A 56,268-nucleotide genomic window follows, 5' to 3' on the forward strand; every position below is an offset into this window, starting at 1 on the left:
TTCGCCCGCGTACTCCAGGCCCGTAACGGCCGCTTCGGCGGACGGCGCGGCCGGCGGACCGCCGACCTGCCCCCGCCGCTCCTCGAAGGGAACACCCCCCGGTGACCATCTTCCGCTACGCCGAACTGGCCCGGGTCGTGCGCAACGGCTTCGTCGAGAGCCGGCACTACGGCAGCGTCGTGGTGCTCGCCCCGGACGGGGCTGTCGCGCTCGCCGCCGGCGTACCCGACGAGCCGGTGCTGCCCCGCTCCACCCTCAAGCCGGTGCAGGCACTGGCCTGCCGGATCGCTGCTGGCGACGAGCTGACCGGCCCGGCGCTGGCCGTCGCCGCCGGCAGTCACACCGGCGACGACCGGCACGTCGAGGTGGTTCGGGCGATGCTGGCCGGGGCCGGCCTGACGGAGGACGCGCTCGGCTGCCCGGAGGACTGGCCGGAGGACGAACCGACCCGGGACCGGCTGATCCGCGCCGGCGGACAGCGCGACCGGATCCGGATGAACTGCTCCGGCAAGCACGCCGCGATGCTCGTCGCCTGCGTCGCCAGGTCCTGGAGCACCCACGACTACCTCGACCCCGACCACCCGCTGCAGCGGGAAACCGCCGCCGCCGTCGCCCGGCTGGCCGGCATGCCGGTCGCGCACCACGCCGTCGACGGCTGCGGTGCACCGCTGTTCGGCCTGTCGCTGACCGGCCTGGCCCGCACCTTCCAGGCGTTGGTCACCGCGCCCGCCGGCAGCGACGAGGCGCTGGTCGCGCAGGCCATGCGCCAACACCCGGAGTACGTCGGCGGCTGGAACGGGCACCCGAACACCGACCTGATGCGGGCGCTGCCCGGCGTCCTCGCCAAGGGTGGGGCCGAAGGCGTGCTCGCGGTGGCCGCACCGGATGGTCACGCGGTGGCGGTGAAGGCGATCGACGGTTCGCCCCGAGCGACCACCGCCATCGCCCTCGCCGCCCTCGACGCCGTGGGCGTACCGGTGGGTGGAGCCGACGCGCTGCGCCAGGTGCCGGTGCTCGGCGGCGGCGTACCCGTCGGTGCCGTCACGGCCGTCATCGACTGGGCCACAGCATCGTCTCGGACCGAAGCGGCATCGCCTCGCACGGAAAAGGAAGAATCATGAACACATTCGAGATCTGCATCGACAGCGTCGAAGGAGCGGTCGCCGCCGAGGAGGCCGGCGCCGACCGGGTGGAGTTGTGCTCCGCGCTCTTCGACGGCGGGCTGACCCCCAGCCTGGGCACCATCGAGACGACAATGCGCGCGGTCAGCCGGATCCGGGTACACGTGATCGTCCGTCCCCGGGCCGGCGACTTCATCTACTCGCCGTTCGAGGTCGAGGCCATGGAGCGGGACGTCCGGGCCGCAGTGGCGGCCGGCGCGCACGGCATCGTGATCGGCGCGTTGACCGCCGAGGGTGACGTCGACGTGCCGACCACCCGCCGGCTGATCGCCGCCGCGGGCGACACCAGCATCACCTTCCACCGGGCGTTCGACATGACCCGTGACCCGCACGCGGCGCTGGAGCAACTGATCGAGCTGGGCGTGCACCGGGTGCTCACCTCGGGTCAGGAGGTCAGCGTGCTGGAGGGTGCTCCGCTCATCGCCGACCTGGTGCGCCGGGCCGCCGGCCGGATCGTCGTCATGCCGGGCGGTGGCATCACCCCGCGCAACATCGCCCGGATCGTCGAGGCGACCGGCGCCGACGAGTACCACTTCGCGGCCCTGGTCAGCTCGGACAGCCCGGCCGTGCACCGCAACCCGGCGCCGCTGATGGGTGGCAGCCTGAACCGGCCCGAGTACGAGCGTTCGGGCACCTCGGGCACCCTGGTCGGCCAGGTGCTCACCGCCGCCCGCGCCTGACCCGTCCTCCCGCACCCGCACCCGCACCCGCACCCGTCGATCTTGCACTTTCTGCGCCGGCATATAGGGGCATCCCACCCATGTCGACAACAGAAACTGCAAGATCGACGCGTGCGGGGCGGGGCGGGGCGGGGCGGGGCGGGGCGGGGCGGGGTGGGGTGGGGTGGGGTGGGGTGGGGTGGGGTGGGGTGGGGTGGGGTGGGGTGGGGGTTAGATTGACGTTAGGTCGTTGACGCTGCGTAACACCGGGCGGGAGGTCAGCGCAGCGGGGTCCAGCGGTCTGGGAGCCTGCACCGTGAAGGTCGTCGACTCGCCGGGCAACAGGGTGACCAGGGCGGTGTCCACCGTGGCGGAGCCGTCGAGGCGGTCCGCGAACAGCGTCAGGTCGCGCAGCACGGTGCGGGCCGTGACCCGGACCCGCTGCCCACCGTCGACCGGCTCGACCGTCGCGTCCCAGGCCGCCGCCGGCCAGTCCACCTCCCGGTCCTCGGCGAAGAACCACAGGGCGCGCTCCGCGGTGCCACCGGACTCCGCGACAAGCAACTCGCGCCGGGCGTCCTCCGGCCGCGCCAGGTCCGCCGGCAGCGGCAGCACCACCGAGGAGTACGCCGGGACGTCGAGGTCGACCGAGGTCTTCGCCCTCGGCTCCCCGGTGAGCGTGAACCGGGTGACCGCTGCCGGTACGGCCCACGCCTCGGCGGTCTCGTTGACCGCTACCAGGGCCAGGCCGCCGTCGCGGGGTTGAACGGTGAGCAGCCGGTCGGCGTACGCGTGGCGCAGCGCGTACCACAGGGGTTTGCGGCGGCCGTCGCCGTCGACGGCCGACCAGGAGGTCACCGGCCAGCAGTCGTTGAGCTGCCAGACGATGGTGCCGGCGCAGACGTCCCGGTGGGAGCGGAAGTGCTCCACCCCGAGCTGGATCGCCCGGGCCTGGTTGAGCTGTGTCAGGTAGTGCCAGTCGTCGAAGTCCGCCGGGGCGGGCAGGTGCGCGTCGAGGCCCCGCTGGAGTTTGGCGTCACCGCCGGCCGCCTTCTGGTGGTGCGCCATGCCCGGTGAGTTGTGGGCCAGGGGTTCGTCGCTCAACGCGCGGCGCAGCGTCGCGTACGCCGGTGGGGCCTGGTAGCCGAATTCGGCGACGAAGCGCGGGACGTACTCCCGGTATCTGGTGTAGTCGTCGGTGTTCCACACGTCCCAGATGTGGGTGGTGCCGTGCGCCGGGTCGTTGGGGTGGAGCGCCTCGCTGCCCGACCAGGGGCTGCCCGGCCAGTACGGGCGGGTCGGGTCCAGCTCGCCGACGATCCGGGGCAGCACGTCGAGGTAGTAGCCGCGCCCCCAGGTGCGCCCGGCGAGGGCCTGCTGCCAGTCCCAGTCGTGCCAGCCCCAGATGTTCTCGTTGTTGCCGGTCCAGAGCACCAGCGACGGGTACGGCGCGAGGCGGGTCACCTGCTCGGCGGCCTCGGCGGCGACATCGGTGCCGAACGGCTCCTCCTCCGGGTACGCGGCGCAGGCGAAGAGGAAGTCCTGCTGGACGAGCAGGCCGCGCTCGTCGGCGAGGTCGTAGAAGTCCGCTGACTCGTACCGGCCGCCGCCCCAGACCCGCAACAGGTTGACGTTGGCCGCGACCGCCTGGTCGAAGCGCTCGGCGAGCCGGGCGCGGGTGATCCGGGTGGGGAACGCGTCGTCCGGGATCCAGTTGACCCCGCGGACGAAGACCGGGACGTCGTTGACCGACAGCGCGAACGGGGTGCCGTGCGCGTCGGGGGTGGTGTCGAGCCGTACCGAGCGGAAGCCGATCCGGTGCGACCAGCTGTCCACTGTGTCGCCGCCCGGTGCGTGCAGTGTCACAGCGATCGGGTGGCGGGCCTGCTCGCCGTACCCCCGGGGCCACCACAGCGCGGGCTCGCGGACGGTGAGGGTGAGCACGGCCGTGCGCTGCCCGGCCGGGACGACCACCTCGGCGCGGACGCCGGCCACGGCGGCGCGGACGGTCAGCGGGACGTCCGCGACCCGCTCGACCTCGACGTGCACGTCGACCCGGCCGTCGCGACCGTCCATGGTGACCAGCGGACGGACGGTGGCCAGTCGAGCGGTCGACCAGGCGTGCAGACTGATCTCCTGCCAGATGCCGGCGGTGACCAGTGTCGGCCCCCAGTCCCAGCCGAAGTTGCAGGCCATCTTGCGGATGAAGTGGAAGGGCTCCGGGTAGGCGTTCGGCCGGTCGCCGAGCCGTGACTGCTGCGCCTCGGCGTAGCGGTACGCGGAGTCGAACGTGACGTCCAGGTCGTTGTCGCCGTCGCGTAGCAACGGTCGCACGTCGAACCGGTAGCCGCGGTGCATGTTCGCGGTCCGGCCGACCTCCACCCCGTTCAGGGTGAGCGTGGCGACGGTGTCCAGGCCGGCGCAGACCAGGTCGACGCGCTCCGCGTCGCCCGCCCGGTGGACGAATGTGGTCTGGTAGACCCAGTCGGTGCGCCCGATCCAGGCCAGCGCCACCTCGTTGTCGTCGAGGTACGGGTCTCCGATCAGCCCGGCGTCGAGCAGATCGGTGTGTACGCAGCCCGGCACTGTCGCCGGGACCGACCGGCCGGCGACCTCCTCGGGCACCTGCGCTCCGGGGGCCGCCCGCACCGTCCAACCGTCGTAGAGTGCCTGTCGACTCACGATGTCACCGCACCTTCCCGCATCGAAAGATGCCAACTGAACCGGATAAGCTGAGCCACGCTACGGTCCGGAATCGGGGCTGTCAACGGCCAGAGAGCGAAGGAGCACGCCGGTGAAGCGGCCGACCATCGCCGACGTCGCCCAACGCGCCGGGGTGTCCAAGGGCGCCGTGTCGTACGCGCTCAACGGGCAGCCCGGCGTCTCCGAGGCCACCCGGCAGCGAATCCTCGCCATCGCCACGGAGATCGGTTTCAGCCGCAGCAGCGCCGCCCGCGCCCTCTCGGCCGCCACCGCCGGGGCTGTCGGCCTGGCCCTGTGCCGCCCCGCGCGGACCCTGGGCGTCGAGCCGTTCTTCATGGCGCTGATCAGTGGCGTCGAGGCCGAACTCTCCGCCCGCTCGTACGCGCTGACCCTCCAGGTGGTGGCCGACCCGGACGCCGAGATCGCGGTCTACCGGCGTTGGTGGGGCGAACGACGGGTGGACGGGGTGCTCGTCTGCGATCTGCGCACCGACGACCGTCGCATCCCCGCACTGGAGGAGCTGCAACTGCCGGCGGTGGTGATCGGCGGCCCCGGCGGCACCGGTGAGCTGGCGAGCCTCTGGTCCGACGACGCCGCCGCGCTGACCGAGACGGTGGAGTACCTGGTCGCGCTCGGGCATCGCCGGATCGCCCGGGTCGCCGGCCTGCCCGAGCTGCGGCACACCGAGATCCGCACCGACGCCTTCGCGGCGGTCTGCCAGCGGCTCGGCCTGGTCGACGCGGTCACCGTGTGGTCCGACTACACCGGCGAGGAGGGCGGCCGGGCCACCCGCCGGCTGCTGAGTTCGGCCGGCCGGCCCACAGCTGTCGTCTACGACAACGACGTGATGGCCATCGCCGGGCTCTCCGTCGCCCAGGAGATGGGCCTGACCGTGCCCGGCGACCTGTCCATCGTGGCCTGGGACGACTCGCCGCTGTGTCGGCTGGTGCACCCGCCGCTGACCGCGCTGGGCCGGGACATTCCGGCGTACGGCGCGCACGCCGCCCGGCAACTGCTCGCCGTCGTCGCCGGGCAACCGGCCGGGCGGGTGCAGGACGAGACACCTCACCTCACGCCGCGTGGCAGCACCGCACCGCCGCGAGAGAGATGAACCGGTTCAGCGAGACGCTGAGGGAAATTCCTCGAAGTACGCCTCGACCCGCTCGGCAGTCGCCGGCCGGGACAGCGCGAACCCCTGCCCGTACCGGCAACCGCCCCGGCGCGCGCCCTCGACCTCCGTCGACGACTCCAACTCCTCGGCGACGATCTCGACGCCCAACCGCTCGCCCACGTTGACCACCACGTCGATCAGCGGCGGTTGCCCGTCCGGCCGTGCGCCCACCAACTCCGGGCCCACCTTGAGCAGGTCGATCGGTAGGCGGCGAAGCTGGGCCAGCGAGGCGTGCTCGGCCCGGAAGTCGTCCAACGCGGTGCGTACGCCCAGGGACCGCAGCCCGGCCAGCCAAGCCACCACCGTCGACAGGTCACCGGCGACCCTCGGCTCGCTCACCTCCACCACCAGTCGCTCCGGCGGCACCCCGTACGCGGCCAGCACGGCCGCGAGCCGCTGGACGAAGTCGGGAGTGGTCAGCTCCCGGGTGGTGACGTTGACGGCCATCCACAGCTCCCGGACGCCCACCGACCAGTTGGACAACTGCCGGCAGGCCCGGTCCAGTACCCACCACTCCAACTCGCCGACCAGGTCCAGGTCCTCGGCGACCGGCAGCAACTCGGCCGGGAGCACAGTGCCGAGCACCGGGCTGCGCCACCGCAGCAGCGCCTCCGCGCCCACCGGCTGCCCGTCGGCCAGGTCGACCACCGGCTGGTAGACGAGGTCCAACTCTCCGCGCGCCACCGCACCGGGCAGCTCGCGTTCCAGGTCGAGCCGGCGCACCAGCTGTTCCTCCAGGAACGCGTCGTACCACTCCACCCGGTCCCGGCCCAGTTGCACGGCCCGTCGCCGGGCCAGCTCGGCCTGCCGGAGCACGTCCGCCGGCCCGGCGCCGCTCACCTCGGCCAACCCGATGCTCGTCTGCACGCGCAGCATCGCGCCGGCCAGCTGGTAGGGCGGGTCGAGCGCGCTCAACAGTCGAGTGCCCAGCGCGTACGCCAGCACCGGGCCGGCGGCCGTGACCACAGCGAAGCCGGTTGCCGTGCAGCCGGTGACCAGATCATCGGGAGCGATGACCGCGCGGGCCCGGTGCACCGCCTCGGCCAGCACGTCCTCCCGGGCCGTCGGGCCGAACCCCTCGGTGCCGTGCAGGTCCACGAGCAGCAGCGCACCGGCCGGCGCCGGAACGTCGCCGATCGCGGCCAGGGCGTCCAGCAGGGCGACCCGGTCACCGGGGGTGCCGCCCGCCGACGCGACCGGCCGGTTGAGCCCCGACCACGCCGAACTGTGGTCGGGCGACCAGGTGGAGCCGACGCCCGTCGCGGTGGCCACGCCCTCCGCAACGCCGAGGGCCTGCTCGGGCGGCGGCTCCGGCGCGCCCGACCAGCGCGCCGGCACCGCACGGCGGTGCCGCAGCGACCGGCCGGCCGGTCGCCGATGAGCGGCCCGCCGGACGGACCTGGACGCGTCACCGGCGCGCAGCAGCTCGCGCAGCACCAGGGGCGGCACCGCCGCCAGGGCCAACAGCACGCTCGTCTGGTCCGGTGCACGGCCGGCGCTCAGGTGCAGACCCGATGCCAGCAGCAGCACCGCCGCGGGGAGCACCGACCGGGGCCAGGCCGCGGCGACCGGCTCCAATGGCTCCGCGTCGTCAGCCGCATCCGCCGCGCCGACGGCGACGGCGAACATCCCGAACACCAACGGGGGTACGGCCAGCAGCGCCACCCGACCGGCCGGCGCGGCCGGCAACGTGGCCAGCAGCACCAGCCCGCCCAGGGTGAGCAGCACACCGCCCCGGCAGACCGCGGCACCCGAGCGCCGTCGTGGGCCCGCGAACGCGTTCAACGCGGCCATGCCCAACCCGCCGAGCGTCAACGCGGCGACCAGCCGGAGCGGAGCCGGTGGGCCGTCGGCGGGCAGCAGCAACCAGCCGGCGAGAGCCAGACCGACGGCCGGGCCGGTCGACTCGACCAGCCACCGCAACCGAATCGGGGCCGCCTCCCGGGATCGGCCGGGGAGCCGGTGCAGACCGGCCGTCGAGAGGGCCGCCACGACCAGCGACCCGATCAGCACGGCGACGGCGTGCCCGATGCCGGCCAGCGGCAACACGACGGCGGTGAGACCCGCCACCACCACCGCCGCGTCGAGCAGCGCCCCCGCCGCACGCGGTGTCGGATCGGTGCCGCGCCGGGCGGCCAGCCGGGACAGTCGCAGCCCGGCGAGCGTGGCGCCGGCACCGGCGGCCAACGCGATCACCACCGAGGGCGGGACCAGGTCGACGGAACCGGCGAAAAGGAGCAGTGCCACCGCCACGGACGTGGCGGCCTCCGGTGCCGCACGGCGGGGGACGAGAACGCGGAACGGGTACGCGAGAAGCACGGCGGTCGCCTTCGTGAGGGGGCACGGGGGCGGTGCGGCGGTGCGGGACATCGGACGTTGCGAGTCCGCTACCCACGATTGGCAACGATGGACGGCCGAATTGGTTACTTGCCGGTCACTCAGGGGATACAACGACCTGTGTCACTGTACGGCGTACCGCACCCTGCCGGCACCGCCCGACGCGAGCCGAAACAACCCGGAGTGGGATCATCGGAGGGTGAGTAAGCCCGACACGGTCCGCTTCCGGTACAACCAAGCCATCCTGGTGGCCGCGATCATCGCCTTCGTCGGCGCCCTGCCGCTGGCCAACGCCCGGGACTACCTGCTGCCGGTGCTGCTCGTCCCGCTCGCCGTCGCGGTGTGGGCCTGGCGGGCCGGCACCGACGCCGACGCGCGGGAGCTGCGCATTCGGGCACTGGTCGGGCAGCGTCGGATCGACTGGGACCAGGTCCTCGAGCTGACCACCGACCAGCGCGGGCGCGCGGTGGCCCGGCTCGACGACGGCCACCAGGTCACCCTGCCGGCCGTCCGAGGAGCGGATCTGCCCCGACTGGTCGCGGCGACCGGCCAGTCGCTGCCGGACGCCGCGGCGGAGACCCCCGGTCAGTAGCCGTCGACAACCGTGTTGATCAGCGGTTGCCCGGCGGCGAACCGGCGGACCTGATCGCCCACCAGCCGGTAGGCCCGTGGCAACAAGCCGCGCACCGATCCGCCGACGTGCGGGGTGAGAAGCACGTTCGGCATGACCCAGAGCGGCGAGTCGGCGGGCAGCGGCTCCGGGTCGGTGACGTCCAACGCCGCCGAGATCCGACCGGTCCCCAGCTCGGCGACGAGCGCCTCGGTGTGCGCCACCGGGCCCCGGGCGGCGTTGACCAGCAGCGCCCCGTCGGGCATCGCGGCCAGGAACTTCTCGTCGATCAGGCCGCGGGTCTGATCGGTGAGCGGCACGATCACCACCACCACGTCCGCGTCGGGCAGCAGCCGGGGCAGCTCCTCGACGGCGTGCACCCCCTGCTCCGGGCGGGCGGTCCTGGCGACGAGGGTGAAGCTCACGTCGAACGGGGCGAGCCGGTCGCGTACGGCCGCGCCGATCGAGCCGGCCCCGACGATGAGCACCCGCTTGCCGGTCAGCTCGTCGGTCGGGGTGTTCTCCGCGAACGTCCAGCGCCGCTCGGTCTGCGCGCGGACGAACGCCGGAAACGCCCGCAGCTGGGTGAGGATCGCGGTGACGACCCATTCGGCGGTGGACGGGTCGTGCACGCCCCGGGCATCGCAGAGCGTCACCGCCGGGGGTGTCCGGCCGGCCCAGGCGTCCGCCCCGGCGGAGAGCAACTGCACCACCGCCAGGTCGGGCAGTTCCCGCAGCACCGCCGTCGCGTCCGAGCCACCCAGGAACGGCGGCACCCAGAAGCGGACGTCGGCCGGCTCGGACGGCATCCGGTCGGTGTGCTCGAAGACCTCCACCGTCACGTCTGCGGGCAGCTCGCCCAGGAGGTTCAGGCCGGCCTGGTGCGGAATCCATACCTTCACGTCCGCCGACGATAGTCCCCGACGCGGCGGCCGGTGCGGGCACGGCGGCGAACGGGTGTCCCGGACTGTGGCGCACGAGGCCGGGACGGGCGAGACTCAGCACACCGATGTTCGGCACGAGCCCGTGCGAGGTATACAAAGGGTCGGAGGGCCGGTCCGCCTCCGCCCGGCAGACAGGTGCACGATGACCGACGGCTCCCCCGCCACCAACCGGCGTTCGATCGCCCCACCCGCGGCGCTCGGCGACCCGGAACGGTTGCGCGCGCTCGCCGACACCGGGCTCGACGCCACCCCGGACGAGGCGTTAGACAGGTTCGCCCGGCTGGTCAGCGACCTGTTGGACGTGCCTGTCGCGTTGGTCTCCCTGGTCTCCGCCGACCGGCAGTTCTTTCCGGGCGCGGTCGGGTTGCCCGAGCCCTGGTCGCAGCGGCGGCAGACTCCGTTGAGCCACTCGTTCTGCCAGCACGTGGTGGACATCGAGGCGCCGATGGTGCTGCCGGACGCCCGGCTCTACCCCCGCGTCCGGGACAACCTGGCCATCGACGACCTCGGCGTGGTCGCGTATGCGGGGATGCCGCTGACCGACCTCTCCGGCCGGGTGCTCGGCTCGCTGTGTGCCATCGACAGCAAGCCCCGCGCCTGGACGGCGGCGCAACTGCGGACCCTGGCCGACCTTGCCGCCGCCTGCTCGTCGGAGTTGCGGCTGCGGATCGCACTCGACGGCGCACAGGAGGCACAGCGGCGGGCCGTGCAGGCACACGAGCGGCTGGAGCTGCTGGCCGGGGTGAGCGAGACGTTGGCCGGCACCCTGGACGTGGGCACCGCGCTGCACCGGCTCGCCGCCACAATGGTGCCGCTGCTCGCCGACTGGTGCCTGCTCACCCTGATCGGGCCGACCGGCCTGCCCCGCGAGGTGGTCTCGGTGCACCGGAACCCCGCCCGCACCGCGGACATCGGCCGGTTCGGCGAGCTGCTGCGCAGCGGGTTGAGCCCCGAGTCGGTCATCCGGGCGGTGCTCCGGACCGGCCAGCCCCGGCTCGGCAGCGTGGCGTCGCTGGCCGACGTCGCGAGGGGCACCACCAACCCGGAGATGACACTGATCGCGCAGCGCCTGGGCATCGCCTCCTACCTGAGCGTGCCGGTGCGGGCCGCCAGCGGCACGGTGCTGGGGGCGATCACGCTCGTCAACGGCGGCCAGCGTCAGCCGTTCGACGACCGCGACCTGCTCACCGCGGTCGACATCGGCCGCCGGGCCGGCCAGGCCGTCGGCAACAGCTCGATGTACGGCGAGCAGCGGCACGTCGCCGAGGTCCTGCAACACAGCATGCTGCCCCGGCTGCCGGTGGTGGCGGAGCTGGAGCTGGCGGCCCGCTACCAGCCGGCGGCCGACCGGGTGGAGGTGGGCGGTGACTGGTACGACGCCTTCGTGCAGCCCGACGGCGACGTCATCGTGGCGATCGGGGACGTGGCCGGGCACGACATCGAGGCGGCGGCGACCATGGGCCAGCTGCGCAACCTGGTGCGGGGCAATGCCTTCGGCCGGCCGGACGCGGTCGGGTCACTGTTGAGCAACCTGGATGGCGCCATCCGTGGCCTGCGGCTCCCGATCGCCGCCACCGCGACGCTGGTGCGGATCTGTCCGCAGCGCGCCGGTGTGCACGAGGTGACCTGGTCCAACGCGGGGCACCCGCCGGCCCTGGTGGTCCGGGTCGGCGGGGCGGTCGAGGCGCTGGAGGCGACACCGGAGCCGCTGCTCGGCCTGGCCCGCCCGTCGCCGCGGAGCAGCCACAGCACCAGCCTGGCCACCGGCGACACCCTGCTGCTCTACACCGACGGGCTGATCGAACGGCGGGACCGCTCGATCGACGAGGGGTTGGCCGAGTTGGCGGGCCGGCTGTCCGGCACCGACACGCTGCCCCTCGACGACCTGTGCGACCTGCTGCTCGCCTCGATCCGACACCGTGAGGACGACACCGCGCTGCTGGCCGTACGGGCCCGGTGAGTGGTCCACCGGGGCTCATCGGACGGCTCCATCGGCACCCGGTGCGTCTCGACGGGCCCGACCGGGTCGCGCGGCGGGCTACCCTGGGCCGGGTGAGCGCCCGTCCCCCGTACCCTCGCATCCACCGCCTCCGGGTGGCCCTCGCGGCGTCCTGCGCGGCGCTGCTGTTCACCGCCGGTTGCAGTTTCGGTGAGCCGGAGCCCGACCCGGCCGGCGAACCGCCCAACCTGCCCACCCCGTCCGCGTCGACAGGCCCGGGTGGCACCGGCCAGCAGGCGGTGGCGACGGTGCTCGCCAAGGGGCTGCGGGTGCCGTGGGCTATCGCCTTCCTGCCGGACGGCGGCGCGCTGGTCACCGAACGGGACAACGGCCGGATCCTCCAGGTCGGGCCCGAGTCCGGGCCGGACGGGCTGCGGGTCCGCCCGGTGCAGACGATCCCCGACGTGGCGGCGGCGGGCGAGGGTGGCCTGCTCGGCATCGCCGTCTCCCCCGACTACGCCCGGGACCGGACGGTGTTCGTCTACTACACCGCCGAACGGGACAACCGGGTCGCCCGACTGCAACTCGGCGGGCAGCCCACCCCGATCCTCACCGGCATCCCCAAAGCCAACGTGCACAACGGCGGGGGGCTCGGCTTCGGCCCGGACAAGCAGCTCTACGTCAGCACCGGTGACGCCGGCCAGCGCCCCCTCTCGCAGGACGTGAAGAGCCTCGGCGGCAAGATCCTGCGGGTCACCCCGGACGGCAAGCCCGCCGCCGGCAACCCGTACCCCAACTCCCCGGTCTGGTCCCTGGGGCACCGCAACGTCCAGGGTTTCGCCTGGGACGCCGCGAAGCGGATGTACGCCGTCGAGTTCGGCCAGAACACCTGGGACGAGATCAACCAGATCACCAAGGGCGGCAACTACGGCTGGCCGGAGGTCGAGGGCCAGGCCGGCGACAAGAGGTTCACCGACCCGATCGTGCAATGGGCGACGTCGGACGCGTCCTGCTCCGGTCTGGCCGCCACGGACCGGCTGCTGGTCACCGGCTGTCTGCGCGGCAAGCGCCTCTGGGTGATGGAGCTGACCGACACCGGCACCCTGCTCGGAAAGCCCAGTGAGCTGCTCACCAACCGCTACGGTCGGCTGCGTGCGGTGGCTGCGGCACCGGACGGGTCGCTCTGGGTGAGCACCTCCAACCACGACGGCCGGGGCGACCCGGCGGGCGACGACGACCGGCTCCTGCGGGTGGTCTTCGCGGGTGGTGACGGCGGACGCAGCTGATTGCGTCACCATCCGTTCAGGTTTGCCAAGATCTTCCGACGGGCAGGTCAGACTTTCAGCATGGACGGGCAGCGCGACGAGCGGCACGACGACGCCGATGACCGGGACGACCCGGTGACCGGCGACGATCGGCCGCGCCCGACGGGTTTGTGGGTCGGCGCGGCCGGCCCGCTGCGTCGCCTCGGGCTGATCGTTGCCGTCCTCGCCGTGGCCCTGGCCGGTGCGGTCCTCGGGGTGCTGGCCGGTGGCCAGGTGAGCACCGACATCGGCCCTTTCCGGGCCAACCTCAGCATCTCCCCCGCCCGGGACGGCGGCACTACCGTCGACATCCCGCCGCTCGGCGCGCTGCTGCTCGACAGCCACGACGGGCCGACCCATCTCACCGTCCGGCTGGGCGCCCTCGACCAGGGGCGCACCGAGGCGCTGATCGACGACCCCGCCAGCATCAGCCGGGCCAGCCAGAGCGCGGTGGAGGACGTCCGCTCCGGGGTGATGCGCCTCGGTCTGCGCACCCTCGGCGCCTCGGTGCTCGTCACGTTGATCCTGGCCGGGCTGATCTTCCGCGACGTCCGGCGGACCGCCTGGGCGGGAGGGCTGGCGCTGCTGGTCACCGCCAGCAGCCTCGGCACGGCGGCGGCCACACTTCGCCCGCAGGCCATCGAGGAACCGCGCTACGAGGGGCTGCTGGTCAACGCGCCGGCCATCGTCGGTGACGCGCGCCGGATCGCCAACGACTACACCAAGTACGCGGAGCAGTTGCAGCGCCTGGTCGGCAACGTCAGCCAGCTCTACACCACTGTGTCGGCGCTTCCGCTGTTGGAGCCGACCCCGGGCACCACCCGGGTGCTGCACGTCTCCGACATGCACCTCAACCCGACCGGGTGGCAGCTGATCCGGACGGTCGTGGAGCAGTTCGGCATCGACGTGGTGATCGACACCGGGGACATCACCGACTGGGGCAGCGAACCGGAAGCCTCCTTCGTGGCCTCGATCGGCCTGCTGAAGAAGCCGTACGTCTTCATCCGGGGCAACCACGACTCCGGCAAGACCGCCGCCGCGGTGGCCCGTCAGCCGAACGCGATCGTGCTGAACAACACGACGACGACCGTCGCCGGGCTGACCATCGCCGGCATCGGCGACCCGCGCTTCACCCCGGACAAGAACACCTCCCCCGCCGGCAGCGGGTTGACCCAGCAGGTGGCCGACCAGGTGATCGGGGCCGGCAACCAGCTCGCCGCGACGGTCCGCAGCTCACCGCGACCGGTCAACATCGCGCTGGTGCACGACCCCGCGTCGGCCGGACCGCTCGCCGGCACCTGCCCGTTGGTGCTGGCCGGGCACACCCACTCCCGGCAGGTCTCCGAGCTGCCGCAGGCACCCGGGCAGCAGCCCACGACGCTGATGGTGGAGGGCTCCACCGGCGGCGCCGGGCTGCGCGGCCTGGAGGGCGAGAAGCCCACCCCGCTGTCGATGAGCGTGCTCTACTTCGACCAGCAGAAGCTGCTCCAGGCGTACGACACCATCACCGTCGGCGGCACCGGGCAGGCCCAGGTCAACCTGGAACGACGCCTGGTGGAGAACCCGCCGAGTGCTGTGCCCACCCCGGTCAGTCCCACTCCCACCCGTTGACGCGTCGAAGGGGCGACTGCCGACCCTCGAACGCGACGGACAGTCGACAGACGTGACACCCCTCCACCACCCCCTCGCCCCCCTTTGCTCTGCTGCCCAATCTGCACCAGTGACTGTCGGTGCACCAGAGCCACGTTCACACCGACACAAGACGGCCGGTTCGCGCTGGTCAATCCGGGTGGTGCATCGGCGGCAGCAGAGCAAAGGGGAATGTGGATGGTGTTGGTGACGGCGGTCGTCACGGTGAGTTGCGAACACGCCCGTTCCTGGGGCAACTCACTAACAGTGCTGACGCTGCCCGCCGGGGTCAGCGCAGGGCGATGGCGGCCAGGGCGGCGTTGACGATGCTGCCGGGCAGCAGGTCGTGCAGTTCGTACAGCTCGGCGACGCTGCCGGACTGGCCGAACTCGTCCACGCCGAGCGGCACCGCCGGTGCGCCGACCGCCGAACCGAGCCAGGCCATCGCATGCGACGCGGCATCGTGCACCGACACCACCGGCACCCGATCGGCGAACGCGGACCGCAGCGCGCCCGGCACGCTCGGCACCGTGGCCGTCCGTACGCCCTGGCGAAGGGTGCGCTGCCAGGCCCGGTAGAGCCGGTCCAGCGAGGTCACGTCCACCACGTGCGCGGCGACGCCCTCGTCGGCCAGTTCCGCCGCAGCGGCGAGCACCTCGGGCAGCACCGCGCCGGAGGCGGCCAGCTGCACCACCGGGGCGTCGACCAGGTGCGGGTACGCCTGGTGCGCGTCGACCAGCCGGTACGCCCCGGCGACGACCTGCCGGCGCAGCACCGCGTCGCCGAGCCGCGCCCGGGCCGCCTCGAACGGCGCCTGGTCCAGCGGTCGGGTGCTCAACCGGAAGTAGTACGCGCCGTCCTCGGCGGGTGCGGCGGTGGCGGCCGGTGCCGACCCACCGGCGATCTGACCGAGCGCGTCGCAGAGCAGCCAGTCGAGGGTTGCCGCGTACGCCGGCTCGATGAAGGTCACCCCGGGCAGCTCCAGGCCGACCGACGCGGTGATCGTGGACTGGTGGGCGCCGCCCTCGGGGGCGAGGGTGATGCCGGACGGGGTGCCGGCCACCACGAACCGCGAGCCGGAGTACGTGCCGTACAGGAACGCGTCCAGGCCGCGCAGCACGAACGGGTCGTAGACGGTGCCCACCGGTAGCAGCGGCTGCCCGGACAGGTCCCAGGACAGCCCGAGCTGACCGAGCAGCAGGAACAGGTTCATCTCCGAGATGCCCAGCTCGATGTGCTGCCCAGCGGGGCTCTCGGTCCAGCGCAGCATCCGGTCCTCGGTCCAGGAACGCTGCTCGGTGGGGGCGAACACCCCGGTCTTGTTGATGAACCCGGCGAGGTTGGTGGAGGTGGCCACGTCCGGGGCTGTGGTGACCAGGTAGCGGCCCACCTCCCGGTCACGCGCCAGGTCCACCAGCACCCGACCGAAGACCTCCTGGGTGGAGATCGGCTTGGTTGCGCGTACTCCTGTGCTTTCCGGGACGGTGACCCCCAGCGCACGCTCGCGCGGCGCACGGGACAGCGCCTCCCGGCGGGCGCCGGCCTGGATCCCGGCGGGTGACGCCGGGTCGAGGCGGTCCCACTCGGTCTCGGCGGTCAACCCCTGCGCGGCGCGGAGCGTGTCGACCTGCTCCGAGCTGAGCAGCGCGGAATGGTTGCGCGGGTTGCCGGCGATGGGCAACCCCCAACCCTTCACCGTGTACGCGAAGACGACGCTGGGCCGGTCGGTGACCGCGTCGCACTGGGCGTACGCGTCGAGCATCGCCTGAAGGTCGTGCCCGCCCAGGTCGGTGACGAGCGGGCCGAGGTCCTCGTCGTCGATACCGGCGATCAGCTCGGCGATCCCGGCCGGCGCGCCGTCCAGGAACTGCTTGCGCAACGCCGGACCGGCCAGCCCGAACAGCGACTGGTACTGCTCGTTGGGCATCGCGTCGATCCAGTCGCGCAGCGCCTCACCGCCCGGCCGGGCGTACGCCTCGGCGAGCTTACGGCCGTACTTGACCTCCACGACGTGCCAGCCGGCCGCCTCGAACTGGCCCCGCCACTGGTTGATCCGGATGCCGGGGACCACCCGGTCCAGCGACTGGCGGTTGAAGTCGACGAGCCACATGACGTTGCCCAGCCCGGTGGTCGCCGGGTCGGCCACGGCCTCCCAGATGTTTCCCTCGTCCAGCTCGGCGTCGCCGATCAGCGCCACGAACCGGGAGTGCGGGCGGGCCCCGAAGTGCGCGTCGACGTACCGCCGGGTGGCGGCGGCGAACAGCGGCGCGGCAGCGCCCAGGCCGACCGAACCGGTGGAGAAGTCCACAGCGTCCGGGTCCTTGGTACGCGACGGGTACGACTGGAGGCCGCCGCGGGCCCGCAGCCTGGGCAGGTAGGAGCGGTCCAGGTTGCCGAGCAGGTACTGGATGGCGTGGAACACCGGAGACGCGTGCGGCTTCACGGCGACCCGGTCCTCGGCGTCCAGGTGCGCGAACCAGAGCGCGGTCATCGCCGTGACCAGCGAGGCGCTGGACGCCTGGTGGCCGCCGACCTTCACACCGTCGCCGGTGGCCCGGTCATGATTGGCGGCGTCCACGATCCGGGTGGCGAGCCAGAGCACCCGCCGCTGGATCTCGTCGAGGACATCAAGGTCGTGCCGGGTCACGGTAACTCCATCCAGGCGTCGCCGTTGACGCCCTCGCGAGGGGTGCGGTACATGTTGATCATGAGGTTGACGGCAGTTATCGATCTTCAAACCGCCGTCAACCTCATGATCGACGCTGGGGCTTCGGGTCAGCCTTCGACGCCGAGGCGCTGCAGGATCAGCTCACGCAGCGTCTTCGCGTCGGCCTGACCACGGGTGGTCTTCATGACCGCGCCGACCAGCGCGCCGACCGCCGCGACCTTGCCGCTGCGGATCTTGTCGGCGATGCCGGGGTTCGCGGCGATCGCCTCGTCGACGGCGGCGGTGAGCGCGCCGGTGTCCGACACGACCTCCAGGCCCCGGCTGGTCATGATCTCGGTGGGCGAACCCTCACCGTCGACCACGCCCTCCAACACCGTGCGGGCCATCTTGTCGTTGAGCTTGCCGGCGTCGACCAGACCCTGAAGCTCGGCGACCTGGGCGGGGGTGGCACCGATCTCGGCCAGCTCCACACCGCTCTCGTTGGCCCGGCGGGACAGCTCACCCAGCCACCACTTGCGGGCCGCCGCCGGGGTGGTGCCGGCAGCCACGGTGGCCTCGATCAGCTCGACCGCGCCAGCGTTCAACACCGACTGCATGTCCAGGTCGGAAAGGCCCCACTGCTCCTGGAGGCGACGCCGGTGCACCCGGGGCAGCTCCGGCAGAGCGGCCTTCAGCTCGGCGACCCAGGCCGGGTCCGGGGCGATCGGCACCAGATCCGGCTCGGGGAAGTACCGGTAGTCGGTGGCCGTCTCCTTCGAGCGACCCGGGGTGGTGTCACCGGTGTCCTCGTGGAAGTGGCGCGTCTCCTGGGTGATCCGGCCACCCGCGTCCAGCACCGACGCCTGCCGCAGCATCTCCGAACGGACCGCCCGCTCCACCGACCGCAGCGAGTTGACGTTCTTCGTCTCGGTGCGGGTGCCCCACTCCGCGCCCGGCAGGTTGAGCGAGGTGTTCACGTCGCACCGCAGCGAACCCTCCTCCATCCGCACGTCGGAGACGCCCAGGGTGCGGATCACGTCCCGCAGCTCGGCGACGTACGCCTTGGCCACCTCGGGGGCGAGCGCACCGGTGCCCGTGATCGGCTTGGTGACGATCTCGACCAGCGGGATGCCGGCCCGGTTGTAGTCGACGAGCGACTCCGTCGCCCCGTGGATGCGGCCGGTGGCGCCGCCGACGTGCAGCGTCTTGCCGGTGTCCTCCTCGAGGTGCACCCGCTCGATCTCGATCCGCACCGTCTCGCCGTTGACCTCGACGTCCAGGTAACCGTCGACGCAGATCGGCTCGTCGTACTGGCTGATCTGGAAGTTCTTCGGCATGTCCGGGTAGAAGTAGTTCTTCCGGGCGAACCGGCACCACTCGGCGATCGAGCAGTTCAACGCCAGGCCGATCCGGATGATCGCCTCGATGGCCGCCTTGTTGGCCACCGGCAGCGACCCGGGCAGGCCCAGGCACACCGGGCAGACCCGGGTGTTCGGCTCGCCGCCGAAGTCGGTCGGGCAACCGCACCACATCTTGGTGTTCGTCCCCAGCTCGACGTGGGTCTCCAGGCCGATCACCGGTTCGAAGCGCGCAACGACCTCGTCGTACGCGGGCAGTGTCGTGGTCATGAGACGCTCCAGGCGCGATCCGGACAGAACCTGTCCAGCCTAATGGGGTTGTCCGATCAATCCTCGGGCGGGTTTCGTCAGGGGCGCGTGGCGTCGTCGGCGGCGGGGTAGGGAACGGCGATGACGAATACGGGGAGAGAGTCAGGAGCGCAGGCCCGGCCGGGCATGGAGGCCCGGCGGCGCTCAAGCCGGATGACCAGGACCGCGGTGGTGCTGTTGGCGGCCACCGTCCCCGCCACGTTCGCCATCGGGATGCTGATCTCCGACGGGAAACGGGATGCCGGCGACCCGCTGATCCGGCTGCTGCTCCCCCTGGTGACTGCGACGCTGGGCATCGCCATCATCCTGCTGATCAACGCATGGATGACGAGAAACTCTTCTCTGTCCGACGGCGCCGACCCGGCCAGCCGTCGGCGGGTGAAGGCGGCACTGCGCGACGGGTCGACCACGGACCCGCAGATCGACGCGCTGGCCCGCAAGGAGGCTGAGCAGCAGGCACGTCGACGGTGGGTGTTCTGGGCCCTCGGTGCTGTCCTGGCGTTGCAGATGCTGAACGCCATCAGCACCGACCGCACGTCCGCCCGCTGGACATCCGGGCTGGGCGCGGTGGTCTGGGCGGTGCTGCTCTATCAGCACTGGCGCACCACCCAACGGGCCCGCCGCTATCTCGCCGGTCGGCCAACTGCCGAAACAGCCGAGGCGGGTCACGGACCGGCGTGAACCGCCCGTCCCGACCCGCCTCGGCCCCGTTCGTGCCTACAGCGCCGGCGGGGTGAACGTGCCGATCGCCGACTCCAACGCGGCGGCGACCCGGTACATCCGGTCGTCGGCCATCGTCGGGGCCATCACCTGCAGGCCGACCGGCAGCCCCTCGGAGAGCCCACACGGCACCGAGATGCCCGGCCCGCCGTACAGGTTCGTCGGAATCGTGTAAAGGTCGGCCAGGTACATCTGGTACGGGTCGGCGGTCCGCGCACCGATCGGGAACGCCACCGACGGGGTGGTCGGCGAGATCAGCGCGTCGACCCGCTCGAACGCGGCAGTGAAGTCCCGGGTGATCAGCGTCCGAACCTTCTGCGCCTGCCCGTAGTACGCGTCGTAGTAACCCGACGACAGCGCGTACGTGCCGATCATGATTCGGCGCTTGACCTCCGGGCCGAAGCCGGCCTCGCGGGTCAGCGACATGACCTCCTCCAGCGACCGGTTGCCGTCGTCGCCGACCCGAAGGCCGAACCGGACACCGTCGAACCGGGCCAGGTTGGAGGAACACTCGCTCGGGGCGATCAGGTAGTACGCCGGCAGGGCGTACGCGAACGTCGGGCAGGACACCTCGACGACCTCGGCACCCATCTTGGTCAGTGCGTCCACCGACTCGCGGAACGCGGCCATCACGCCCGGCTCGGCACCCTCGCCCACGAACTCGCTCACGATGCCCAGCCGCACACCGGTCAGGTCACCGGTAGCGCCGAGCTTCGCCGCCGCCACCACGTCCGGCACCGGCTGCGGGATGGAGGTGGAGTCACGCGGGTCGTGCCCGCCGATCACCTGGTGCAGCAGGGCCGCGTCGAGCACGTTGCGGGCACACGGGCCCGGAGTGTCCAGCGACGAGGAGAAGGCCACCAGCCCGTACCGGGACGTGCCGCCGTAGGTGGGCTTCGCGCCCACGGTGCCGGTGACCGCGCCGGGCTGACGGATCGAGCCGCCGGTGTCCGAGCCGATCGCCAGCGGCGCCTCGTACGCGGCCAACGCGGCAGCGCTGCCACCACCCGAACCACCGGGGATCCGGCTCAGGTCCCACGGGTTGTGCGTCGGGCCGTACGCCGAGTATTCGGTGGACGAGCCCATCGCGAACTCGTCCATGTTGGTCTTGCCGAGCATCACCGTGCCGGCCTCCCGCAGCCGCTGCACGATCGTCGCGTCGTACGGCGGGCGCCAGCCCTCCAGGATCTTCGATCCCACGGTGGTCGGAATGCCCTTGGTGGCTAGCACGTCCTTGACCGCGACCGGCACACCCGCGAGCGGGCCCAACTCCTCGCCGGCGGCCCGGCGCTCGTCCACCGCGCGGGCAGCGGCGAGCGCGCCCTCGGTGTCGACGTGCAGGAAGGCGTGTACCCGGTCGTCGACCGCGGCGATCCGATCCAGGTGCGCCTGGGTCACCTCGACTGCGGACGTCTCGCCCCCAGCGACCAGGGCCGCGATCTCCGTCGCGGTCATACTGATCAAATCGCTCATGCCGTCACTCCGCTTCGCTCCGCGACGCCATGAGGCACCACGGCGCTGTACTGCTGATTCGCTCGCTGCCGCTCGCTCATGAGGCCACATCCTCGGTCAGGATCCGCGGTACGCGGAACCGCTGGTCCTCGGCATCGGGCGCGCCCGACAGCGCTTCCTCCGGGGTCAGGCACGGCGTGACGACGTCCTCGCGGAAGACGTTTGTCAGCGGCACCGAGTGCGAGGTCGGCGGGATGTCCACGGCGGCGACCTCGCCGACCTGGGCGACCGCCTGGAGGATCACGTCGAGCTGGCCGGCGAACGTGTCCAGCTCCTCCTCGGTGACGGCGAGCCGCGACAGGCGCGCCAGGTGCGCGACCTCCTCGCGGGAGATGGCGGCCATCCGTGCCCCCTTCTGAATTCCTGCTGGTCGGGCGGTGTGCCGGCCGCGCGACAGGTGGAGCGTGACACGCGGTGACCGGAGCGAGTCTATTGTTCCGCTCCGGTGCCGCGTCCCCGACTCCCCCTCCAGCGGCCCTCGCGCCGGGTCAACGGGTGGGGCGGCGAGCGGCATCCGGCTGCGGGTGCCCGCCGGTCGGGCGGACCGGCCGGTACCGGGTCAGCCAGGTGACCAACTCCTCGGCCGGCATCGGCCGGGCGTAGAACCAGCCCTGCGCGGCGTCGCAGCCGGCGGCGTGCAGCATCCGCCAGGTCCGTTCGTCCTCGACACCCTCGGCCACCACGCGCAACCCCAGCGCGCCGGCCAGCTCGATCATCGACCGGACGATCGCCGCGTCGTCGGTGTCTTCGGCCATACCGAGGACGAACGACCTGTCCACCTTCACCTCGGACAGCGGCAACCGGCGCAGGTGCTGGAGCGAGGAGTAGCCGGTGCCGAAGTCGTCGAGCGCGATGGCCACCCCGATCCGGTGCAGCCGGGAGATGGTGGCCAGCACCCGACGCGGGTCGGCCATCAACGCGCCCTCGGTGATCTCGACCTGAAGCCGCTCGGCCGGCACCCCGTAGCGGGCCAGCCGGTCGGCGATCTGGTCGGCGATCTCGCCGGTGTGCAGGTCACGGACGCTCACGTTCAGCGCCGCGCGCAGGCCGATGCCGGCCGCCGACCACTTGGCGAGCTGCTCCACCACGTCGTCGACGACACGACGGGTGAGCAGTCGCATCACGGCGCTCTGCTCGGCGACCCGGATCAGTTCCTCCGGGTCGACCATGCCCCGACGGGGGTGCCGCCACCGCAGCAGCGCCTCGACGCCGACCACCTCGCCGGTCGCGATGGCGATCTGCGGCTGGTAGTACATGGTGATTTCCCCGGCGTCGTCGGCCGGCTCCTCGTCCGCGTGTGCCCATCCGGTCGGTTCGAGCGGCTGCCCGGGTGCACCCGACCCGACGTCCCGCCGCGCCCCGGTGCGACCCCTGCCCAGCGCGCTCCCGTTCGTCGACCGCCGGCCGATCCCGCCCCCGGCGCGCCGCTCCCGGGCCGAGCCGGAACGGGTGCCGGCGACAGTGGCACGGGCGTTGCGGCCCCGGATCGGGTCGGCTCCGGTGGCGATCCGGTTGATCAGCTCATCGGAGTGCACCAGGTCGGCGTCGGTGTGCCGACGGCGGGCCCACCAGCGGGCAGCTCCCGGCCGTGCTGTTGCGACCGCCGACGCCGGATCCGCCGCTGGCGCGGACCGGTCCGACGCCGCGGTGGGCAGCGCACCCTCGGCCGGCGCGCCGGTGGGCAGCGCCGCCCCGTCACCGCCGCGCACCTCCGCCGACGCGACAAGGGGTACGTCGGCAGTCCGCTCGGCGTCACTCGGCCCGCTGTGCCGGCCGTTGCCGTCCGGCTGCGCGTCCTCCTCCGGGGCTGCTGCTTCGACCTCTGCTGGCAACTCGGTCGACGGGCTGGCTTCCAGTACGCGCCGCAGGTCAGCGAGGAGGCCGAGTCGCTCGGCGGAGTTGTGGTCGGACTCCGGGGCGTACACGGCCACCGTGTCGTTGCGGTGCTTGGCGTCGTACATCGCCACGTCGGCGTGGCGCATCAGGGTGGCGAAGTCCTCACCGTGCTCGGGGAAGAGGGCGATTCCGATCGACCCGCCCACGTCCAACGGCAGCCCGTCGAGCGGCACCGGCTCGGCCAGCGCCTGGACCACCCGGTCGGCCAACTCCCGCGCCTGAGCGACGTCGGTCAGCCCGGTCATCACGATCGCGAACTCGTCACCGCCGAGCCGGGCGATCATCTGTGGTCGAGGCTGCATGTCGGTGAGCCGGGCGCTCACCTCGACCAGCAGCCGGTCGCCCACGGCGTGCCCGAGGGCGTCGTTGACGTTCTTGAAGCGGTCCAGGTCGATCAGCAGGAGCGCGAGCTGCCCGTCGGGTTCGCCGCGGGCGGTCCGCTCGGCGTGCAGGTGCACCTGCTCGGCCACCTCGGCCAGCAGCGCCTTGCGGTTGGGCAGACCGGTCAGCGGGTCGGCGGCGGCGAGGTGCTGCTGTTCGTTGGTCAACCGCGCCATCCGGTAGACGGCGAAGAGCGGCACCAGCACCAGCGGGATCAACGCGGCGCTGACCCGCGCCGCCGCGACCAGCACCGGGGCGAGCAGCAGCAGCGAGCCGGTGGAGAGCAACTCGAAGCCGAGGCCCTGGCGGAGGGTGGGCCACCACCGGTCCCCGAAACGCAGCCGCACCGCCCAGCTGACCAACCCGTAGTTGACGACGAACCAGGCCAACGCGGCACCGCCGACGGCGGCCACGTCGGTCCAGTGCAAGCGCCCGCCGGAGAAGATGGTGCCCGAGCCGAGCTGGATCACCCCGTACGCGGCGGCGAGGGCGCACGCGTACTGGCCGACGTTGAACGCCGTGCGCCACGCGGCGTGCCGCATCCGCCAACCCGAGACGACGACGCCCACCGCCTGCACCACCACCGCCGGACCGAGACCCCAGCCGAGCAGGATGGCGAAGGTGAAACAGGTGGACGGGAACACCGCCGACGTCTGCCGGCGCCCCGGTGGCACGAACGGGCGCGCGTCGCAGACCACAGCGAGCACGGCCATCGTCCAGAACGCCACCGGCAGGTCGGGCAACTCGCCGGGGAGCGTCGCGAGTGGAACGGCGGCGGTCAGCGCGGCGACCGCCAGGATGCCGGCGACGAAGGCGGCGAACGGTGCGACCCGTCCCGCAGGAAGCGAGTTGCGTGGGTCGGCGACCTCCACCACACCTCCCGACCGACCATCGGCGTGCCGGTGCGCGCGCCGTGACCCAATGAAACGCCCTCGGCCCCCAGTTTCCCGGTATGACAGTCACGAATCGGTCGTAGTCGTAATTAAGTTGGTATACGCGGCCAGTCGCCGTGCCCAGCGACCGGCCGGGTCAGTCCCCCAGCTGAGCGACCTCGCGCGCGGCGTCCGGGCCCGCGTCCAGCAGAAGCCGGAACCCGTCCTCGTCGAGCACCGGCACCTTGAGACTGACGGCCTTGTCGGCCTTCGACCCGGGGTTGTCCCCCACCACCACGAAGCTCGTCTTCTTGGAGACCGACCCGCTGACCTTGCCGCCCCGGCTATGCACGGCCTCGGCGGCCTGGTCGCGGGAATAGCCGGCGAGGGTGCCGGTCACCACCACCGTCAACCCCTCCAGCGGGCGCGGCCCCTCGTCGACGGCCTCCTCCGCCATCCGTACGCCGGCCTCGGCCCACTTGCGGACGACCTCGCGGTGCCAGTCCACAGCGAACCATTCCCGGATGCTGGCGGCGATGGTCGGCCCGACGCCGTCGACGGAGGACAGCTCCTCCTCGGTGGCCGCGTCGATGGCGTCCATCGAGCGGAAGTGCCGGGCGAGCGCCTGGGCAGCGGTCGGGCCGACGTGCCGGATGGAGAGCGCCACCAGCACCCGCCACAGGTCCCGTTCCCGGGCGACCGCGAGATTTTCCAGCAACTTGGTGGCGTTGGTGCCCAGGCTGCCGTCCTTGTTGACGAAGAACGGCGACCGGGACAGCTGCTCGGCGTCGAGGTGGAAGAGGTCGCCCTCGTCGCTGATGATCTCCGCGTCGAGCAGGGCGGCAGCGCCCTTGTAGCCGAGCACCTCAATGTCGAAGCCACCCCGACCGGCGAGGTGGAACACCCGCTCCCGCAACTGCGCCGGGCAGCTGCGGGTGTTGGGGCAACGGATGTCCACGTCGCCCTCCTTCGAGGGCGCGAGCGGGGTGCCGCAGGCCGGGCAACTGGTCGGCATGACGAAGGGCCGGGCGTCGGCGGGCCGCAGATCGACCACCGGGCCGAGCACCTCGGGAATCACGTCGCCGGCCTTGCGCAGCACCACGGTGTCCCCGATCAGCACGCCCTTGCGCTCCACCTCGCGGGCGTTGTGCAGGGTCGCGAGCGCGACTGTGGAACCGGCCACACGCACCGGCTCGAGCACGGCGAACGGGGTGACCCGGCCGGTGCGCCCCACGTTGACGTCGATGTCGAGCAGCTTGGTGGTGACCTCCTCCGGCGGGTACTTGAAGGCGATCGCCCAGCGGGGGGCGCGACTGGTCGACCCGAGCCGGCCCTGGATGGAGACCGGATCGACCTTGACCACCACGCCGTCGATCTCGTGCTCGACGTCGTGCCGGTGCTCGGCGTAGTAGGCGATGAACTCCGCCACGCCGGCCAGGTCCGGGACGACCCGCCACCGGTCGCTGGTCGGCAACCCCCACGACCTGAGTGCCGCGTACGACTCGGACTGCGCCGTGGGTTGGAACCCACGGCGGGCGCCGATGCCGTGCACCACCAGGCGCAACGGCCGGGTGGCGGTGACCCGTGGATCCTTCTGTCGCAGGCTGCCGGCGGCGGCGTTGCGGGGGTTGGCGAAGGGCGCCCTGCCCTGCTCCACCAGACCCGCGTTGAGATCGGCGAACGCCGCGATCGGGAAGTAGATCTCGCCCCGGACCTCCACCAACTCGGGGACGTCCCGAAATTCGGCGGACGGGACGAGCTGGCTGGGCACGTCCCGAATGCTGCGCACGTTTGCCGTGACGTCCTCACCGGTGCGCCCGTCGCCCCGGGTGGCGGCCCGGACCAGCCGGCCGTTCTCGTAGGTCAGGTTGATCGCCAGGCCGTCGACCTTCAGCTCGCACAGGTAGGGCACCGGACCGCCCGCGTCCCGTTCGACCCGCTCGGCCCAGGCTGCCAACTCCTCGTCGGCGAAGGCGTTGTCGAGCGAGAGCATCCGTTCGGCATGGGTGACCGGGGTGAAGTCGGTGGAGAACGTGCCACCCACCCGCTGGGTCGGCGAATCGGGCGTCCGAAGCGCCGGGAACTCCTCCTCCAGTGCCTCCAGCTCGCGCAACTGCCTGTCGAAATCGGCGTCGGGGATGGTCGGCGTGTCCAGCACGTAGTAGCGGTACTGGTGCTCGGTCAACTCCTGACTGAGCGCGGCATGCCGTTCCCGGGCCTGCGGCGTCGGCTCAGCCCCGGCCGCCGCCTCCTGCGCCGGGCTGACCTGCTGACCGATCTGCTCCTCGGACACACCGCCACCTTCGGACACGCCTGCGACCTCCCTGATCACGCTACTCCGGCACCGTATCGGGCCGGTGGGACAATCCGCCGCCCACCCGCGCCCGAAGCGACCCCACCCTCAGCCGGGCCCGGTGATCCCGTGACGCTCGGTAGCCGTCGGCCGGCCGTTCCAGCTACCGACCATCGAGTGACGGCCGGCGTGGCGTCGTCGAGGTGTGCGTGCGGCGGCGGCGCGGCGGCGCGGCGGGGCGGCGGCGGGGCGGCGGGGCGGCCGCGGTGTGGTTGGCGGGCGGCACGGGCGGCGGCGTGCAAGGATCGCCGGACGGTGCGACCGGCGGGTCGCCGCAACGCGGAGGTACGGATGCGCGAGGCACTGCTCTGGGCGGTGGCGATCCTGCTGGCCGTGGCGGCCGGCTGGGCGTGGAACAGTTGGCGGCACCGGGTGGCCAACCGGCGTCCGGGCACCCGGCCGGATCGGGGCGACGCCGGTGGCCGTCGGTCCACCCCGCCGCGGCCCCGTGGCGCCGAACGGCCCTCCACCAAACCCCGCTCGCGCGACACCGACCGGCACGGCGACGCCCCGGCGGCCGGCGAGATCTGGTGGGCCGACGTGCCGTACGCCGACGGCAGCGGGTCAAAGGTGCGCCCGTGCCTGGTGCTGCGTGCCGACTCCCGGGGCGCCGACGTCCTGAAGATCACCAGCCAGGACAAGAGCGACCGGGACGACCACGTGCGGATCCCGACCCGGGACTGGGACCCGGGCGCGGAGCACGACAGTTACCTCAGCCTCACCGAGCCGATCCGACTCAACTCGGCCGCCTTCGCCGACCACGCCGGCCGCTGCGACGCCGACCTGTGGCGGAAGGTCCGCAGCCTGCGCCACCTTCCCACCGCCTGACCACTCTCGACCGCCTTCATGCCCGCCCGCCAGCCATGATCGACTCGGGTTCCTGAAAGTCGTGGTGTCCTGAGCCCTCGGATGCCCCGGTTTACAGGAACCCGAGTTGGTCATGAGCGGCGCCCGGCCGCGCAGGTCGGGGCAGGCCACGCCGGCCGCGCCGGTCGGGGCACAGAGCACGCCGGCCGCGCCGGTCGGGGCAGGCCACGCCGGCCGCGCCGGGTCAGTCCCAGGTCGCGCCGAGTGTGGCGAGCTGGTCCGCGTACTCGATGCGGTTGACCCATTCCCTCGGCCAGGCGGCCATGCCGACGGCCGCGCCCACGAACGCGCCGGCCAGGGCGGCGATCGAGTCGGAGTCGCCGGCGGTGGTCGCGCCCCGGGCCAGCGCCGGGACCGGGTCGTCGGCGTGCCGTACGGCGCAGAGCAGCGCGGTGGCCAGCGCCTCCTCGGCCACCCAGCCCTCTCCGGTGGCCCGGCACGGGTCGCCACCGTCGTCCGGCTGCGCGAGGGTGTCTGTCAGTCGGCCCAGCACTGCCAGGCACTCGTCCCAGCCTCGCGCGATGAACTCCTCCGGCGTGCCGACCCCCGGGCGCTGCCAGAGGTCGCCCAGCCACCGCTCCCGGTAGACCAGGCGTTGGGACAGCGCCCGCTCGGTGAGCAGCGCGGGCACCTCAGGCAGGGTGGCGCCCGCGCGCAGCGCGAAGACCGCGTACGCGGTGAGTTCGCTGGCGGCCAGCCCGGTCGGATGGCCGTGGGTCAGCCCGGCCTGCAACTGGGCCAACCCGGCGAGCGTGTCGAGGTCCACGTCGAGCAACCCGACCGGGGTGACCCGCATGTTGGCCCCGCAGCCCTTCGAGCCAACCACCGTCGCCTCCTGCCAGCGCACCCCACGGCTCAGCTCGGCGCAGGCGCGCAGGCAGGTCATGCCCGGGGCACGGTTGTTGTCCGGACTGACCGCCCAGGCCAGGAAGCGTCGCCGCAGCAGCGGCTCGACCGCCTCCGGCGTGAACGACGGCGCCTCGTGCAGCGCCCAACCCACCGCCAGGGCCATCTGGGTGTCGTCGGTGACCAGTGCGGGCTCGCCGACCAGCTCGCGTGGACCGGTCGGGCCGTACCGGCGCTCGATCTCGGCGACGGTCAGGAACTCGGTCGGCTTGCCCAGCGCGTCACCGTAGGCGAGGCCGAAGAGTGAACCGGAGGCGCGCAGCGCAGAGGTGGGGGTCACGGCGGCCATGATGCCCGGCCGCCGCAACCCAGGTCAGCCTCAATCCCAGCACAGGCAGAACGGGTGGCCGGCCGGGTCGGCGTAGACCCGGAAGCCCTCACCCTCACCTGGCAGCCGCCGCGCACCCAGCGCGAGCGCCGCCTTCTCGGCGGCCTCGATGTCGTCCACCGTCACATCGAGGTGGAACTGCTGTGGGCGCTCGGGATCTGGCCAGACCGGTGGGCGCAGGTTGAGCGCCTGTTGGAAGGCGAGGCGCGGCTGGTGACCGGGCGGGCCGCCCAGCACCACCCAGTCGTCATCGGAGTCGCCCTCGGCGAGCGGGACGCCGAGCAACTCGGCGTAGAACGCCGCCAACGCCCGCGGATCCGGGCAGTCGATCACCACTGAACGCAGCTGTCCAATCATGACCGTCATCCTGCCCACCGGGTACGACAGGAAACCTCAGTCCTCGGCGAGGCGCCGCCCGGCGTCCCGGCACGCGGCGAGCACCGCCCGCGCGTACTCCGGGGTGGCGCCGGCGAGGCCGCAGGCCGGGGTGACCACCACCTGCTGGGCGAGTTGGCGACGAGGGAAGCCGAGGCGGTCCCAGACCTGGCGTACCCGCTCGGCGATCTGCGCGGAGTTCGGCGCGCCACCGGCCGACGGCGGCCGGGTCGGCGCGGCCCCGGCCAGCAACCCGAGGCCGGCGTCGATCGCCTCGCCCAGCGGGTCGAGCTTGGTGACCAGATCAAGGTCGAGGGCGACCGCGACGGCGCCGGCGGAGCGGATCAGCTCCAGCGGCACGTGCGGGGCGCAGCAGTGCACCAGCGTCGGCACGCCGACCGCCTCGACGACAGTGCGCAGCAGGGCGGCGGCGTCCACCGACTCGACCGCCCGGTACGCGCCGAACCCGCTCTCGGTCGGCACCCGCCCGGCCAGCACCGTCGGCAGTGATGGCTCGTCCAGTTGCAGCAGGACCGACGCCTGGGGCAGCCGGCGGGCGACCGCCGCGACGTGCGCGCGAAGCCCTTCGGCGAGGGAGCCGGTCAGGTCGCGGACCGCGCCGGGATCGCGCAACAGTCGACCACCGATCGGCAACTCCAGCGAGGCGGCCAGCGTGAGCGGGCCGGCGGCCTGCACCTTGATCGGCCCGGCGTACCCCTCGGCCTGCTCGGCGAGCTGGTCCAGGTCGCGTTCCATCAGGTCGCGGGCCCGGCGCAGGTCGCGGCCTGGGCGTGGGGCGACCCGCCACCGCCCCGCGTACACCTCGACCGGCAGCTCGACGAGCAGTCCGGCGGACCGGCCGATGATGTCCGCTCCGGGGCCACGGGCCGGCAACTCGGGCAGGTGGGGAAGCTCGGGAAGCTCACCGAGGACCACCCGCTGAGCCTCGCCGATGTCGGTGCCGGGCAGCGAGCCGATTCCGGTTGCCGCGCCGGCCGGCCAGGGCCACGCCTGATCTGTCACGGGCGAAGGCTATCCCGGAAACACCCGGGCCGTGCGGTCAGCCGGTGATGGTCGCGGAGCCGAGGACCACGTCGCCGGCCGGGTCCGGTCGGTACGCCACCAGGGCCTGACCGGCGGCGACGCCGCGTACCGGTCGGCGCAGCTCGGCGTGCAGCCGGTCACCGTCGAGGGCGACTGTCGCCGGCACCACGTCGCCGTGCGCGCGCAACTGCACCTCGCACTCGACCGGGGCGTCCGGCCGGGCGCCGCCGGTCCAGACCGGACGTACGGCGTGCACGTCGGACACGTCCAGGGCCTCGGCCGGGCCCACCGTCACCGTGTTGGTCTTTGGCGTGATGGAGAGCACGTAGCGTGGTCGACCGTCCGGGGCGGGCCGGTCCAGGTGCAACCCGCGACGCTGCCCCACCGTGTACGCGTACGCGCCGCTGTGACTGCCGACGACCGCGCCGGTGGAGGCGTCCACCACGTCGCCGGGCGCCTCGCCGAGCCGGCCGGCCAGGAAGCCGCGGGTGTCCCCGTCGGCGATGAAGCAGATGTCGTGTGAGTCCGGCTTGTCGGCCACGGCCAGGCCACGCTCGGCGGCCTCGGCGCGGACCTGTGCCTTCGTCAGGTCACCGAGCGGGAAGATCGACCGGTCGAGCTGCTCGCGGGTGAGCACGGCGAGCACGTACGACTGGTCCTTGGCCAGGTCGACACTGCGCCGCAGCAGCCCGTCCGCGCCGAGGCGGGCGTGGTGCCCGGTCACCACCGCGTCGAACCCCAGGGCCACCGCCCGGTCCAGCACCGCCGCGAACTTGATCTTCTCGTTGCAGCGCAGGCAGGGGTTCGGCGTACGACCGGCGGCGTACTCGGCGACGAAGTCGTCGACCACGTCCTCGTGGAAGCGGTCGGCCATGTCCCACACGTAGAACGGGATGCCGATCACGTCGGCCGCCCGCCGGGCGTCCCGGGAATCCTCCAGGGTGCAGCAGCCGCGCGCCCCGGTCCGGTAGGTCTGTGGGTTGCGCGCGAGGGCCAGGTGTACGCCGGTCACGTCGTGCCCGGCCGCCACCGCCCGTGCCGCCGCCACGGCCGAGTCAACCCCACCCGACATCGCCGCCAGAACCCTCACTGACCCACTCCCCTTCCCCGTCCCCGCCCGTTCCCCCACCACAACCCTATCCACCAGCCCCGAACCCCCCGCCACCCCACAAACCCAACCCAACCCCCAACCCCCACGCCCACGCCCACGCCCACGCCCACGCCCACGCCCACGCCCACGCCCACGCGATCTTGCACTTTCTGCTGCGACATATGCCGCACAAGACGCGAACAGACGACAGGAAGTGCAAGATCGCGGAAATCAGGGGGTGGGGGGTTAGCGGGGGGTGCGGAGGGCTGCGGCTCGGCGGGCTCGGTCGACTGCTGCCGGGAGGGCCGCGATCAGGGCGTCGACGTCGGCCTGGGTGCTGGTGTGGCCCAGTGTGAAGCGCAGCGAGGAGCGGGCGCGGTCGTCGTCGGCACCCATCGCCAGCAGCACGTGCGAGGGCTGGGCCACGCCGGCCGAGCAGGCGGAGCCGGTCGAGCAGGCGATTCCCTGCGCGTCGAGCAGGAGCAGCAGCGCGTCGCCCTCACAGCCGGGGAAGGAGAAGTGCGCGTTGCCGGGCAGCCGATCGGTCGGGTCACCGTTGTAGATCACCTCGGGCACCGCCTGGCGGACCCGCTCGATCAGGTCGTCGCGGAGCGCGGCCACCCGGGCCGCGTACTCCTGCTGACCCTTCACCGCCGTCTCCACGGCGACCGCGAAGGCGACGATGCCTGCGGTGTCCAGGGTGCCGGAGCGGATGTCGCGTTCCTGGCCGCCGCCGTGCAGCAGCGGCGTGGCCGGCACGTCCCGGGCGAGCAGCAGCGCGCCCACTCCCATCGGGCCGCCCAACTTGTGCCCGGTGACGGTCAGCGCGGCGACCCCGCTGGCGCCGAAGTCGACGGGCACCTGTCCAACAGCCTGGATGGCGTCGGTGTGGAAGGGCACACCGTGTTCGGCGGCGACGGCGGCCAGCTCGGCCACCGGCTGGACGGTGCCCACCTCGTTGTTCGCCCACATGGCGGTGACCACGGCCACCTGGTCGGCGTGCGCGGCCAACTCGGCGCGCAGGGTCTGCGGGTCGAGCCGACCGACGGCGTCCACCGGAAGCCAGCCGACCTCGGCGCCCTCGTGCTGGGCCAGCCAGTCGACCGCGTCCAGCACCGCGTGGTGCTCGACGGAGCTGGAGACCACCCGGCGGCGGTCGGAGCGGGCTGCGCGGCGGGCCCAGAAGACGCCCTTGACCGCGAGGTTGTCGCTCTCCGTGCCACCACCGGTGAAGATCACTTCAGAGGGCCGGGCGCCCAGCACAGCGGCCACCTGTTCGCGTGACTCTTCGACCCGGCGGCGGGCACGGCGGCCCGACGCGTGCAGGGAGGACGCGTTGCCGACCTCGCGGGCGGTAGCGACGTACGCCTCCAGTGCCTCGTCGAGCATGGGAGTCGTCGCCGCGTGATCCAGGTAAGCCATCACCGTTCAGCGTACGGCCGACACCTTGGGGACCGGATGCCGGAGGGGACTGCGCGTACGGGCCGAGGTGGAACTCCACCCCGGCCCGACGTGCGCGGGCCCGGTCAGGCGGGCACCGCGGTGACGACGATGTTGTCGCGGTACTTGCGCGCCTTGGCGTCGAACGGCCCACCACAGGTGATCAGGGTCAGCCGCGGCTTGCCGTCGCGGGCGAAGTACCGGTCCAGCGGGATCTTGGTCTTGTCGTACTCCTCCCGGGCCACGACCCGGTACTTGCGGGCCTCGCCATCACTGCCGGTCGCGGTCAGGGTGTCGCCCTGATCGAGCTCCCGCAGCCGGAAGAACGCGCCCTTGCCCTGCTGGGCGCTGTCCACGTGACCAGCGATGACGATCGAGCCGGCGTTCGCCTCCAGGCCGGGTCCGTACCGGTACCAGCCGATCTTGTCGACGCTCGGCGGCACCTCGAAATCGCTGGTCCGCTTGTTGATGCCGACCGCGTTGATCGTGGCGGTGACGTCGATCGCCGGGATCACCAGCCGCACCGGCGGGACGATCTCCGCCCCGGCCGGCAGTTCGCCGACGGTCACCGGGACGGACTGGCCGTCGGCCGCGCTGGCCGACGGGGTCGGGGTGGCGGTAGCGAGGTTGGCCGCCTCGTCGCCGCCCACGTCCTCGGCCGGCTGGGAGCCGCACGCCACGAGCGTGGCGACGGTGAGCGCGGCAACGCCGGCGGCCATGGCCGCCAGCGCGCCGCGATTGCGCACCGTCACTCGCGGCCGGTCCGCGCGGTCGCCATCCGCACCCCACCACCAAGGAGCAGGAGTACGCCGGCACCGGTGAGCACGTACCACCAGGTGTCCACGCCCGTGCCGGCCTGTCCGCCGTCACCGCTGGGCACGCCACCCGGGGCGGAGTGCAGGCCGGTGATGGTCTGGGCCACCACGTCGAGGGTCTTGCCCTCGGCGGAGCCGATCGCGTAGACGATCGTGGCGGTGCCCTCCTTGAGGTTGAGGTCCGCCGGGCCGATGGCCACGGTGTCGGTGCCGGCGAGCACCACGTCCGCCTTCACCTCGCCCGCGTCGACGTCGCCCTTGGCCTCGTTCGGGTTGGTGAGGTCCTCGAAGACCGGCTTGCCACCGGCGCGGACGTCGACCGCCGGAGCGGCGGCGGTGTGCCGGACGATCAGCCGCGCCTTGCCGGCGTCGACCTTCGAGACGTCGTTCACGAACGGGGTGATCTTCGGCTGGCCGGCGGCGTCGAGGTGGGCCGCGATGCTGATGTTCGCACCGCCCGGCACCGCGGCGTTGTCGACAGTGAGGATCGCGCTGCCGATCGGCTCGCCCGGCTTGGTGAGCGCGATGTCGTAGTCGCCCTCCTCAAGGTTCAGCGGGCCGGCGACGTCACCGGGCTTGAAGTTGTCCAGCGTCTTCTTGCCGTTGACGTAGACGTCGACCGGGGTGTCCGGAATGCCGTGCACGACGGAGACCTTCGACGTGGCGGCGTACGCGGGGCCGGCGGTGAGCGCACCGACGCCGGCGAAGGCCAGCGCGGCTACCGCGCCGCCCGCGGCGACCCGACGGAAGTACGAGAGCTGCATGTCTGCCTCCTGGTGATAACTGCTGATTCGTCAGGCCTGGCTTGCAGAACGGGTTACGCCGGCTGTCGGACGGGCGGATGCGCCCCGGAGGCACTTTTCTTTTCCGGCCCCGACCGCATCCGCAACAGGGTCGGGAGACGAAGAGCAGGTGAGATGACATCGACCGGGGAAGTGGGGCGGAGACTGTGGCAGCTACAGTCGGGCATGCCCCATCGAAGGCGAGCCGCCCGATGACGGCGCTACGACAGGAACCGGACCCTCCGGTGGACGACCTCGACCGCAGGTTCCGTGACGGCGACGACGTAGCGCTGCGCGAGGCGTACGACCGCTACGGTCGTGCCGTGCTCCATCTGGCCACGTCCATGCTGGCGAACCGCAGCGACGCCGAGGACGTCACCCAGGCGACGTTCGTCGCCGCCTGGTTGGGCCGCGACACGTTCGACCCGTCCAAGGGGTCGCTGATCGGTTGGTTGCTCGGCATCGGCCGGCGAAAGGTGATCGACCGGATGCGCGCCTCGGCCCGGGAGACCCGGGTGGTGGAGACGGTCCGACAACTGCCCGAGCCGGCGCAGACCGAGCCAGATCCGGACCGCGTGGTGGACCGGTTGGTGATCGCCGACGAGTTGGCTCGCCTCCCGGACGACCAGCGACGGATGCTGGAGCTGGCCTTCTACGACGACCTGACACACCAGCAGATAGCCGCGGTGACCGGCGTGCCGTTGGGCACCGTGAAGAGTCACATCCGACGCGGCATGGCGAGCTTGAAGCGCAGATGGGAGGTGGACGGTGCAGCACCTGGACCACGACCGGCTGGTATTTCTGGCACTCGGTGAGAGCGAGGCGGACAACGGGGAGAGCGCCCACCTCGCCACCTGCGCGCTCTGCCGCGCGGAGGTCGCGAGCCTTCAGCAGGTGGCGGGGCTCGGCACCGAGACGCAGGGCCTGGCCGACCTGCCCGACCCACCGGAGCACGTCTGGCAGGGCATCGAGGCCCAGGTCAGGGCGGCGGAGGCTGGGCCGTTGCTGACCGAGACCCGTCGACACCGAGTGCCCGGGCAGGCCGACACCACGACGGCCGGGCAGGCCGATGCCACGACGGCCGAGCAGGCCGATGCCACGACGTCCGAGCGGACCTCCGACGCGGCGGCCGGGTCGACGGTGACCCGGCTGGACCCGGCACGGCGATTTCGCCGCCGGGGTCGCGGCTGGTCCGGTTGGGTGGCCACAGCGGTGACTGCGGCCGCCGCCGCGGCGGTCGGCGTCGTGGGCACCGTCTCGGTGCTCCGACCGGACGATCAGACGCCCACCCCGACGCCGGTGGTGGTGGCGAGCGCTCCGCTGGCCGCGTACGGCGCGACCCCGCCGACGGCCAGGGGTGACGCCCGGGTTTTCCAGGACGGCCAACTACATCTGCATGTGGCGAATCTCCCGAGCGTCCCGGGGTACTACGAGGTCTGGCTCATTAATCCGACGACCATGGAGATGTTCTCGGTCGGCACCCTGGGTGGCGGCTCGGACGCCCTGCTACCCCTGCCCCCGAATGTCGACCTCAAGAGCTACTCGGTGGTCGACGTCTCCGCCGAGCAGTACGACAACAACACCCGCCACTCCGGCGACAGCCTGCTGAGGGGCTCCCTGACGGGCTGATCGGCGGGCCGGCTCAGCTCCCCGGCTCGCCGATCAGCTCCCATACGGCAGTGGCCGCCCGTGCGAACGGGCGGCCACTGACGTATCGCTGGCTTACTTGCGCTTGCGGATCTCCTCGGCGGCCTGTGGGACGATCTTGAACAGGTCGCCCACCACCCCGAAGTCGGCCAGTTCGAAGATCGGCGCCTCGCCGTCCTTGTTGACCGCGACGATGGTCTTCGAGGTCTGCATGCCGGCCCGGTGCTGGATCGCACCGGAGATGCCGAGGGCGACGTAGAGCTGCGGGGAGACCGTCTTACCGGTCTGGCCCACCTGGAACTGGTGCGGGTAGAAGCCGGAGTCGACGGCCGCGCGGGACGCGCCGACGGCACCGCCGAGCAGGTCGGCGAGCTCCTCGACCAGCTTGAAGTTGTCGGCGTTGCCGACGCCCCGACCGCCGGAGACGACCACGCCGGCCTCGGTCAGCTCGGGGCGGGAGCCCTTCTGCTCGGCGACCCGCTCGACGACGGTGGCCAGCTTGTCGGTGTCGGTGACCGACACGCTGAGCTGCTCGATCGCCGGGGTGGCCGCCGCCGGGGCGGGGGTGACCGAGTTGGGCCGGACGGTGACCAACGGCAGGCCCTTGGTGACCTTGGACTTGACGATGGTGGAGCCGGCGAAGGCGACCTGGGTCGCGGTGCCGTCGGCGTCCAGGCCGACCACGTCGGTCAGGATGCCGTTGTCGAGCTTGACGGCGAGCCGGGCGGCGATCTCCTTGCCCTCCTGGGCCGACGCCAGCAGCACGGCGGCCGGCTGCACCCGCTTGACCAACTCGGCCAGCACCGTCGCCTTGGGGGCCACCAGGTAGCCGTCGATCTCGTCACCCTCGGCGGCGTAGATCTTCTCCGCGCCGTACTCGCCCAGCTTGCCGCTCAGCGCCTCGGCGGCGCCGGCGCCGCCGAGCACCACAGCGCTCGGGGTGCCCAGCTCACGCGCGAGGGTGAGCATTTCCAGGGTGACCTTCTTGACGCCGAATTCCTTTGTGGCTTCGACGACGACGAGAACCTCGGACATGTCAGACCCCCCTCTCACACGAACTTTTCGGTGGCGAGGAACTCGACCAGCTTGACGCCGCCCTCGCCCTCGTCAGTGATCTTGGCGCCGCCGGAGCGCGGGGGGCGCTTGGTGTGTTCGACGACGGCGCTGGTGGCGCCGTCGAAGCCCACCTCGTCGGCCGCGACTCCGAGGTCGGCCAGCGAGAGCGTCTGCACCGGCTTCTTCTTGGCTGCCATGATGCCCTTGAAGGAGGGGTAGCGCGGCTCGTTGATGGTGTCCCAGACGGAGACCACGGCCGGGGTGGCGGCGGTGACCACCTCGTAGCCCTCCTCGGTCTGCCGCTCGACGGTCAGCGTCGCGCCGTCGACGGTGAGCTTGCGGGCACCGGTGAGCGCCGCGACGCCCAGCCGCTCGGCGATCATGTGCGGCATCACCTGGACCCGGCCGTCGGTGGACTCGGCACCGCAGATGACCAGGTCGGCGTTGAGCTGACCGAGCGCGGCGGCGAGCACCTTCGAGGTGGCGACGGCGCACGAGCCGTGCAGGGCGTCGTCCAGCACGTGCACGGCCTTGTCCGGGCCCATGGAGAGCGCCTTGCGGATCGACTCGGTCGCCCGGTCCGGACCCATCGTCAGGATGGTGACCTCGCCACCGTGCGCCTCCTTGATCTTCAGCGCCTCCTCGATGGCGTACTCGTCCATCTCGTTGATCACGTTGTTCGCCGAACCGCGGTCGACGGTGTTGTCGTCATTGCGCAGGTTGCGGTCCGCGCCCGAATCAGGCACCTGCTTGACGAGTACGACGATGTTCATCGCGCTTCGACGACCCTCCTGTGTGGTGTTGCGATTCGCTCGCCCGGTATGGGGCGCAGCGTCGCGCGTCGGTCGACGCCAGGTCAACCGAGGGCGGTTGTGCAGTTGCCCACGGCGCAATGTTACCTGCCAGTAGGTTGCGCTCCCGCAGCACTCAGAGTGACACAGCTCACCGACGCGCGGCCGGTCAGGCCGGCTCGGCCAACGCGACCCGGATCTGGTCGATGGCCGCCGCCTCGGCAGGCGCCACCCCGTCGTGCGCGCGGGCCACCTGGTCCGCCGCGGTCAACACCAGATCGCGGTACGCGTCCACGTCGCGTGGGGACTTCTCGCGCAGGATCCGAACCGCCTCACCCAGCGCCGGCAGCACCACCGACTCGATCTCCAGCTGCGAGTCCCGCGGAAGTCGCGGCAGCGGGCCGGTGTTCAGCGCCTCCTTGACAGTGCCACTGGCACCGGCCAGCGCGCCGGAAGCGGCGATGCTCTCCCGGATCACCCCCAGCACACCGGGGTCGGCGTTGGAGACCAGGAAGACGGCACCGAAGGCACCGGTCTTGAGGGTCAGGCGCTCCTCGTCCGTCAACCGCTGTTCCATGATCACGGAGTGTAGACGTACGGGGTGGTGGTGGTGACCGCGACGAGGCCGAGCCGCTGGAGGATGGGTCGGCTGTCCTCGGAACAGTCGACCTGCATGAGCGTCCGATCCCGCTGCTCGGCGAGCCGCGCCCGGTAGTTGACCAACGCCCGGTAGATGCCCTTGCGCCGCCACTGCGGCAGGGTCGAGCCACCCCACATCGTGGCGAAGCCGGTGTTCACCGGGAACCGCACCCAGCCCGCGCTCACCACCGTCCCACCCGCCTCGGCCACCACAACGGTGATCGAGTTCGGGTCGGCGTCGATCTCCTTGGCCAGGCCCGTCACGAGGTGCGAGCGATCCTCCTGCCAGACCTCCTCCTCCATGGCGGCGATCCGCTCCAGGTCCTCCCGGGCGGTCACCTCACGCAGGCGTACCCCCTCGGGAACGACAGGCAGCGCGGCGGCCAGCGGGGCGACCGGCCCGACCACGACGGTCTCGCGGTCCTCCGGCACGAAGCCGGCAGCGCGCAGCCGGTCCGCCAGATCGGCCGGCTCGTCGTGCTCGTTGAGCTTCCACTCGACCGACTGGCCGCGCTCACGGAACAGCTGCACCTGCCGGGCGATCAGCTCGTCCAGCGCGTCACCTGTCAACCCGCCCAGGGTGCGGTACGTGAGGAACCCGCCGGCGTCGAGCCCGATGATGCGGACCAGCGGCCCGTCCCGCTCCACGGTCACCCCGGCCGGCACCGGGTCGGGGATCTCCGGGCGGAGTTGGTTGTCGTAGGCGTCGCGCAGCGTCTGTACGTCGAGATCAGTCACCGGACCAGGCTAAGCGGGAAGGGAAACGGATATTCTCGCACTGTGTGGGAGGCGATCAGGCGGTGGTTCGACCCGACGGAGCTGCGTTCGGTCGGTGAACCGCCGGACTACCGCTTCTCTCTGGCCAACGAACGGACCTTCCTCGCCTGGCTGCGCACCGGGTTGGCACTGGTCGGAGGCGGGTTGGCCGCCGCGCAGTTCCTGCCACCCCTGCCGATGAGCCACCTGCGCGAGGTGATCGCGGTGGCGTTGCTGCTGCTCGGCGCGGCGGTCGCGATCCGCGCGGTGGACCACTGGGCGCGTACCGAGCGGGCCATCCGACTCGGTCAGGAGCTGCCCGCGTCCCGGTTCCCCGCCATCCTGGCGCTCGCCGTCGGCGGCGGCGCGTTGCTGCTGGTGGTCGCCGTCCTGATGCGGGCGGTCGGCGGGCGGTGAACACCGGACGCGACCCGGGGCTGCAACCGGAGCGGACCCGGCTGGCCTGGCGGCGCACCCTGCTCACGGTGACCGTGGTGAGCGTGCTCGCCGTCCGACTGGCGGCGACGGGCGACCCGACCGGTGCGCTGATCGCCGCCGGCACCGTTCTGGTGTGGGGCACCCTGCTGGTGCTCTGCTGGCCGCGGGGCACGGGCACCGGCCCGGCCCGCACCGGCGGCCGGACACTGCCCCTGGTCACTGTGGGTACCGTGGTGCTGGCGTTACTGGGGGTGCTGCTGGTCCTGCGCGGACTGTGGTGACGCGCGCCGGTGCGTCATCATGGGGGCATGGCCCGGCTTGGCGTACTCCTCTTCCTGGTGCAGATTGTCCTCGCCGTCTGCGCGCTGATCAGCTGTCTCTCCGCCGAGGAGGGCAAGATCCGCGCCCTTCCGCGGATCGCCTGGGTGCTGATCATCTTGTTCTTCCCGCTGGTCGGCTCGATCGCCTGGTTCATCGTCGGCCGGGAACCCAGCACCGGCGCCGGCAAGGGTTGGCCGGGCGGCGGCGAGCGGCAGCGTCCTCGGCCGGTGGCCCCCGACGACGACCCGGAGTTCCTGCGCTCCGTCGAGGAACGCGCCCAGCAGCAGGACCAGGAGCTGTTCCAACGCTGGGAGGAAGACCTGCGGCGACGCGAGGACGACCTGCGCCGCCGCGACGGTGAGCCGCCGCGCGAGGGCGACCGACCGGAGGTGTGAGCGCGCCGCCGCCGCCGGCGCGGGAGCGACGGCGGCGGCGGGTGCGACTCAGGCCAGGTTCGACGACCGGGGGTACGCGTCGGTCGGGTCGGTGAGCACGTTCACCAGGTACGGCACTCCGGAGTCGAACGCCCGCTGGAGCGCCGGGCCCAGGTCGGCCGCCTTGGCGACCGTCTCCCCCGCCCCGCCGAGCGCGCTGACCACCGTGTCGTACCGCAGCTCCGGCTGGAGGTCGGCGGCGACGTCGTAGCCGTACATGGCACGCATCGGGTGCTTCTCCAGCCCCCAGATGCCGTTGTTGCCGACGATGATCACCACCGGCAGCTTCTGGCGGACCAGCGACTCGACGTCCATCAGCGAGAAGCCCGCCGCGCCGTCGCCCATCAGCACGCAGATCTGCCGGTCCGGGTGACTGACCCGGGCGCCCATCGCGTAACCCATGCCGGTGCCCAGGCAGCCGTACGGGCCCGGGTCCAGCCACGTGCCGGGCTGGGCCGGCTCCAGGTACCGCCCGGCGTACGACACGAAGTCGCCGCCGTCGCCGATGGTGATCGCGTCCGGGGCGAGCGCCCGACGCAGCTCGCCGTAGATCCGGGCCGGGCGGATCGGGTCGGTCTCGGCGGCCATCTCCGCCGCGTCCCGAGCCTTCGCCGCGTCCTCGGCGACCCGCAGGTCGGCGATCCAGTCGGAGTGGTCGGCCCGGTCACCGGAGTGATCGGCGAGCGCGGAGAGGATCAGACGCAGGTCACCGGCGGGTGCGGCGGCCGGCTGCACGTGCGTCGCCCGCTGGCTGGGGGCGTCGACGATGTGCACCACCTTGGCGTCACCGAAGTCACCGAAGCTGAGCCGGAAGTCCAGCGGAGTGCCCACCACCACGACCACGTCGGCGCCGGAGAGCGCGGCCCGTCGGGCCTTGGCGAACGCCAGCGGGTGCTCCGGCGGGAGCGAGCCGCGACCCATGCCGTTGGTGAAGACCGGCACCTGTAACGCCTCGGCCGCCTCGCGCAGCGCGGCGACCGCGTCGCCCGCGTACACGTCGGATCCGGCGATGATGACCGGCCGCTGCGCCCCGGCGATGAGCAACGCCGCGCGGCCGACCTCCTCCGGGTCCGGGGCGATCGGGTCGACACCCGTCACGGTGGGCAGCTCGGCCTCCGCGACCGAGAAGACCGTCTCCAGCGGGAAGTCGAGGAACGCCGGGCCCCGGTGCGGGGTGAGCGCGGCGTTCAGCGCCGCACCCACCGCCCGCGGGATGTCGTCGGTGCTGAACACCGTCTCGGCGTGCTTGGTGACCGGGGCGACCAGCGGCAGGTGGTCCATCTCCTGGAGGCTGCCCGAGCCCCAGCGGAACGCGGGCGCGCGCCCGCCGAGCACCAGCACTGGCGAGGCGTTGAAGAACGCGCTGGTCATGCCGGAGATGCCGTTGGTGACACCGGGCCCTGCGGTGAGCACGGCGAGGCCGGGGCGGCGCTGGAGCTTGGCCACGGCCTCGGCGGCGAAGACCGCGGACTGCTCGTGCCGGACGTCGTAGATCGGGAAGTCGGTCTTGTACGCCGCGTCGTAGAGCGGAAAGACGTGCCCGCCGGACAGCGTGAACATCTCCCGTACGCCGTGCGCGCGTAGTGCCGCGAGCGCCAACTCGCCGCCGTGGCCCTCGATCCGCTCCGTCATCCGCCGCTCCCCTTCGTTCCTTATGACCGACGCCCCACGCTACTGGCCGGTAGGAACAATGTGAACTGTTCTCGACTAATAGTCAGCGGCCGGTGAAGCCGGGCTTGCGCTTCTCGACGAAGGCCGCCATGCCCTCGCGCCGGTCGTCGGTGGCGAACAGCGCCGCGAAGAGCTGACTCTCCCAGGCGAGGCCGGAGTTCAGGTCCATGTCCAGGCCGCCGTCGACCGCCAGCTTTGCCGCGCGCAGCGCCTGCACCGGGCCCGTCAGGTACGGCTTCACGTAGGCGACAGCGGCCTCGTAGACCTCGGCGGCCGGGACCACCCGGTCGGCCAGGCCGATCCGCAGGGCCTCCTCGGCGTCGACCATCCGGCCCGTCATGATCAGATCCTTGGCGCGGGCCGGGCCGACCAGGCGGGCCAGCCGCTGGGTGCCGCCGGCACCCGGGATGATGCCGAGCTTGATCTCCGGCTGGCCGAGCTTGGCGTCCTCGGCGGCGATCCGCCAGTCACAGGCCAACGCCAGCTCACAGCCGCCACCGAGGGCGTACCCGGTGATCGCGGCGACCACCGGCTTGGGGATCCGGGCGATCGCGCCGAGCGCGCTGGACAGGTTCGCCGCCCGGTCGGCCATGTCCACGTAGGACATGTCAGCCATCTGCTTGATGTCGGCGCCGGCGGCGAAGACCTTCTCCCCGCCGTACACGATGACCGCGCGGACCTCGGGATCGGCGGTGGCCGCCGTCGCGGCGGCGCGCAACTCCTCCTGCACCTGGGTGTTGAGCGCGTTCATCGGCGGCCGCTCCAGCCGGATCGTGCCGATGCCGTCAGTGGTCTCCAGCCGAACGAACTCGCCCACGCTGCCCTCACTTCCTCGTCGAAGTCGCGTGCCAACCTTACGACCCGGCTCGTTTGGGTAAGTAGTGTGGTGTCAGCCCCGTGGGCGGGAGTCCAGCCATGATCACGTATTACGACGACAGGTCGGTGCAGGTCACCTCCACCACCCTTCGCGTCGACGGTCGCAGCTACAAGCTGGCCGACATCACCATGATCTGGCACCGCCGGGGCACCCGCTCCTGGCGTGTGCTGGTGGGGCGGGGCGCGATCGGCGCAGCCCTCGCCGGCCCGCTGGTCGCGGCGGTGCTCGGCATCGGCGTGGCCGTCTGGCTGCACCGCTCCCCCACCGTGACGATCGCGATCGTCGGCGCGTCGGTGTTGGTCGGCCTGGCCGTCGGGCCGGTCGCCGACTTCCTCTTCGAACACCTGGACCGCTCGTACGCCCGGGGCAGCCGCCAACTGGAGATCTGGGCCCGTTGGCGGGGCCAGCCGGTGCGTCTGCTGCACACCGGTGACGCGCTGCGCTTCGGGCAGATCTACCGGGCGGTGCAACGCGCGGTGGAGCACAGCCAGCCGGCCCACCCCGCCACGCGCCGCTAGCCAGCCTGCTCCGTCTGAGGCACGGGCACGGCAGACCGCGCCGAGAACGCGTCGGGGAAGGCCCGATGCCGAGGCCGAACCGGGCGAGGTTTGCCCCGCGGTGGTTAGGCTTAGTGATGACCCTCTATTACCGGGACGACGCGGTGCAGGTGACCTCCGAGTCGATCCGGGCGGGTGGTCACGTGATCGCCCTGTCCGACGTGACGTTCGTCTGGCACGCACGGGGGCAGAAAACCCTCGCCGTGCGCGGCCGTGTGCTGGGGCGCGGTGTCCTGGTCCTGCTGCTCTCGCTGCCGCCGCTGGTCGCCGTGGTCTGCGTGCTGTCGCTGGCCTGGTCGGCTCAGGATCGAGGCAACTGGCAGCTGGCGCTGATCATCCTGGCCGCCTGCGCGGCGGGGGCGCTCGCGCTGGCACCGTTCCTGGAGATCCCCCTCGGCTGGCTGGACCGCTCCTACGAGCGCGGCAGCCACGTGCACGAGTTGTGGGTGCAGCACCACGGTCGGGAGGACCTGCTGGTGCGCACACCGGACGCGCTACGGTTCGGGCAGATCTACCGGGCCGTGCAGCGCGCCGTCGAACAACAGGGGGACCACCGATGACCACCCGCCGCCGCGAGGCCGTCGCCCTGGCCGGCCTGCTCGCGACGGCCGGCGTCACCCATCTGGTACGCCCCGGCGTCTACGACGCGATCGTGCCGCGTGCGCTGCCCGGCCCGCCCCGTTTCTGGACGTACGCCAGCGGGGTCGCCGAACTGGTGGTGGCTGCGGCTGTCGCGAACCCGGCCACCCGGCGGGCCGGCGGACGGGCAGCCGCCGCTCTCTTCGTCGCCGTCCTGCCGGCGAACGTGAAGATGGCCGTGGACTGGCGGCGCCGGCGCCCGACCCAGCGGGCCATCGCGTACGGCCGGGTGCCGTTGCAGGTGCCGCTGATCTGGTGGGCGCTGCGGGTGGCCCGCGCCGAAACCGCCGGTCGACAGTCACGCTGACCTGCTCCGACGGGCGGTTGTGGCACGGCCGACGCACACTTGACCCCATGGCGATTCCCCTCCCCACCCCGACCGCCGTGGTCGGTCTGACCCGCTCCGCCCTCGACCAGGCGCTCGGCTCGGCCGCCTCGATGGCCGCCGTGCCCGCCCGCGCGTTCGCTGTGCTCGACGGGGTGGAGCAGTTGCTGGCCCGGATCAACGGCGTGGTCGACCGGATCGAGACGACCCTGGATCGGACCGACCAGGTGCTCACCGACGCCGAGGGCGCGGTCCGCGAGGTGGCCGTCATCAGCGCCGCCGCGACCACCGCCATCGACACGGCCACCGAGGTGGCCACCGCCGCCGCCGCTGTGGTCGCCGAGGCCGACCGGGTCGCGAACCGCGCCTCCGTCACCGTGGGCACCGCGACTGAGGCCGCCGCCACCGCGGCCGAGTTGCTGGCGGCGTACGAGCCGGCGCTGCGCCGGGCCGCACCGATGGCCGAGCGGTTCGTCGAGGAGCTGAGCCATGAGGAGATCACCGCGGCGATCCACCTGATCGACGAGCTGCCGAAGCTCCGGGAGCATCTGACGGCGGACATCCTGCCGATCCTGGCCACGCTGGACCGGGTCGGCCCCGACCTGCACGACCTGCTCGACGTCACCCGTGACCTCAAGCTCGCCGTGGCCGGCATCCCCGGGCTGGGCATGCTGCGCCGCCGCGGCGAGAAGCTCGCCGACGAGCCCGTCGGCTGACGACCGCCCCGCAGGGGCGAGCCAGCCGGTGTGCCGTGCTTGCCGTCAGGCCGGCGCGTACAGCTCGTCGATCTCGGCGCGTTGCGGCAGCGCCACCGAGGCGCCGAGCTTGCGGACGCAGGCAGCGCCGGCCGCCGACGCCCAGCGCACCGCGTCGACCAGGTCGCGCCCTTCGCCCCAGCCGACGGCCAGCGCGGCGGTGAACGCGTCACCGGCGGCGGTGGAGTCGACCACGTCGACCCGTACCGCCGGCACGTGCACCTCGGTGCCGTCCCGGTCGACGTACCAGGCGCCCTCCCCGCCGAGAGTGAGCACGGCCCGGGGAGTCAGGTCGAGCAGCGCGCGCGGCTCCTCCCGACCCCGGCCGGCGAGCGCCTGCGCCTCGCCCTCGTTGACGACCAGCAGGTCCACGGCGGCGAGCAGCTCGGGTGGGAGATCCCGCGCCGGGGCGGCGTTCAGGATCACCCTGGTGCCGGCCTCGCGGGCGGCCACCGCGGCGGCAGTGACGGTCTGCACCGGGATCTCCAGTTGCGCGACCAGGACGTCCGCCGTACGGACGGTGGTCAGCTCCTCCTCGCTGAGGCCGACCAGGGCGTCGTTCGCGCCGGGGGTGACCACGATGGCGTTGTCCCCCTGGGCGTTGACCATGACCAGCGCCACTCCCGAGGTGCCGTAGACCACGCGAAGCTGACTGGTGTCCACGCCGGCCGCTGTGATGCGGGCCTTGAGGGTGACGCCGAAGGCGTCCGAGCCGATCGCGCCGAGGAAGGCACAGGAGGCGCCGGCACGGGCCGCGGCCACGGCCTGGTTGGCACCCTTGCCGCCGGGCACCATCACGAAGTCGGTGCCGAGCATGGTCTCGCCCTGTCGAGGCAGCGCGGGTGCCATCGCGACCAGATCCATGTTGGCGCTGCCCACCACGGCGACCCGGGTCTGCGGCACGGCCGTCTCCGCCTGTCCGGCGCTCAGGCGGCGCGGGCGGTGAAGCGGTCGCCCGACCGCTCGACGACGAGTGGCAGCCCGAAGGTCTTGGAGAGGTTGTCACCGGTCAGCGTCTCGGTGAGCAGGCCCTGGGCGACCACCCCGCCCTCGCGCAGGAGCATCGCGTGGGTGAATCCGGGCGGGATCTCCTCGACGTGGTGGGTGACCAGCACCATCGCCGGGGCGTCCGGGTCGTACGCCAGCTCGGCCAGTCGGGCGACCAGGTCTTCCCGACCGCCCAGGTCGAGCCCGGCGGCGGGCTCGTCGAGCAGCAGCAGCTCCGGGTCGGTCATCAGGGCACGGGCAATCTGCACCCGCTTGCGCTCACCCTCGGAGAGGGTGCCGTAGCGGCGTTCGGCGAGACCACCGACGCCGAGTTGACTCAGCAGTGCCCGCGCCCGCGCCTCGTCGCCACGGTCGTAGTTCTCCCGCCAACGGCCGACCACCGACCAGGCGGCGGTCACCACCACGTCGCTGACCCGCTCGTCGGCGGGCAGCCGCTCGGCGATCGCGGCGGTGGTGAGCCCGATCCGGGTACGCAGCTCGTTGACGTCGGTGCGGCCGATCCGCTCGCCGAGCACGTGCGCGACACCCGTGGTGGGGTGCAGCCGACCGGCGGCGAGGTTGAGCAGTGTGGTCTTGCCGGCGCCGTTGGAGCCGAGCACTACCCACCGCTCGTCCAGTTCGACACGCCAGGTCAGGTCCTCTAGGAGGGCGGTGCCGGAGCGGCGCACGCCGACGCCGTCGAGGCTGACCACCAGATCCGGGTTCACCGCACCATCCAACCACGCAGCGCCGGGGTGCCCCCCATGGGCGGCACCTCAGCCATAGGGTGAAGCGCCGTGTCATTGATCACCAAGCCCGAAGGACGGCCCATGCCCAGCCGACGTACGGAGCTGCGCAGATGAGCGCGGTCATCGAGATCGAAGGTCTACGCAAGAGCTTCCGCAGCCTGCGCAGCGGCCCACGCGTGGCGGTGGACGGGTTCGACCTGCTGGTCGAGGCGGGCCAGGTCCACGGCTTCCTGGGCCCCAACGGCTCGGGCAAGACCACCACCCTGCGGGCCCTGCTCGGGCTGGTACGCGCCGACAGTGGCCGGATGACGGTGCTCGGCGAACCGTCGCCGGAGTTGCTGCCCCGGGTGGCGGGTCAGGTCGGTGCCATCGTGGAGAGCCCGCAGTTCTTCGGCAACTTCACCGGCTACCGGACGCTGCGGCTGTTGGCCCGCGCCGGTGGTGTGCCGGTCTCGCGGGTGGACGAGGTGCTGGATCTGGTGGGCCTGCACGACCGGGGCGATGAGCGGGTGAAGGGCTACTCGCTGGGCATGAAGCAGCGTCTGGCGGTGGCGTCTGCGCTGTTGAAGGACCCGCGTCTGCTCATCCTGGACGAGCCGGCGAACGGGCTGGACCCGGCGGGCATCCGGGAGATGCGGGACCTGATGCGGTCGCTGGCGGCCAACGGGGTGACGGTGCTGGTGTCCAGTCACATCCTGGGCGAGATCCAGCTGATCTGCGACCACGTCACGATCATCTCCCGGGGGCGGCGGGTCGCGACCGGTCGGGTGGACGAGGTGCTGGCGGGCCACGACCGGCACGAGTTCCTGGTCCGGGTGGCCGAGCCGGAGCGGGCCGTCGAGCTGCTGCACGCGGCCGATCTGACGGCGGTGGTGGACGGCGGAGCGTTGGTGGTGAGCGGGGTGAGCGACCCGACGGCGATCAGCCGGGTGCTCGGTGAGCAGGGTCTGTGGGTGGGCGAGCTGACGCCGCTGCGGCCGGATCTGGAGAGCGTCTTCCTGGAGCTGACCGGCGCGTACGAGCATCCGTCGGTGCCCCGGCAGGTCGGGGACCCGTCGCTGCCGCAGGACGAATCTGTGATCGACCTCGATCGGGGAGTGGACGCGTGAACCTGGTGCGTGCCGAGTTGGAGCGACTGTCCGCGCGTCGTTTCGTGCAGCTCATGGTCGTCCTGTTGGCGTTGGCGTTCGCCGTCACGGCGGCGACCACCCTTGCCGGCTCCCACAAACCGAGCGTCAGTGAGCTGAACTCGGCGCGGACGCAGGCCGCCGAGGCGCGGCGTGACATGGAGGCCACCCACCAGGAGTGCCTGGCCCGCCAGGACAGCACTTCGACCTCCGACACGGACAGGTACTTCCCCAGCGACTGCTCCGAGATCGACCCGATCCGGCAGGACCGCCTCCCGATCGCCGCCGACTTCCTGCCGGGTGTGTTCACCTTCGCCGAGCAGGCCGAACCGCTGCTGTACTTCCTCATCGCGTTCCTGGTGTTGTTCGGGTTCCTGGTCGGCGCCTCCTACATCGGCGCGGACCTGACCTCGGGCGGGGTGGTGAACCTGCTGCTCTGGCGACCGCGTCGGTTGACGGTGCTCGCGACCAAGCTCGGCACCCTGCTCGGCGCGGTGCTGGTCCTGGCCCTGCTGGCGTCGGTGGTCTATCTCGCCACGTTCTGGGTGATCGGGCAGGCTTTCGGGTTGCCGGGCCGGCTGGACGGTGACTTCTGGCGCTCACTCGGCGCGGTGCACGGCCGTGGCCTGGTGCTGGTGCTGCTGGCCTCCGCGCTGGGCTTCGCGATCGCCACGCTGGGTCGGCACACGTCGGCGGCGCTCGGTGCGCTCGCCGCGTACGCGGTGGTCTGGGAGTTGGGTGGCCGAGTGGTCCTGGAGATCCTCGACGCGCGCAAGTCGGACCTGTTCATGCTGTCCAGCCACATCGGGGCGTGGCTCAACGGCGAGGCGCGGTTCTATGACGAACAGGTCTGCCGGGGCAGCGGCCAACTCCCCTACTGCGACGGTTTCTACACGGTGACCTGGCTGCCGGCGCTGTTGGTGCTGTTGGTGATCACCGGCGGTCTGACCGCGGCGGCGTTCGCCGTGTTCCGTCGCCGCGACCTGATCTGAGTCGAGGCCGTCGGGTCGCCCTGGTCCAGGCGGCCCGACGGAACGGCCGAGCCGACGCCCGGCAGGAGCTTGCAAGCTGCGGTGGCGCGGTGAAATATTCCTTCACATGACCGCCGCAGCGGGCTCAGCCGACGGTGGAGCCGAACACCTCGTCGCGTACGGCGTTGAGGGCGGTGCGCAGCGCGCCGTGCAGGATCGGCTCCTCGGTCAGCCCGGTCGGCACCACTCGCGGCTGGACCAGGGTGATCGCGGCGACCTCCTGCTGCACCCGGTCGGCGAGCGCCGCGCCACCGGCCTGGCCCACCTCGCCGGCGAGCACGACCAGCGGCGGGTCCAGCACCACGCAGGTGCTGGCCACGCCGAGCGCGAGCCGACGGGCGAGTTCGTCGAGCATCGGGCCGCCGTCAGCGCCGGCCGCGACGGCCGCGCGGACCGCCTCGGCGGCGTCGGCGTCCGGGTAGCCGTGCTCGCGGGCCACCGCGCGCACCGAGTCCGCACCGATCAGCTGCTGGAAGGCCGGCTTCGCGCGACGCGAGACGTCGCGCGGGATGGGCGCGCCGGGCACCGGAAGGTAGCCGATCTCGCCGGCCGCACCGCTGCTGCCGTGGTGCAACCGCCCGCCCAGCATGATCGCCAGGCCGACGCCGGCGCCCACCCAGACCAGCACGAAGTCCGACAGCCCTCGCGCCGCGCCGGACTGCGCCTCGGCCACGGCGGCCAGGTTGACGTCGTTCTCGAAGACCACAGGTGTGTGCAGGTCGTCCCGCAACGCGGCGAGCAGTCCACTGTGCCAGCGCGGCAGGTTGAAGGCGAAGGTGATGTCGCCGGTGCCGGGGTCGACCAGGCCCGGCGTGCCGAGCACGATCCGTCGTACGCTGCTCAGCTGCGCCTGGGCGCTGCTCGCCGCCTGCACGACGGCGTTGTGCACCACGCCCACCGGGTCGTCGGTGTCCCGGGTCGACTGCTCCACCCGGCCGATGACCGCGCCGGTGATGTCGGCGCACGCGGCCACCACCCGGTCCGGCCCGACGTCCACGCCGACGACGTGCGCACTGCTCGGGCGGACGGCGTAGAGCTGGGCGTTCGGCCCGCGCCCGCCGGCCTGCTCGCCGACCCGCGCGACGAGGCCGCGCTCCTCCAGCCGCTCGACAAGCTGCGAGGCGGTGACCTTCGACAGGCCGGTCAGCTCGCCGAGTCGGGCCCGGGTCAGCGGGCCGCGTTCGAGGAGCAGTTCCAGCGCGGCACGGTCGTTGAGCGCCCGCAACAGACGGGGGGTGCCGGGCAGCCGGGTCGCACTCATGACACGTCCTCTAGTTTTAGTAAACTTTGCTAACTGTAAACCGACCTGCGAACGGGTAGCCGTAGCGTAACGGTCACCCGACGGTGGGACGCTCGGCCGAGTCGGCAGGGCCAAGACCACCACCGGTACGACGTTTCGTACCCGCAGGGCACCGAAGGGGGAAACACGTGGGGTTGGATCCAGGACTGCGCCGGCTCGCGCTGGGCACGCTGCTGGCCGCGTACCCGGGACCGGTTCCGCCGGACTGGGCGGTCGACCTGCTGGCCGACGGGCTGGCCGGGCACACCCTGTTCGGCACCAACGTGCACGACCCCTCGCAGGTGGCGGCGAGCACCGCCGCACTGCGCACCGGTCGACCCGACGCGCTGATCGCGATCGACGAGGAGGGCGGCGACGTGACCCGGCTGGCGCACGCCACCGGCAGCCCGTACCCCGGCAACGCCGCCCTGGGTGCGATCGGCGACGTGGCCCTCACCCGACGGGTCTACCAGTCGATCGGCGCCGAACTGGCCGCGCTCGGCATCACCGTCAACCTCGCCCCCACCGTCGACGTCAACACCGCCGACGACAACCCGGTGATCGGCACCCGGTCCTTCGGCGCGGATCCGGTGCGGGTGGCCGCCCACTCGGCCGCCGCCGTGGCCGGGTTGCAGGCCGCCGGCGTGGCCGCCTGCGCCAAGCACTTCCCCGGGCACGGTGCCACCGTCACCGACTCCCACCACGAACTGCCCACAGTGGATGCTCCGCTGGGCCTGCTCCGCCAGCGGGACCTACCGCCGTTCGCGGCCATCGTCGCCGCCGGGGCGCGCGCCGTGATGACCGCGCACATCCGGGTGCCGGCGCTCACCGGCGCCGACCCGGCCACCTTCAGCCGAGCCGTCCTCGTCGACCTGTTGCGCACCGAGTACGGCTTCACCGGCACCGTCATCACCGACGCGCTGGAGATGAAGGGTGCCGCCGTGGCCGCCGGTGGGGTCGGGCCGGCTGCGGTCCGAGCCCTGAGCGCGGGCGCCGACCTGCTCTGCATCGGCGCGAAGGTCGACGCCGAGCTGGTCGAACGGGTGGCCGCCGAGATCGTCGACGCGCTCGCCGACGGCCGGCTGACGAAGGCGCGGGTCGAGGAGGCGGCCGGCCGCGCCGCCGATCTCGCCGCCTGGACCCGGGCCGCCAGCGGGTCGCCGGCCACCAGCGACACCGAGCTGGGGTACGCGGCAGCGCGTCGAGCGGTCCGGGTGGATGGCCTGCTCACCGGCCTGGACCAGCCACTTGTGGTGCAACTGCACACCGAGTCGACGATCGCCGAGGGTCGGGTGCCGTGGGGCCTCGGTCCGCACCTGGACGGGGTGTCGGAGATCCGGGTGATCGCCGCCGAGACCGACCCGGCCACGCTGCGCGGACTGGCGGGCGACCGTCCCATCGTCCTGGTCGGACGACACCTGCACCGGCTGCCCGGCGGCCCGGAACTGGTCGCCGACCTGGCGGCCCAGCACCCGGTGACAGTGGTGGAGATGGGCTGGCCGGCACAGTGGCGGCCCGTTGGCGTCCGTGCCTTCGTCACCACCTACGGCGCGAGCCACGCCAACGGTCGCGCGGCGGCCGAGGTGCTCGGCCTGGCCGGCTGAGCCACGGCGTCCTCCGGCCGGGCTGAACCGCTCGGCCGGATGTCGCGCTCCAGCACCGCACCGAAGTGTCCACAGTCACTGGTCGCCACTTCTTGAACATGTTCAACATCGGCCCTAGTCTGATGGCGTCGGTAGTTGAACACGTTCAAGAAGGGCGTCCACATGGACATCAAGGTCTGGATGTACGTGATCTACCTCGCGGTCAGCGTCGGCCTGACCATCTGGGTGGCTCGAGCACTGTCCCGCAACGGGCAGGTCTTCCTGGAGGAGGTGTTCGCCGAGGAACGACTCGCCCGGGCTGTCAACAGCCTCCTGGTGGTCGGCTTCTACCTGCTCAACCTCGGCTATGTCACGGTGGCGATGAAGCACCCCGACCCGGTCGATTCGACCAGCCAGGCCATGGAGGAGCTGTCCCTCAAGATCGGCTTGGTGCTGCTGGTGCTCGGCGCGCTGCACTTCTTCAACGTCTTCGCGCTCGGCCGCTACCGCCGAAACCGACTCCGCCAGCTCGCCACCCACCCCCCGCTCGCCCCGATCGGCCGACTCCCCATGCCGTCCGCCCCTCCCGGATCGCAGTTGGTCGGCGCGTACCCGGGCGGACCGCAGCCGACCGCTGCACACCCGGCAGGACCTCCGCCGGCCGGCCCGCAGCCGGGCGTCGGCCCGACGAACAACCCACAAACCCGATGACCGTGCCCCCGACGGACGGCATCGGCCGGCTCCCGGATCCCACCGCGCTCGGGGGCGGTGGGATCCGGGGGTTCACCGTCCTGTTCGACGCCGCCTGCCCGATCTGCCGCGCCGCCCGCCGCTGGTTGTCGTCCCGCGCCCAGCTCGTACCCCTGGAGTTCGTGCCGGCCGGGTCCGCCGAGGCCCGGCGGCGCTTTCCCGGCCTGGACCACGACGCGACGCTGCGCGACCTCACCGTGATCGCCGACACCGGCGAGGTGTACGCGGGCGACGGTGCCTGGTTCGCCTGCCTCTGGGCGCTGACCGACCACCGGTCCGCGGCCGAGCGGCTGGCCCGACCGCACCTGCTGCCCCTCGCCCGCCAGACGGTGGCCGCCGCCTCGGCGATCCGCGAGCGGATCCGCGACCCGTGGGCCGAGCCGACCGACGAACCGGCGGGATACGGTGACCTCGATGACCGAACAGCCTGCGCAGACGACCACTGCGGGTGACCCAGCCACCGCCCGGGGCGAGCAGACCCGGCAGCTGATCCGGGACACCGCGATGCGGCTGTTCCGCGAACGCGGATACGCACAGACCACCATGCGGGCGATCGCGCAGGAGGCTGGCGTGGCGGTGGGCAACGCCTACTACTACTTCGGCTCCAAGGACCACCTGATTCAGGAGTTCTACGCCCAGTCCCAGGTCGAGCACCGGGCCGCCGCGCAGCCCGTGCTCGATCGGGAGGAGGCGTTCGGTCCCCGGCTCGCCGGAGTGCTGCACGCGGGGATCGACGTGTTGACGCCCTCACACGGATTCGCGGCGACCTTCTTCAAGACGGCGGCGGAACCCACCTCGCCGCTGAGCCCCTTCTCCGCTGAGTCCTCCGGCCCCCGACAGGCGGCCATCGACCTCTTCGGCGAGGTGTTGACCGGCTCGACGGCCAAGGTCGACGCCGAGCTGCGTCCACAGCTGCCCGAGCTGCTCTGGCTCGCGTACATGGGCGTGATCCTCTACTGGGTGCACGACCGATCGCCGGGCCAGACCAAGACCCGCCAACTGATCGACGGGGCCGTGCCACTCGTCGATCGGCTCGTGGCGCTGTCCCGACTCCGGGTCCTTCGGCCGGTGACCCGACAGGTGCTCGACCTGATTCGTACGCTCCGTCACTGACCCGGTTGACCTCCTTCGCCAACGAAGCAGCAGGTCAAGTCCGCTTTTCGACACTCCGAACCGACAGCTTCAACCTTGCCCCGAGCCTGTTCGATACGTAGCGTGATCGACACGTGGCGGCCCGCCGCTACACCCGGAACCGGGGCCTGGGGGGAGGTTGCGGACCGTGGATCCGGCCCGGGATCCACGGTCCGCGCCCATCACCGCCCCACCCCACCCCACCCCACCCCACCCCACCCCACCCCACCCCGCCCCCACCCCCGCCCCCGCCTCGTCGATCTTGCAGTTTCGGTCGTCGAAATGCGTGGGATGCCCGGGTGTGTCGCGACAGAAAGTGCAAGATCGCGAACAGTTGCGGCTTCGGGCCGGTCAGCGCGGATAGACCCCGTACGCGCGCCAGCCCCGGTCCGGGAAACCGGCCGCTTCGGCGACCCGGGCCGAGGCGTGATTGTCCCGCTCATGCAGGTAGGTGGGGATCGCTCCCTCGTCGAGCACCCGCCGCGCAGCCTGGGCCACCAGCCGACGGGCGAGGCCGCGCCCCTGGGCGGCCGGCACGGTGCCGACTGCCAACTCGTGCCCGTACGCGTCGTGCCGCTTGATCGCGGCACCGGCCAGATAGGCGCCGTCCGGGTCACGGACCACGAGCACCGGCCGGTCGAAGAGTCGCAGCCACGGCGGCAGCCCGGCGGCGGTCGGCTCGGTCCACTCCCCCACGTCGGGCAGCGGGGCAGGCGTCCGGCTCCACCGGAAGGGACCGTCGTGTACGCAGAATTCGGGGCGGCCGACGGCCTCCGGCAGCGCGGCGAGCAACCGAGCCGGCGTACGGCGAACCAACGCGCGGATCGCCGCCACCCGGTCGGGCGCCACGGAGAGCACGGCGCTCTGCCCGGTGTCCACGGCGAGCGCGGGGCGTAGCCGGCCGTCCCAGGCCGGTTCGGCACGCCGCTGCGAGGCGACCACGTGCAACCCCGGCCCGGCCGGCCACTGGCCGAGCCAGGTGGCCAGGTGCAGGTGAAGTCGCCGGTCGAGCATGCGCACCTCCCCGCGTCACCCGACCCGTCGTCGATCACCGTACGCCGGACGGCAGGGCCGGGCGCAGGATACGTCAGGGCCGAGCGGAAAAGGGTCCGGGAACCGAGCACTGGGATCGACCGTCATATGTATTTCCATATCTGGACACCTTTGTTTGGGACGGTGAACGCATGCCGATTCAGCCGAGCGACCACTACCAGCAGGACCCCGAGCGACTCTGGCGGGCGGCCGAGGCCGTCGGAGGCAATCCGCCCCAGCCGCGCTACCGGAACCCTCGGACGGTCGGTGGCGGCGCACTGTCGTGGGCCGGCCTGAACAAGCTGTCCGTCGGCAGCTCCAGTCGGCACCGCCTGAACAACCACTGACGCACCACCGAGCGGGTGGGACCGAAGGGCAGCCTCTGACGTCCGCCCGGGGCCGACACACCGGAGGAGGTCCAGCGGCGGCTTTCGCACACCTGTCGGGTAATTTCTTGTGGTCCGCCATCCCGGCCTACGACAGGAGAACCCCCGCGCATGGGCAAGAAGACGATCCACGTCTCCGACTTCACCGGCACGGTCCTGCAGCAGGACGACGGGTGGTCCGCGTCGTCGTGCTGGAGCACCCGGACCTGGTCGCCGGGCCCGTGCAGTTGGACGCCACCCCGGGCGAGGTGGAGAACATCGACGACGCCGCGCTGGACGTGGCGGTGGTGGAGATCCACGACCGGCACGGTCACGGTGAGCCCCGCCGGGTGGTGTTGACCGCCAGCGAGTTCGACGCGATGGCCACCGACGTGCCGATGGCGCAACTGTTGAAGACGGCCGAACGGGTCCGCCCGCCCAAGGCCCGCAAGACCACCGAGAAGATCGACTACGGCACGCTGGAGCACGCCGGCAAGCCACACCGGGGCCGGGTCACCGAGGAGGAGGCCCGCCTGGTGCGCGAGCATCTCGACGAGGTCAACAAGCGACTCGCCGACGCGGGCGTACGCCAGATCGACCCGGCCGATCCGGAGCACGCCCTGCGTTACGGCTTTCCTGAGGCGTCCTGACCCCGGTTTCTCACTTCTTTCCGACGGCGGCGGCGAGGGCGCTGGCCAGGTCGCCCTCGACCGTTGCCTTGTCCAGGCCCAGGTTGGTGAGCACGCCGGCGCCGTCCTCCTGCTCCAGCAGGGCGAGCAGGATGTGCTCGGTGCCGATGTAGTTGTGCCCGAGGCGCAGCGCCTCCCGGAAGGTCAGCTCAAGCGCCTTCTTGCCGCGCGCGTCGTACGGGATGAGGTCCGGCACCTGCTCGGCGCGCGGTGGCAGGACGGCAGCGACCGCCTCCCGTACCGCCTCGGGGGTGGCGCCGCGACCGGCCATCACCCTGGCGGCCAGCCCTTCCGGCTCGGCCAGCAGGCCCAGCACCAGGTGCTCGGGGCCGATCTCGGCATTGCCGCCGGCGCGGGCCTCCTCCTGCGAGGCCATCACCACGTTGCGGGCGCGCGGGGTGAACCGACCGAAGCCGGCGTTGGGGTCGAGCGCGGCCGCGTCGGTCGCCTTCGGCACGAAGCGCTTC

General features: G+C 72.3%; 53 protein-coding genes and 1 pseudogene (2 of these 54 cut by a window edge). 27 read left to right on the forward strand and 27 right to left on the reverse strand.

Translation table 11 applies throughout. From position 1 onward, the window contains the following. The 3 genes in view from ACIBEF_RS12490 to ACIBEF_RS12500 are tightly spaced (each overlapping or abutting the next) and all read left to right on the forward strand, a layout consistent with a single transcriptional unit that may run on beyond the window. Positions 1 to 105, forward strand: partial view of an amino acid ABC transporter permease gene (locus ACIBEF_RS12490; protein WP_396793509.1) — the 3' portion only. It extends 765 nt beyond the left edge of the window; the window shows 105 of its 870 coding nt (coding positions 766-870); its start codon lies beyond the left edge, outside the window; its stop codon occupies positions 103 to 105. Continuing rightward, positions 102 to 1,121: an asparaginase gene (locus ACIBEF_RS12495; protein ID WP_396793510.1), complete on the forward strand. Its 1,020-nt coding sequence runs from the start codon at positions 102 to 104 to the stop codon at positions 1,119 to 1,121. The genes ACIBEF_RS12490 and ACIBEF_RS12495 overlap by 4 nt, the downstream gene beginning before the upstream one ends. Beyond that, complete coding sequence (locus ACIBEF_RS12500; protein WP_396793511.1) at positions 1,118 to 1,861, forward strand: copper homeostasis protein CutC; 744 nt, start codon at positions 1,118 to 1,120, stop codon at positions 1,859 to 1,861. Before ACIBEF_RS12495 ends, ACIBEF_RS12500 begins: the two co-directional genes overlap by 4 nt. A 210-nt stretch (positions 1,862 to 2,071) precedes the next feature. Here ACIBEF_RS12500 and ACIBEF_RS12505 read toward each other — a convergent pair whose 3' ends face one another. Beyond that, entirely contained in the window at positions 2,072 to 4,522 is a 2,451-nt protein-coding gene (locus ACIBEF_RS12505) for a glycoside hydrolase family 2 protein (protein WP_396793512.1), read from the reverse strand. A 112-nt stretch (positions 4,523 to 4,634) separates the two neighbouring features. Between ACIBEF_RS12505 and ACIBEF_RS12510 the strand changes: the two genes are divergently transcribed. Beyond that, complete coding sequence (locus ACIBEF_RS12510; RefSeq protein WP_396793513.1) at positions 4,635 to 5,654, forward strand: LacI family DNA-binding transcriptional regulator; 1,020 nt, start codon at positions 4,635 to 4,637, stop codon at positions 5,652 to 5,654. A 6-nt stretch (positions 5,655 to 5,660) separates the two neighbouring features. Here the strand turns inward: ACIBEF_RS12510 and ACIBEF_RS12515 are convergent, their stop codons facing one another. Next, positions 5,661 to 8,033 carry an EAL domain-containing protein gene (locus ACIBEF_RS12515; protein WP_396793514.1) on the reverse strand — a complete coding sequence of 791 codons (2,373 nt, stop codon included), beginning with the start codon at positions 8,031 to 8,033 and terminating at the stop codon, positions 5,661 to 5,663. A 217-nt stretch (positions 8,034 to 8,250) separates the two neighbouring features. On the opposite strand from ACIBEF_RS12515, the gene ACIBEF_RS12520 reads away from it, so the two are divergent. Continuing rightward, positions 8,251 to 8,643 (forward strand): PH domain-containing protein, encoded by a 393-nt coding sequence (locus tag ACIBEF_RS12520; protein ID WP_396793515.1) that lies wholly within the window; start codon positions 8,251 to 8,253, stop codon positions 8,641 to 8,643. Here the strand turns inward: ACIBEF_RS12520 and ACIBEF_RS12525 are convergent. After that, positions 8,637 to 9,563 (reverse strand): 2-hydroxyacid dehydrogenase, encoded by a 927-nt coding sequence (locus ACIBEF_RS12525; RefSeq protein WP_396793516.1) that lies wholly within the window; start codon positions 9,561 to 9,563, stop codon positions 8,637 to 8,639. The two genes, ACIBEF_RS12520 and ACIBEF_RS12525, sit on opposite strands and share 7 nt — an antisense overlap. 184 nt (positions 9,564 to 9,747) lie before the next feature. Between ACIBEF_RS12525 and ACIBEF_RS12530 the strand changes: the two genes are divergently transcribed. From ACIBEF_RS12530 to ACIBEF_RS12540, 3 genes are all read left to right on the forward strand, one after another. After that, positions 9,748 to 11,565 carry a SpoIIE family protein phosphatase gene (locus tag ACIBEF_RS12530; RefSeq protein WP_396793517.1) on the forward strand — a complete coding sequence of 606 codons (1,818 nt, stop codon included), beginning with the start codon at positions 9,748 to 9,750 and terminating at the stop codon, positions 11,563 to 11,565. A gap of 92 nt (positions 11,566 to 11,657) precedes the next feature. Beyond that, positions 11,658 to 12,830, forward strand: coding sequence for a PQQ-dependent sugar dehydrogenase (locus tag ACIBEF_RS12535; RefSeq protein ID WP_396793518.1), 1,173 nt, complete (start codon positions 11,658 to 11,660; stop codon positions 12,828 to 12,830). Between the two features lie 60 nt (positions 12,831 to 12,890). Next, positions 12,891 to 14,459, forward strand: a complete 1,569-nt coding sequence (locus ACIBEF_RS12540; RefSeq protein ID WP_396793519.1) for a metallophosphoesterase — start codon at positions 12,891 to 12,893, stop codon at positions 14,457 to 14,459. A 307-nt stretch (positions 14,460 to 14,766) separates the two neighbouring features. Here the strand turns inward: ACIBEF_RS12540 and ACIBEF_RS12545 are convergent, their stop codons facing one another. Together ACIBEF_RS12545 and gatB are read right to left on the reverse strand one after the other, a co-directional pair. After that, complete coding sequence (locus ACIBEF_RS12545; RefSeq protein ID WP_396793520.1) at positions 14,767 to 17,124, reverse strand: transketolase-like TK C-terminal-containing protein; 2,358 nt, start codon at positions 17,122 to 17,124, stop codon at positions 14,767 to 14,769. Between the two features lie 128 nt (positions 17,125 to 17,252). After that, positions 17,253 to 18,752, reverse strand: coding sequence for an Asp-tRNA(Asn)/Glu-tRNA(Gln) amidotransferase subunit GatB (gene gatB / locus ACIBEF_RS12550; protein WP_396793521.1), 1,500 nt, complete (start codon positions 18,750 to 18,752; stop codon positions 17,253 to 17,255). Positions 18,753 to 18,944: 192 nt separating this feature from the next. Between gatB and ACIBEF_RS12555 the strand changes: the two genes are divergently transcribed. Then, on the forward strand, positions 18,945 to 19,472 hold the full coding sequence (locus ACIBEF_RS12555) for a hypothetical protein (RefSeq protein WP_396793522.1): 528 nt from the start codon (positions 18,945 to 18,947) through the stop codon (positions 19,470 to 19,472). A 36-nt stretch (positions 19,473 to 19,508) separates the two neighbouring features. On the opposite strand, the gene gatA is transcribed toward ACIBEF_RS12555, so the two are convergent. From gatA to ligA, 4 genes are all read right to left on the reverse strand, one after another. Continuing rightward, the gene (gatA, locus tag ACIBEF_RS12560; RefSeq protein WP_396793523.1) at positions 19,509 to 20,984 is read right to left on the reverse strand and encodes an Asp-tRNA(Asn)/Glu-tRNA(Gln) amidotransferase subunit GatA; all 1,476 of its coding nucleotides are present in this window, start codon (positions 20,982 to 20,984) and stop codon (positions 19,509 to 19,511) included. A 76-nt stretch (positions 20,985 to 21,060) separates the two neighbouring features. After that, positions 21,061 to 21,366 carry an Asp-tRNA(Asn)/Glu-tRNA(Gln) amidotransferase subunit GatC gene (gene gatC, locus ACIBEF_RS12565; RefSeq protein ID WP_396793524.1) on the reverse strand — a complete coding sequence of 102 codons (306 nt, stop codon included), beginning with the start codon at positions 21,364 to 21,366 and terminating at the stop codon, positions 21,061 to 21,063. Positions 21,367 to 21,511: 145 nt separating this feature from the next. Next, the gene (locus tag ACIBEF_RS12570; RefSeq protein ID WP_396793525.1) at positions 21,512 to 24,172 is read right to left on the reverse strand and encodes a putative bifunctional diguanylate cyclase/phosphodiesterase; all 2,661 of its coding nucleotides are present in this window, start codon (positions 24,170 to 24,172) and stop codon (positions 21,512 to 21,514) included. A gap of 157 nt (positions 24,173 to 24,329) precedes the next feature. Beyond that, on the reverse strand, positions 24,330 to 26,465 hold the full coding sequence (gene ligA / locus ACIBEF_RS12575) for an NAD-dependent DNA ligase LigA (RefSeq protein ID WP_396793526.1): 2,136 nt from the start codon (positions 26,463 to 26,465) through the stop codon (positions 24,330 to 24,332). Between the two features lie 315 nt (positions 26,466 to 26,780). Here ligA and ACIBEF_RS12580 point away from each other — a divergent pair, with 315 nt between their 5' ends. Next, on the forward strand, positions 26,781 to 27,353 hold the full coding sequence (locus ACIBEF_RS12580; protein WP_396793527.1) for a type II toxin-antitoxin system PemK/MazF family toxin: 573 nt from the start codon (positions 26,781 to 26,783) through the stop codon (positions 27,351 to 27,353). A gap of 223 nt (positions 27,354 to 27,576) precedes the next feature. Here the strand turns inward: ACIBEF_RS12580 and ACIBEF_RS12585 are convergent, their stop codons facing one another. From ACIBEF_RS12585 to ACIBEF_RS12615, 7 genes are all read right to left on the reverse strand, one after another. Further along, on the reverse strand, positions 27,577 to 28,587 hold the full coding sequence (locus tag ACIBEF_RS12585) for an ADP-ribosylglycohydrolase family protein (protein WP_396793528.1): 1,011 nt from the start codon (positions 28,585 to 28,587) through the stop codon (positions 27,577 to 27,579). A 30-nt stretch (positions 28,588 to 28,617) separates the two neighbouring features. Next, complete coding sequence (locus ACIBEF_RS12590; protein WP_396705411.1) at positions 28,618 to 28,983, reverse strand: VOC family protein; 366 nt, start codon at positions 28,981 to 28,983, stop codon at positions 28,618 to 28,620. Between the two features lie 36 nt (positions 28,984 to 29,019). Beyond that, positions 29,020 to 30,024 carry a methionine synthase gene (locus tag ACIBEF_RS12595; protein ID WP_396793529.1) on the reverse strand — a complete coding sequence of 335 codons (1,005 nt, stop codon included), beginning with the start codon at positions 30,022 to 30,024 and terminating at the stop codon, positions 29,020 to 29,022. 37 nt (positions 30,025 to 30,061) lie between these two features. Continuing rightward, the gene (gene mnmA, locus ACIBEF_RS12600) at positions 30,062 to 31,135 is read right to left on the reverse strand and encodes a tRNA 2-thiouridine(34) synthase MnmA (protein WP_357221540.1); all 1,074 of its coding nucleotides are present in this window, start codon (positions 31,133 to 31,135) and stop codon (positions 30,062 to 30,064) included. Positions 31,136 to 31,381: 246 nt separating this feature from the next. Further along, positions 31,382 to 32,557, reverse strand: coding sequence for a cysteine desulfurase family protein (locus ACIBEF_RS12605; RefSeq protein WP_396793530.1), 1,176 nt, complete (start codon positions 32,555 to 32,557; stop codon positions 31,382 to 31,384). Positions 32,558 to 32,661: 104 nt separating this feature from the next. Next, the gene (locus ACIBEF_RS12610) at positions 32,662 to 33,327 is read right to left on the reverse strand and encodes a class F sortase (protein WP_396793531.1); all 666 of its coding nucleotides are present in this window, start codon (positions 33,325 to 33,327) and stop codon (positions 32,662 to 32,664) included. Continuing rightward, positions 33,324 to 34,154, reverse strand: coding sequence for a DUF4397 domain-containing protein (locus tag ACIBEF_RS12615; protein WP_396793532.1), 831 nt, complete (start codon positions 34,152 to 34,154; stop codon positions 33,324 to 33,326). The genes ACIBEF_RS12610 and ACIBEF_RS12615 overlap by 4 nt, the downstream gene beginning before the upstream one ends. 230 nt (positions 34,155 to 34,384) lie before the next feature. Here ACIBEF_RS12615 and ACIBEF_RS12620 point away from each other — a divergent pair, with 230 nt between their 5' ends. Both ACIBEF_RS12620 and ACIBEF_RS12625 read left to right on the forward strand, forming a co-directional pair. Then, positions 34,385 to 34,987 carry a sigma-70 family RNA polymerase sigma factor gene (locus tag ACIBEF_RS12620; RefSeq protein WP_357199535.1) on the forward strand — a complete coding sequence of 201 codons (603 nt, stop codon included), beginning with the start codon at positions 34,385 to 34,387 and terminating at the stop codon, positions 34,985 to 34,987. After that, on the forward strand, positions 34,941 to 35,801 hold the full coding sequence (locus tag ACIBEF_RS12625) for an anti-sigma factor domain-containing protein (RefSeq protein WP_396793533.1): 861 nt from the start codon (positions 34,941 to 34,943) through the stop codon (positions 35,799 to 35,801). The genes ACIBEF_RS12620 and ACIBEF_RS12625 overlap by 47 nt, the downstream gene beginning before the upstream one ends. Before the next feature lie 93 nt (positions 35,802 to 35,894). Here ACIBEF_RS12625 and ACIBEF_RS12630 read toward each other — a convergent pair whose 3' ends face one another. From ACIBEF_RS12630 to ACIBEF_RS12645, 4 genes are all read right to left on the reverse strand, one after another. After that, positions 35,895 to 36,854: an electron transfer flavoprotein subunit alpha/FixB family protein gene (locus ACIBEF_RS12630; protein ID WP_091393283.1), complete on the reverse strand. Its 960-nt coding sequence runs from the start codon at positions 36,852 to 36,854 to the stop codon at positions 35,895 to 35,897. Between the two features lie 14 nt (positions 36,855 to 36,868). Continuing rightward, positions 36,869 to 37,648: an electron transfer flavoprotein subunit beta/FixA family protein gene (locus tag ACIBEF_RS12635; RefSeq protein ID WP_112582103.1), complete on the reverse strand. Its 780-nt coding sequence runs from the start codon at positions 37,646 to 37,648 to the stop codon at positions 36,869 to 36,871. 187 nt (positions 37,649 to 37,835) lie between these two features. Beyond that, entirely contained in the window at positions 37,836 to 38,249 is a 414-nt protein-coding gene (locus ACIBEF_RS12640; protein WP_396793534.1) for a hypothetical protein, read from the reverse strand. Continuing rightward, on the reverse strand, positions 38,246 to 39,043 hold the full coding sequence (locus ACIBEF_RS12645; RefSeq protein WP_396793535.1) for a GNAT family N-acetyltransferase: 798 nt from the start codon (positions 39,041 to 39,043) through the stop codon (positions 38,246 to 38,248). Before ACIBEF_RS12645 ends, ACIBEF_RS12640 begins: the two co-directional genes overlap by 4 nt. A 42-nt stretch (positions 39,044 to 39,085) precedes the next feature. Between ACIBEF_RS12645 and ACIBEF_RS12650 the strand changes: the two genes are divergently transcribed. Genes ACIBEF_RS12650 through ACIBEF_RS12660 form a run of 3 tightly spaced genes read left to right on the forward strand, consistent with a single transcriptional unit; the run spans position 39,086 to position 40,215 of the window. Continuing rightward, positions 39,086 to 39,478 carry a DUF202 domain-containing protein gene (locus ACIBEF_RS12650; RefSeq protein ID WP_357221521.1) on the forward strand — a complete coding sequence of 131 codons (393 nt, stop codon included), beginning with the start codon at positions 39,086 to 39,088 and terminating at the stop codon, positions 39,476 to 39,478. Beyond that, complete coding sequence (locus ACIBEF_RS12655) at positions 39,475 to 39,780, forward strand: DUF202 domain-containing protein (RefSeq protein WP_396793536.1); 306 nt, start codon at positions 39,475 to 39,477, stop codon at positions 39,778 to 39,780. Before ACIBEF_RS12650 ends, ACIBEF_RS12655 begins: the two co-directional genes overlap by 4 nt. Before the next feature lie 27 nt (positions 39,781 to 39,807). After that, a complete protein-coding gene (locus ACIBEF_RS12660; protein ID WP_396793537.1) occupies positions 39,808 to 40,215 on the forward strand; it encodes a PLD nuclease N-terminal domain-containing protein in 408 nt (135 codons plus the stop codon). A gap of 48 nt (positions 40,216 to 40,263) precedes the next feature. Here the strand turns inward: ACIBEF_RS12660 and ACIBEF_RS12665 are convergent, their stop codons facing one another. Together ACIBEF_RS12665 and ACIBEF_RS12670 are read right to left on the reverse strand one after the other, a co-directional pair. Continuing rightward, positions 40,264 to 41,886, reverse strand: coding sequence for an acetolactate synthase (locus ACIBEF_RS12665; protein WP_396793538.1), 1,623 nt, complete (start codon positions 41,884 to 41,886; stop codon positions 40,264 to 40,266). 82 nt (positions 41,887 to 41,968) lie between these two features. Then, positions 41,969 to 42,742 (reverse strand): enoyl-CoA hydratase-related protein, encoded by a 774-nt coding sequence (locus ACIBEF_RS12670; RefSeq protein ID WP_396793539.1) that lies wholly within the window; start codon positions 42,740 to 42,742, stop codon positions 41,969 to 41,971. A 98-nt stretch (positions 42,743 to 42,840) separates the two neighbouring features. On the opposite strand from ACIBEF_RS12670, the gene ACIBEF_RS12675 reads away from it, so the two are divergent. The 4 genes from ACIBEF_RS12675 to ACIBEF_RS12690 all read left to right on the forward strand — a co-directional run bounded on the left by ACIBEF_RS12675 (position 42,841) and on the right by ACIBEF_RS12690 (position 45,039). Beyond that, a complete protein-coding gene (locus ACIBEF_RS12675) occupies positions 42,841 to 43,320 on the forward strand; it encodes a DUF6232 family protein (RefSeq protein WP_396793540.1) in 480 nt (159 codons plus the stop codon). A gap of 116 nt (positions 43,321 to 43,436) precedes the next feature. Further along, a complete protein-coding gene (locus ACIBEF_RS12680; protein WP_355005366.1) occupies positions 43,437 to 43,919 on the forward strand; it encodes a DUF6232 family protein in 483 nt (160 codons plus the stop codon). Beyond that, a complete protein-coding gene (locus ACIBEF_RS12685; RefSeq protein WP_396793541.1) occupies positions 43,916 to 44,305 on the forward strand; it encodes a hypothetical protein in 390 nt (129 codons plus the stop codon). The genes ACIBEF_RS12680 and ACIBEF_RS12685 overlap by 4 nt, the downstream gene beginning before the upstream one ends. A 47-nt stretch (positions 44,306 to 44,352) precedes the next feature. Beyond that, positions 44,353 to 45,039: a hypothetical protein gene (locus ACIBEF_RS12690; RefSeq protein WP_396793542.1), complete on the forward strand. Its 687-nt coding sequence runs from the start codon at positions 44,353 to 44,355 to the stop codon at positions 45,037 to 45,039. 45 nt (positions 45,040 to 45,084) lie between these two features. Here ACIBEF_RS12690 and ACIBEF_RS12695 read toward each other — a convergent pair whose 3' ends face one another. Both ACIBEF_RS12695 and ACIBEF_RS12700 read right to left on the reverse strand, forming a co-directional pair. Further along, positions 45,085 to 45,981: a ribokinase gene (locus tag ACIBEF_RS12695; protein WP_396793543.1), complete on the reverse strand. Its 897-nt coding sequence runs from the start codon at positions 45,979 to 45,981 to the stop codon at positions 45,085 to 45,087. A gap of 23 nt (positions 45,982 to 46,004) precedes the next feature. Then, a complete protein-coding gene (locus ACIBEF_RS12700; protein WP_355005371.1) occupies positions 46,005 to 46,805 on the reverse strand; it encodes an ABC transporter ATP-binding protein in 801 nt (266 codons plus the stop codon). A 119-nt stretch (positions 46,806 to 46,924) separates the two neighbouring features. Between ACIBEF_RS12700 and ACIBEF_RS12705 the strand changes: the two genes are divergently transcribed. Next, entirely contained in the window at positions 46,925 to 47,923 is a 999-nt protein-coding gene (locus tag ACIBEF_RS12705) for an ABC transporter ATP-binding protein (protein ID WP_396793544.1), read from the forward strand. Further along, positions 47,920 to 48,933, forward strand: a complete 1,014-nt coding sequence (locus ACIBEF_RS12710; protein WP_396793545.1) for an ABC transporter permease subunit — start codon at positions 47,920 to 47,922, stop codon at positions 48,931 to 48,933. The genes ACIBEF_RS12705 and ACIBEF_RS12710 overlap by 4 nt, the downstream gene beginning before the upstream one ends. A 124-nt stretch (positions 48,934 to 49,057) precedes the next feature. Here the strand turns inward: ACIBEF_RS12710 and ACIBEF_RS12715 are convergent, their stop codons facing one another. Beyond that, positions 49,058 to 50,233, reverse strand: a complete 1,176-nt coding sequence (locus ACIBEF_RS12715; protein WP_357206324.1) for an ROK family transcriptional regulator — start codon at positions 50,231 to 50,233, stop codon at positions 49,058 to 49,060. A gap of 167 nt (positions 50,234 to 50,400) precedes the next feature. Here ACIBEF_RS12715 and ACIBEF_RS12720 point away from each other — a divergent pair, with 167 nt between their 5' ends. From ACIBEF_RS12720 to ACIBEF_RS12735, 4 genes are all read left to right on the forward strand, one after another. Continuing rightward, positions 50,401 to 51,855 carry a glycoside hydrolase family 3 N-terminal domain-containing protein gene (locus tag ACIBEF_RS12720; protein WP_396793546.1) on the forward strand — a complete coding sequence of 485 codons (1,455 nt, stop codon included), beginning with the start codon at positions 50,401 to 50,403 and terminating at the stop codon, positions 51,853 to 51,855. A 135-nt stretch (positions 51,856 to 51,990) separates the two neighbouring features. Then, a complete protein-coding gene (locus tag ACIBEF_RS12725) occupies positions 51,991 to 52,545 on the forward strand; it encodes a hypothetical protein (RefSeq protein ID WP_396793547.1) in 555 nt (184 codons plus the stop codon). Beyond that, positions 52,542 to 53,036 (forward strand): thiol-disulfide oxidoreductase DCC family protein, encoded by a 495-nt coding sequence (locus tag ACIBEF_RS12730; protein ID WP_396793548.1) that lies wholly within the window; start codon positions 52,542 to 52,544, stop codon positions 53,034 to 53,036. Before ACIBEF_RS12725 ends, ACIBEF_RS12730 begins: the two co-directional genes overlap by 4 nt. Then, positions 52,999 to 53,697: a TetR family transcriptional regulator gene (locus tag ACIBEF_RS12735; protein ID WP_357208605.1), complete on the forward strand. Its 699-nt coding sequence runs from the start codon at positions 52,999 to 53,001 to the stop codon at positions 53,695 to 53,697. Before ACIBEF_RS12730 ends, ACIBEF_RS12735 begins: the two co-directional genes overlap by 38 nt. 369 nt (positions 53,698 to 54,066) lie before the next feature. On the opposite strand, the gene ACIBEF_RS12740 is transcribed toward ACIBEF_RS12735, so the two are convergent. Continuing rightward, positions 54,067 to 54,729 (reverse strand): GNAT family N-acetyltransferase, encoded by a 663-nt coding sequence (locus ACIBEF_RS12740; RefSeq protein ID WP_396793549.1) that lies wholly within the window; start codon positions 54,727 to 54,729, stop codon positions 54,067 to 54,069. 170 nt (positions 54,730 to 54,899) lie between these two features. On the opposite strand from ACIBEF_RS12740, the gene ACIBEF_RS12745 reads away from it, so the two are divergent. Both ACIBEF_RS12745 and ACIBEF_RS12750 read left to right on the forward strand, forming a co-directional pair. Then, positions 54,900 to 55,094, forward strand: a complete 195-nt coding sequence (locus ACIBEF_RS12745) for a DNA repair protein (RefSeq protein WP_396793550.1) — start codon at positions 54,900 to 54,902, stop codon at positions 55,092 to 55,094. A 150-nt stretch (positions 55,095 to 55,244) separates the two neighbouring features. Further along, positions 55,245 to 55,762: pseudogene (locus ACIBEF_RS12750) on the forward strand (hypothetical protein). Positions 55,763 to 55,772: 10 nt separating this feature from the next. Here ACIBEF_RS12750 and ACIBEF_RS12755 read toward each other — a convergent pair. After that, positions 55,773 to 56,268, reverse strand: partial view of a Clp protease N-terminal domain-containing protein gene (locus tag ACIBEF_RS12755; RefSeq protein ID WP_396793551.1) — the 3' portion only. 233 nt of this gene lie beyond the right edge of the window; only the last 496 of its 729 coding nucleotides appear in the window; the start codon falls outside the window, past its right edge; it ends in the stop codon at positions 55,773 to 55,775.

It is taken from the genome of Micromonospora sp. NPDC050795 (genome assembly GCF_044456785.1).
GTDB lineage: Bacteria > Actinomycetota > Actinomycetes > Mycobacteriales > Micromonosporaceae > Micromonospora.

Coding starts and splice junctions, on each gene's coding strand:
- ACIBEF_RS12605 (WP_396793530.1), bottom strand. CDS start 32,557: ATGGCTTACCTGGATCACGCGGCGACGACTCCCATGCTCGACGAGGCA.
- gatB (WP_396793521.1), bottom strand. CDS start 18,752: ATGACCACGACACTGCCCGCGTACGACGAGGTCGTTGCGCGCTTCGAA.
- ACIBEF_RS12685 (WP_396793541.1), top strand. CDS start 43,916: ATGACCACCCGCCGCCGCGAGGCCGTCGCCCTGGCCGGCCTGCTCGCG.
- ACIBEF_RS12665 (WP_396793538.1), bottom strand. CDS start 41,886: ATGACGGAGCGGATCGAGGGCCACGGCGGCGAGTTGGCGCTCGCGGCA.
- ACIBEF_RS12500 (WP_396793511.1), top strand. CDS start 1,118: ATGAACACATTCGAGATCTGCATCGACAGCGTCGAAGGAGCGGTCGCC.
- gatA (WP_396793523.1), bottom strand. CDS start 20,984: ATGAGCGATTTGATCAGTATGACCGCGACGGAGATCGCGGCCCTGGTC.
- ACIBEF_RS12620 (WP_357199535.1), top strand. CDS start 34,385: ATGACGGCGCTACGACAGGAACCGGACCCTCCGGTGGACGACCTCGAC.
- ACIBEF_RS12530 (WP_396793517.1), top strand. CDS start 9,748: ATGACCGACGGCTCCCCCGCCACCAACCGGCGTTCGATCGCCCCACCC.
- ACIBEF_RS12555 (WP_396793522.1), top strand. CDS start 18,945: ATGACCAGGACCGCGGTGGTGCTGTTGGCGGCCACCGTCCCCGCCACG.
- ACIBEF_RS12715 (WP_357206324.1), bottom strand. CDS start 50,233: ATGAGTGCGACCCGGCTGCCCGGCACCCCCCGTCTGTTGCGGGCGCTC.
- ACIBEF_RS12730 (WP_396793548.1), top strand. CDS start 52,542: ATGACCGTGCCCCCGACGGACGGCATCGGCCGGCTCCCGGATCCCACC.
- ACIBEF_RS12680 (WP_355005366.1), top strand. CDS start 43,437: ATGACCCTCTATTACCGGGACGACGCGGTGCAGGTGACCTCCGAGTCG.
- ACIBEF_RS12540 (WP_396793519.1), top strand. CDS start 12,891: ATGGACGGGCAGCGCGACGAGCGGCACGACGACGCCGATGACCGGGAC.
- ACIBEF_RS12690 (WP_396793542.1), top strand. CDS start 44,353: ATGGCGATTCCCCTCCCCACCCCGACCGCCGTGGTCGGTCTGACCCGC.
- ACIBEF_RS12735 (WP_357208605.1), top strand. CDS start 52,999: ATGACCGAACAGCCTGCGCAGACGACCACTGCGGGTGACCCAGCCACC.
- ACIBEF_RS12590 (WP_396705411.1), bottom strand. CDS start 28,983: ATGATTGGACAGCTGCGTTCAGTGGTGATCGACTGCCCGGATCCGCGG.
- ACIBEF_RS12635 (WP_112582103.1), bottom strand. CDS start 37,648: ATGAACATCGTCGTACTCGTCAAGCAGGTGCCTGATTCGGGCGCGGAC.
- ACIBEF_RS12740 (WP_396793549.1), bottom strand. CDS start 54,729: ATGCTCGACCGGCGACTTCACCTGCACCTGGCCACCTGGCTCGGCCAG.
- gatC (WP_396793524.1), bottom strand. CDS start 21,366: ATGGCCGCCATCTCCCGCGAGGAGGTCGCGCACCTGGCGCGCCTGTCG.
- ACIBEF_RS12630 (WP_091393283.1), bottom strand. CDS start 36,854: ATGTCCGAGGTTCTCGTCGTCGTCGAAGCCACAAAGGAATTCGGCGTC.
- ACIBEF_RS12705 (WP_396793544.1), top strand. CDS start 46,925: ATGAGCGCGGTCATCGAGATCGAAGGTCTACGCAAGAGCTTCCGCAGC.
- ACIBEF_RS12675 (WP_396793540.1), top strand. CDS start 42,841: ATGATCACGTATTACGACGACAGGTCGGTGCAGGTCACCTCCACCACC.
- ACIBEF_RS12660 (WP_396793537.1), top strand. CDS start 39,808: ATGGCCCGGCTTGGCGTACTCCTCTTCCTGGTGCAGATTGTCCTCGCC.
- ACIBEF_RS12615 (WP_396793532.1), bottom strand. CDS start 34,154: ATGCAGCTCTCGTACTTCCGTCGGGTCGCCGCGGGCGGCGCGGTAGCC.
- ACIBEF_RS12585 (WP_396793528.1), bottom strand. CDS start 28,587: ATGGCCGCCGTGACCCCCACCTCTGCGCTGCGCGCCTCCGGTTCACTC.
- ACIBEF_RS12745 (WP_396793550.1), top strand. CDS start 54,900: ATGCCGATTCAGCCGAGCGACCACTACCAGCAGGACCCCGAGCGACTC.